General features: G+C 71.4%; 47 protein-coding genes and 1 tRNA gene (1 of these 48 running past the window's edge). 20 read left to right on the forward strand and 28 right to left on the reverse strand.

What is annotated here, in order from left to right; genetic code table 11:
- Positions 1 to 28 carry the 3' portion of a hypothetical protein gene (locus ACFV2X_RS22375; RefSeq protein WP_385619095.1) on the forward strand. 860 nt of this gene lie to the left of the window's left edge, so 28 of the gene's 888 nt are visible here — the last part of the coding sequence; the start codon falls outside the window, past its left edge; the stop codon is at positions 26 to 28.
- Positions 29 to 39: 11 nt separating this feature from the next.
- On the opposite strand, the gene ACFV2X_RS22380 is transcribed toward ACFV2X_RS22375, so the two are convergent.
- The 3 genes from ACFV2X_RS22380 to ACFV2X_RS22390 all read right to left on the reverse strand — a co-directional run bounded on the left by ACFV2X_RS22380 (position 40) and on the right by ACFV2X_RS22390 (position 2273).
- The gene (locus ACFV2X_RS22380) at positions 40 to 513 is read right to left on the reverse strand and encodes a hypothetical protein (protein ID WP_385619097.1); all 474 of its coding nucleotides are present in this window, start codon (positions 511 to 513) and stop codon (positions 40 to 42) included.
- 69 nt (positions 514 to 582) lie between these two features.
- Entirely contained in the window at positions 583 to 1281 is a 699-nt protein-coding gene (locus tag ACFV2X_RS22385) for a TetR family transcriptional regulator (RefSeq protein WP_385619205.1), read from the reverse strand.
- The gene (locus ACFV2X_RS22390) at positions 1281 to 2273 is read right to left on the reverse strand and encodes an acyl-CoA desaturase (RefSeq protein WP_385619099.1); all 993 of its coding nucleotides are present in this window, start codon (positions 2271 to 2273) and stop codon (positions 1281 to 1283) included. Before ACFV2X_RS22390 ends, ACFV2X_RS22385 begins: the two co-directional genes overlap by 1 nt.
- Positions 2274 to 2531: 258 nt before the next feature.
- On the opposite strand from ACFV2X_RS22390, the gene ppc reads away from it, so the two are divergent.
- On the forward strand, positions 2532 to 5252 hold the full coding sequence (gene ppc / locus ACFV2X_RS22395) for a phosphoenolpyruvate carboxylase (RefSeq protein WP_385619101.1): 2721 nt from the start codon (positions 2532 to 2534) through the stop codon (positions 5250 to 5252).
- 379 nt (positions 5253 to 5631) lie between these two features.
- Here ppc and ACFV2X_RS22400 read toward each other — a convergent pair whose 3' ends face one another.
- The 6 genes from ACFV2X_RS22400 to ACFV2X_RS22425 form a co-directional block, all read right to left on the reverse strand.
- Entirely contained in the window at positions 5632 to 6150 is a 519-nt protein-coding gene (locus ACFV2X_RS22400) for a hypothetical protein (RefSeq protein ID WP_385619103.1), read from the reverse strand.
- Between the two features lie 66 nt (positions 6151 to 6216).
- A complete protein-coding gene (gene pth, locus ACFV2X_RS22405; protein WP_385619105.1) occupies positions 6217 to 6810 on the reverse strand; it encodes an aminoacyl-tRNA hydrolase in 594 nt (197 codons plus the stop codon).
- A gap of 192 nt (positions 6811 to 7002) precedes the next feature.
- The gene (locus ACFV2X_RS22410; RefSeq protein ID WP_385619107.1) at positions 7003 to 7587 is read right to left on the reverse strand and encodes a 50S ribosomal protein L25/general stress protein Ctc; all 585 of its coding nucleotides are present in this window, start codon (positions 7585 to 7587) and stop codon (positions 7003 to 7005) included.
- 267 nt (positions 7588 to 7854) lie between these two features.
- Complete coding sequence (locus ACFV2X_RS22415) at positions 7855 to 8829, reverse strand: ribose-phosphate diphosphokinase (protein WP_385619109.1); 975 nt, start codon at positions 8827 to 8829, stop codon at positions 7855 to 7857.
- 71 nt (positions 8830 to 8900) lie between these two features.
- Positions 8901 to 10376, reverse strand: a complete 1476-nt coding sequence (gene glmU, locus ACFV2X_RS22420; protein ID WP_385619111.1) for a bifunctional UDP-N-acetylglucosamine diphosphorylase/glucosamine-1-phosphate N-acetyltransferase GlmU — start codon at positions 10374 to 10376, stop codon at positions 8901 to 8903.
- 111 nt (positions 10377 to 10487) lie between these two features.
- Positions 10488 to 10559, reverse strand: a tRNA-Gln gene (locus ACFV2X_RS22425).
- Positions 10560 to 10771: 212 nt separating this feature from the next.
- Between ACFV2X_RS22425 and ACFV2X_RS22430 the strand changes: the two genes are divergently transcribed.
- Positions 10772 to 12307: a sensor histidine kinase gene (locus ACFV2X_RS22430; RefSeq protein ID WP_385619113.1), complete on the forward strand. Its 1536-nt coding sequence runs from the start codon at positions 10772 to 10774 to the stop codon at positions 12305 to 12307.
- Positions 12308 to 12324: 17 nt separating this feature from the next.
- Here the strand turns inward: ACFV2X_RS22430 and ACFV2X_RS22435 are convergent, their stop codons facing one another.
- Positions 12325 to 12804, reverse strand: coding sequence for an SUKH-3 domain-containing protein (locus ACFV2X_RS22435; RefSeq protein ID WP_385619207.1), 480 nt, complete (start codon positions 12802 to 12804; stop codon positions 12325 to 12327).
- Positions 12805 to 12833: 29 nt separating this feature from the next.
- Complete coding sequence (locus ACFV2X_RS22440) at positions 12834 to 13412, reverse strand: YwqJ-related putative deaminase (RefSeq protein ID WP_385619116.1); 579 nt, start codon at positions 13410 to 13412, stop codon at positions 12834 to 12836.
- A gap of 255 nt (positions 13413 to 13667) precedes the next feature.
- Here ACFV2X_RS22440 and ACFV2X_RS22445 point away from each other — a divergent pair, with 255 nt between their 5' ends.
- The 3 genes from ACFV2X_RS22445 to ACFV2X_RS22455 all read left to right on the forward strand — a co-directional run bounded on the left by ACFV2X_RS22445 (position 13668) and on the right by ACFV2X_RS22455 (position 19176).
- Complete coding sequence (locus ACFV2X_RS22445) at positions 13668 to 14645, forward strand: SMI1/KNR4 family protein (protein WP_385619119.1); 978 nt, start codon at positions 13668 to 13670, stop codon at positions 14643 to 14645.
- A 5-nt stretch (positions 14646 to 14650) separates the two neighbouring features.
- Positions 14651 to 18016 carry an SUKH-4 family immunity protein gene (locus ACFV2X_RS22450; protein ID WP_385619122.1) on the forward strand — a complete coding sequence of 1122 codons (3366 nt, stop codon included), beginning with the start codon at positions 14651 to 14653 and terminating at the stop codon, positions 18014 to 18016.
- A 242-nt stretch (positions 18017 to 18258) separates the two neighbouring features.
- Positions 18259 to 19176 (forward strand): cellulose-binding protein, encoded by a 918-nt coding sequence (locus tag ACFV2X_RS22455; protein WP_385619124.1) that lies wholly within the window; start codon positions 18259 to 18261, stop codon positions 19174 to 19176.
- Positions 19177 to 19248: 72 nt separating this feature from the next.
- Here ACFV2X_RS22455 and ACFV2X_RS22460 read toward each other — a convergent pair whose 3' ends face one another.
- Positions 19249 to 20799, reverse strand: a complete 1551-nt coding sequence (locus ACFV2X_RS22460; protein ID WP_385619209.1) for an MFS transporter — start codon at positions 20797 to 20799, stop codon at positions 19249 to 19251.
- Between the two features lie 548 nt (positions 20800 to 21347).
- On the opposite strand from ACFV2X_RS22460, the gene ACFV2X_RS22465 reads away from it, so the two are divergent.
- Together ACFV2X_RS22465 and ACFV2X_RS22470 are read left to right on the forward strand one after the other, a co-directional pair.
- Positions 21348 to 22136 (forward strand): ABC transporter ATP-binding protein, encoded by a 789-nt coding sequence (locus tag ACFV2X_RS22465; RefSeq protein ID WP_385619126.1) that lies wholly within the window; start codon positions 21348 to 21350, stop codon positions 22134 to 22136.
- Entirely contained in the window at positions 22133 to 24712 is a 2580-nt protein-coding gene (locus ACFV2X_RS22470) for an ABC transporter permease (protein WP_385619129.1), read from the forward strand. The genes ACFV2X_RS22465 and ACFV2X_RS22470 overlap by 4 nt, the downstream gene beginning before the upstream one ends.
- Before the next feature lie 137 nt (positions 24713 to 24849).
- On the opposite strand, the gene argJ is transcribed toward ACFV2X_RS22470, so the two are convergent.
- Genes argJ through ACFV2X_RS22485 form a run of 3 tightly spaced genes read right to left on the reverse strand, consistent with a single transcriptional unit; the run spans position 24850 to position 27746 of the window.
- Positions 24850 to 26058 (reverse strand): bifunctional glutamate N-acetyltransferase/amino-acid acetyltransferase ArgJ, encoded by a 1209-nt coding sequence (gene argJ / locus ACFV2X_RS22475; protein WP_385619132.1) that lies wholly within the window; start codon positions 26056 to 26058, stop codon positions 24850 to 24852.
- 55 nt (positions 26059 to 26113) lie between these two features.
- Positions 26114 to 26551 (reverse strand): hypothetical protein, encoded by a 438-nt coding sequence (locus ACFV2X_RS22480; protein WP_385619135.1) that lies wholly within the window; start codon positions 26549 to 26551, stop codon positions 26114 to 26116.
- A gap of 10 nt (positions 26552 to 26561) precedes the next feature.
- The gene (locus ACFV2X_RS22485) at positions 26562 to 27746 is read right to left on the reverse strand and encodes a MerR family transcriptional regulator (RefSeq protein WP_385619138.1); all 1185 of its coding nucleotides are present in this window, start codon (positions 27744 to 27746) and stop codon (positions 26562 to 26564) included.
- Positions 27747 to 27865: 119 nt separating this feature from the next.
- Between ACFV2X_RS22485 and ACFV2X_RS22490 the strand changes: the two genes are divergently transcribed.
- Positions 27866 to 28255: a VOC family protein gene (locus ACFV2X_RS22490; protein ID WP_385619141.1), complete on the forward strand. Its 390-nt coding sequence runs from the start codon at positions 27866 to 27868 to the stop codon at positions 28253 to 28255.
- 18 nt (positions 28256 to 28273) lie between these two features.
- On the opposite strand, the gene ACFV2X_RS22495 is transcribed toward ACFV2X_RS22490, so the two are convergent.
- From ACFV2X_RS22495 to ACFV2X_RS22535, 9 genes are all read right to left on the reverse strand, one after another.
- Positions 28274 to 28555, reverse strand: coding sequence for a gas vesicle protein K (locus ACFV2X_RS22495; protein ID WP_358645155.1), 282 nt, complete (start codon positions 28553 to 28555; stop codon positions 28274 to 28276).
- Positions 28552 to 28776: a gas vesicle protein gene (locus tag ACFV2X_RS22500; RefSeq protein WP_385619144.1), complete on the reverse strand. Its 225-nt coding sequence runs from the start codon at positions 28774 to 28776 to the stop codon at positions 28552 to 28554. Before ACFV2X_RS22500 ends, ACFV2X_RS22495 begins: the two co-directional genes overlap by 4 nt.
- Positions 28773 to 29666 carry a GvpL/GvpF family gas vesicle protein gene (locus ACFV2X_RS22505; RefSeq protein ID WP_385619145.1) on the reverse strand — a complete coding sequence of 298 codons (894 nt, stop codon included), beginning with the start codon at positions 29664 to 29666 and terminating at the stop codon, positions 28773 to 28775. The genes ACFV2X_RS22500 and ACFV2X_RS22505 overlap by 4 nt, the downstream gene beginning before the upstream one ends.
- Positions 29663 to 30025, reverse strand: coding sequence for a gas vesicle protein (locus ACFV2X_RS22510; protein WP_385619147.1), 363 nt, complete (start codon positions 30023 to 30025; stop codon positions 29663 to 29665). Before ACFV2X_RS22510 ends, ACFV2X_RS22505 begins: the two co-directional genes overlap by 4 nt.
- A 7-nt stretch (positions 30026 to 30032) precedes the next feature.
- A complete protein-coding gene (locus ACFV2X_RS22515) occupies positions 30033 to 30284 on the reverse strand; it encodes a gas vesicle protein GvpG (RefSeq protein WP_385619150.1) in 252 nt (83 codons plus the stop codon).
- Position 30285: 1 nt separating this feature from the next.
- Positions 30286 to 31047 carry a GvpL/GvpF family gas vesicle protein gene (locus ACFV2X_RS22520; protein ID WP_385619152.1) on the reverse strand — a complete coding sequence of 254 codons (762 nt, stop codon included), beginning with the start codon at positions 31045 to 31047 and terminating at the stop codon, positions 30286 to 30288.
- 4 nt (positions 31048 to 31051) lie between these two features.
- Complete coding sequence (gene gvpJ, locus ACFV2X_RS22525; protein WP_385619155.1) at positions 31052 to 31540, reverse strand: gas vesicle protein GvpJ; 489 nt, start codon at positions 31538 to 31540, stop codon at positions 31052 to 31054.
- Between the two features lie 68 nt (positions 31541 to 31608).
- On the reverse strand, positions 31609 to 31920 hold the full coding sequence (gene gvpO, locus ACFV2X_RS22530) for a gas vesicle protein GvpO (RefSeq protein ID WP_385619157.1): 312 nt from the start codon (positions 31918 to 31920) through the stop codon (positions 31609 to 31611).
- Positions 31921 to 32014: 94 nt separating this feature from the next.
- Entirely contained in the window at positions 32015 to 32782 is a 768-nt protein-coding gene (locus tag ACFV2X_RS22535) for a FadR/GntR family transcriptional regulator (protein WP_385619159.1), read from the reverse strand.
- A 230-nt stretch (positions 32783 to 33012) separates the two neighbouring features.
- Between ACFV2X_RS22535 and ACFV2X_RS22540 the strand changes: the two genes are divergently transcribed.
- Genes ACFV2X_RS22540 through ACFV2X_RS22565 form a run of 6 tightly spaced genes read left to right on the forward strand, consistent with a single transcriptional unit; the run spans position 33013 to position 39219 of the window.
- Entirely contained in the window at positions 33013 to 34404 is a 1392-nt protein-coding gene (locus tag ACFV2X_RS22540; protein WP_385619162.1) for an MFS transporter, read from the forward strand.
- Positions 34405 to 34458: 54 nt separating this feature from the next.
- Positions 34459 to 36210, forward strand: a complete 1752-nt coding sequence (locus tag ACFV2X_RS22545) for a dihydroxyacetone kinase family protein (RefSeq protein WP_385619164.1) — start codon at positions 34459 to 34461, stop codon at positions 36208 to 36210.
- Between the two features lie 19 nt (positions 36211 to 36229).
- The gene (locus ACFV2X_RS22550; protein ID WP_385619166.1) at positions 36230 to 36721 is read left to right on the forward strand and encodes a ribose-5-phosphate isomerase; all 492 of its coding nucleotides are present in this window, start codon (positions 36230 to 36232) and stop codon (positions 36719 to 36721) included.
- Positions 36721 to 37518: a triose-phosphate isomerase family protein gene (locus tag ACFV2X_RS22555; RefSeq protein ID WP_385619168.1), complete on the forward strand. Its 798-nt coding sequence runs from the start codon at positions 36721 to 36723 to the stop codon at positions 37516 to 37518. Before ACFV2X_RS22550 ends, ACFV2X_RS22555 begins: the two co-directional genes overlap by 1 nt.
- Before the next feature lies 1 nt (position 37519).
- Positions 37520 to 38347 (forward strand): sugar phosphate isomerase/epimerase family protein, encoded by an 828-nt coding sequence (locus ACFV2X_RS22560; RefSeq protein ID WP_385619170.1) that lies wholly within the window; start codon positions 37520 to 37522, stop codon positions 38345 to 38347.
- Positions 38344 to 39219, forward strand: a complete 876-nt coding sequence (locus tag ACFV2X_RS22565) for a phosphogluconate dehydrogenase C-terminal domain-containing protein (RefSeq protein WP_385619172.1) — start codon at positions 38344 to 38346, stop codon at positions 39217 to 39219. The genes ACFV2X_RS22560 and ACFV2X_RS22565 overlap by 4 nt, the downstream gene beginning before the upstream one ends.
- Positions 39220 to 39561: 342 nt before the next feature.
- Here the strand turns inward: ACFV2X_RS22565 and ACFV2X_RS22570 are convergent, their stop codons facing one another.
- Both ACFV2X_RS22570 and ACFV2X_RS22575 read right to left on the reverse strand, forming a co-directional pair.
- The gene (locus ACFV2X_RS22570) at positions 39562 to 39762 is read right to left on the reverse strand and encodes a DUF397 domain-containing protein (RefSeq protein ID WP_385619174.1); all 201 of its coding nucleotides are present in this window, start codon (positions 39760 to 39762) and stop codon (positions 39562 to 39564) included.
- Between the two features lie 13 nt (positions 39763 to 39775).
- Positions 39776 to 40630 carry a helix-turn-helix domain-containing protein gene (locus tag ACFV2X_RS22575; protein WP_385619175.1) on the reverse strand — a complete coding sequence of 285 codons (855 nt, stop codon included), beginning with the start codon at positions 40628 to 40630 and terminating at the stop codon, positions 39776 to 39778.
- Positions 40631 to 40819: 189 nt separating this feature from the next.
- On the opposite strand from ACFV2X_RS22575, the gene ACFV2X_RS22580 reads away from it, so the two are divergent.
- The 4 genes from ACFV2X_RS22580 (at position 40820) to ACFV2X_RS22595 (ending at position 43379) form a co-directional block, all read left to right on the forward strand.
- Positions 40820 to 40969, forward strand: a complete 150-nt coding sequence (locus tag ACFV2X_RS22580; RefSeq protein WP_385619177.1) for a hypothetical protein — start codon at positions 40820 to 40822, stop codon at positions 40967 to 40969.
- 110 nt (positions 40970 to 41079) lie between these two features.
- Positions 41080 to 41439, forward strand: a complete 360-nt coding sequence (locus ACFV2X_RS22585) for a hypothetical protein (RefSeq protein WP_385619179.1) — start codon at positions 41080 to 41082, stop codon at positions 41437 to 41439.
- Positions 41440 to 41764: 325 nt separating this feature from the next.
- Positions 41765 to 42979: an MFS transporter gene (locus tag ACFV2X_RS22590; protein WP_385619182.1), complete on the forward strand. Its 1215-nt coding sequence runs from the start codon at positions 41765 to 41767 to the stop codon at positions 42977 to 42979.
- Entirely contained in the window at positions 42966 to 43379 is a 414-nt protein-coding gene (locus ACFV2X_RS22595) for a hypothetical protein (protein WP_385619185.1), read from the forward strand. The genes ACFV2X_RS22590 and ACFV2X_RS22595 overlap by 14 nt, the downstream gene beginning before the upstream one ends.
- A gap of 95 nt (positions 43380 to 43474) precedes the next feature.
- On the opposite strand, the gene ACFV2X_RS22600 is transcribed toward ACFV2X_RS22595, so the two are convergent.
- Positions 43475 to 43954, reverse strand: a complete 480-nt coding sequence (locus tag ACFV2X_RS22600; protein ID WP_385619187.1) for a hypothetical protein — start codon at positions 43952 to 43954, stop codon at positions 43475 to 43477.
- Between the two features lie 125 nt (positions 43955 to 44079).
- Positions 44080 to 45330, reverse strand: coding sequence for a hypothetical protein (locus tag ACFV2X_RS22605; RefSeq protein WP_385619190.1), 1251 nt, complete (start codon positions 45328 to 45330; stop codon positions 44080 to 44082).
- Positions 45331 to 45565: 235 nt separating this feature from the next.
- On the opposite strand from ACFV2X_RS22605, the gene mfd reads away from it, so the two are divergent.
- A complete protein-coding gene (gene mfd, locus ACFV2X_RS22610; RefSeq protein WP_385619191.1) occupies positions 45566 to 49105 on the forward strand; it encodes a transcription-repair coupling factor in 3540 nt (1179 codons plus the stop codon).
- Positions 49106 to 49248: the final 143 nt, after the last annotated feature.

Consider the following 49248-nt stretch of genomic DNA (forward strand, 5'->3'; position numbering starts at 1 on the left):
GCTGTGCACCATGGTGTACCAGCGCTGATCAGGGCTGACTCAGCGCGTCGCCACGCTCACCAGGCCCGCGCTCACCGCCAGCAGCAGGATGACGCCGATGCCCGGGGCGGCCAGGTACGGCATGAGGGCCACCGTGGCCAGCAGACAGTACGCGGCGGTCACCCAGGACAGCGCCTGCTGGGCCTCTTCCGGACCGTGCCGGTTGAGCCGTACCACCAGGGCCATGAAGACGGCCGCCCACAGGGCGGCGCGCGGCTGGCCGAAGGAGACCTTGTCGTAGAGGTCCACGGCGGGCTTGTACCAGTCCGTATCGGCCAGCTCCGCCGCGAACTCGATCATGTTCTTGAGATACGAGTGCGAAGCGTACGAGGTCGCGTCCTTCAGATCGGCCCGTACCCACTCCGAGAGCGCCAGCACCAGCAGACCCAGCGTGTGACAGAAGCCCGGCCCCGCGCCGACCGTCTTCTTGCGCGTCTCGGATCGTTCCCCCGTGCGCCCCGTGACTGTGACCATGGCCAGAGCCCCCTCCCCCGTGGCTCACATCATCTACCGGAGGACGAGGCGCGGACCAGCCCCTTGAGGTCAGGACTTGCGGTGGCCTATCAGCCGGGGCTTGGGCTCAAGACCGTCCAGACCGTGCCAGGCCAGATTCACCAGATGGGCCGCCACCTCGGCCTTCTTCGGCCGGCGTACATCCAGCCACCACTGACCGGTGAGCGCGACCATGCCCACCAGCGCCTGCGCGTACAGCGGGGCGAGCTTGGGGTCGAAGCCGCGGGCCTTGAACTCCAGGCCGAGGATGTCCTCCACCTGAGTGGCGATATCGCTGATCAGCGAGGCGAAGCTGCCCGTCGACTGGGCGACGGGGGAGTCGCGCACCAGGATGCGGAAGCCGTCCGTGTACGCGTCGATGTAGTCGAGCAGCGCGAAGGCCGCCTGCTCCAGCAGCTCACGGGGGTGGCCCGCGGTCAGCGCACCGGTCACCATGTCCAGCAGCCGGCGCATCTCGCGGTCCACCACCACCGCGTACAGCCCCTCCTTGCCGCCGAAGTGCTCGTAGACCACCGGCTTGGAGACCCCGGCCTTGGCCGCGATCTCCTCCACCGACGTGCCTTCGAAGCCGCGCTCGGCGAAGAGCGCGCGACCGATGTCCAGCAATTGCTCCCGGCGCTCTTTGCCGGTCATCCGCACCCGGCGCGCACGCCGGGCCCCGGATCCGGAGGCGCGGGCCGCCCGGTCCTTGTTACCGCTGGTATTACTGTCGGTCGCCACGCCCCCCATCATGCCGCTTCGGCGGTTTCCTCTTTACGGCGGGCGTCGATACGGGCCTCGCTTGGCCAGCGCACGTCATAGGCCCAGCCCGCCTTCTCGAACCAGCGGATGATCCGGGCGCTGGAGTCCAGCTGGCCCTTCATCACGCCATGGCGGGCGCTGGTCGGGTCCGCGTGGTGGAGGTTGTGCCAGGACTCACCGCACGAGAGCACCGCCAGCCACCACACATTGCCGGACCTGTCGCGCGATTTGAAGGGGCGCTTGCCGACCGCGTGGCAGATCGAGTTGATCGACCAGGTGACATGGTGCAGCAGGGCCACCCGGACGAGCGACCCCCAGAAGAACGCGGTCGCCGCGCCCTGCCAGGACCAGGTCACCAGGCCGCCGATCAGCGCGGGCAGCAGCAGCGAGACCACCGTCCAGACCACGAACTGCCGGGAGATCCGGCGGATCGCATCGTCCTTGATCAGGTCGGGCGCGTACTTGTGCTGCGGGGTCTGCTCCTCGTCGAACATCCAGCCGATGTGCGCCCACCACAGGCCCTTCATCAGCGCCGGGACGGTCTCCCCGAACCGCCAGGGGGAGTGCGGATCGCCCTCGGCGTCGGAGAACTTGTGGTGCTTGCGGTGGTCGGCCACCCAGCGCACCAGCGGCCCCTCCACCGCCAGCGACCCGGCGATCGCCAGCGCGATCCGCAGCGGCCGCTTGGCCTTGAAGGAGCCATGGGTGAAGTAGCGGTGGAAGCCGATGGTGATGCCGTGGCAGCCGATGTAGTAGAAGACGACCATCAGCGTCAGATCCAGCCAGCTGACCCCCCATCCCCAGGCCAGCGGAATGGCGGCGGCCAGGGCGAGGAAGGGGACGGTGATGAAGAGCAGCAGGGTGATCTGTTCGATGGAGCGCTTGTTGTCCCCGCCGAGCGTGGCGGAGGGAAGTGGGTGCTCTGCCTCGTCCCGGAGGGCGCCGGGCGCGTCGTCGATCACGTCGGGGCTTGCAGTCATGGGATCCCTCGTGGGGCTCGGGGGTACGGCTACGGGACCGTAACCTACGGCGACGTAAGTATGGCAGGGCCCCGAAGCGGGGCAATAGGGCTATGGATTCCCCCGAGGGCGTGCCGCCTATCCTGGTGGCGTCGGACAGCGCGGTCCGCATCTCGCCGACAGCACGGGGGTCCCGGGGCCGGTGGCACAGGCAGCCACGGCGTTCAGGTCCCGTCCTCACCCCGCCCAGTGCCCGAACACTGCAAGGAGCCCGCACCTGTGAGCAGTGCCGACAACACCAATGCCGCCCTGCGTGCCGATATCCGCCGTCTGGGTGACCTCCTCGGCGAAACCCTGGTCCGGCAGGAGGGCCCCGACCTCCTCGACCTCGTCGAGCGGGTCCGTGCCCTCACCCGCAGTGACGGCGAAGCCGCCGCGGAGCTGCTCGGCGACACCGACCTGGAGACGGCGGCCAAGCTGGTACGCGCCTTCTCCACGTACTTCCATCTGGCGAACATCACCGAACAGGTACACCGCGGTCGCGAGCTGCGCGTCAAGCGCGCGGCCGAGGGCGGGCTGCTGTCCCGCACCGCCGACCAGCTCAAGGACGCCGACCCCGAGCATCTGCGGGAGGCCGTCCGCCATCTCAACGTTCGCCCCGTGTTCACGGCCCATCCCACCGAGGCCGCCCGCCGCACCGTCCTGAACAAGCTGCGCCGTATCGCCGAACTGCTCGACACCCTCGCCGTCGGCGGCGACAAGCGCCGCACCGATCTGCGCCTCGCCGAGAACATCGACCTTCTCTGGCAGACCGACGAACTGCGCGTCGCCCGCCCCGAGCCCGCCGACGAGGCCCGTAACGCCATCTACTACCTGGACGAACTGCACGCCAACGCCGTCGGCGACGTCCTCGAAGACCTCTCGGCCGAGCTGGAGCGCGTCGGCGCCCCGCTGCCCGCCACCACCCGCCCCCTCACCTTCGGCACCTGGATCGGCGGCGACCGCGACGGCAACCCCAACGTCACCCCCCAGGTCACCTGGGACGTGCTGATCCTCCAGCACGAACACGGCATCACCGACGCCCTCGCCATCATCGACGACCTGCGGGCCGCGCTCTCCAGCTCCATCCGCAACTCCGACGCCTCCGAAGAGCTCCTGGACTCCCTCCAGCGCGACCTGGAACTCCTCCCCGAGATCAGCCCCCGCTACAAGCGGCTCAACGCCGAAGAGCCCTACCGGCTCAAGGCCACCTGCGTGCGGCAGAAGCTCCTCAACACCCGCACGCGCCTCGCCGGCGGCACCCCCCACCAGCCAGGACGCGACTACCTCGGCACCGCCGAACTCCTCGCCGACCTGCACCTCATCCAGGAATCCCTGCGCGCCCACCGCGGCCAGTTGATCGCCGACGGCCGCATGGAGCGCGCCATCCGCACCCTCGCCGCCTTCGGGCTCCAGCTGGCCACCATGGACGTACGCGAACACGCCGACGCCCACCACCACGCCCTCGGCCAGCTCTTCGACCGCCTCGGCGAGGAGTCCTGGCGGTACGCGGACATGCCCCGCGACTACCGCCGCAAGCTGCTCGCCAAGGAGCTGCGGTCGCGCCGCCCGCTCGCGCCGACCCCCGCGCCGCTGGACGCCGCCGGGGCCAAGACCCTCGGCGTCTTCCACACCATCAGCGAGGCCTTCGAACGGTTCGGCCCCGAGATCGTCGAGTCCTACATCATCTCCATGTGCCAGGGCTCCGACGACGTCTTCGCCGCCGCCGTACTCGCCCGCGAGGCCGGACTGGTCGACCTGCACGCCGGCTGGGCCAAGATCGGCATCGTGCCGCTGCTGGAGACCACCGACGAGCTCAAGATCGCCGACCAGCTCCTCGACGACATGCTCTCCGACCCCTCCTACCGGCGGCTCGTCGCCCTGCGCGGTGACGTCCAGGAGGTCATGCTCGGCTACTCCGACTCCTCCAAGTTCGGCGGCATCACCACCTCCCAGTGGGAGATCCACCGCGCCCAGCGGCTGCTGCGCGACGTCGCCCACCGGCACGGCGTACGGCTGCGCCTCTTCCACGGCCGCGGCGGCACCGTCGGCCGCGGCGGCGGCCCCACCCACGACGCGATCCTCGCCCAGCCCTGGGGCACCCTCGAAGGTGAAATCAAGGTCACCGAGCAGGGCGAGGTCATCTCCGACAAGTACCTCGTCCCCTCCCTCGCCCGGGAGAACCTGGAGCTCACCGTCGCCGCCACGCTCCAGGCATCCGCCCTGCACACCGCCCCCCGCCAGTCCGACGAGGCACTGGCCCGCTGGGACGCGGCCATGGACACCGTCTCCGACGCCGCCCACCACGCCTACCGCGCACTGGTCGAAGACCCCGACCTCCCCGCGTACTTCTTCGCCTCCACCCCCGTCGACCAGCTCGCCGAACTCCACCTCGGCTCCCGCCCCTCCCGGCGCCCCGACTCCGGCGCCGGCCTCGACGGGCTGCGGGCCATCCCCTGGGTCTTCGGCTGGACCCAGTCCCGGCAGATCGTCCCCGGCTGGTTCGGCGTCGGCTCCGGGCTCAAGGCCGCCCGCGAAGCGGGGCTGGACGCGGCCCTCGACGAGATGCACCAGCACTGGCACTTCTTCCGGAACTTCCTGTCCAACGTGGAGATGACGCTGGCCAAGACCGATCTGCGGATCGCCCGGCACTACGTCGACACACTGGTCCCGGACGAGCTCAAGCACGTCTTCGCCACGATTGAGGCCGAGCACGAGCTCACCGTGCGCGAGGTGCTGCGGATCACCGGCGAGACCGAGCTGCTGGACTCCAACCCGGTCCTCAAGCAGACCTTCCACGTCCGCGACGCCTACCTCGACCCCATCTCCTACCTCCAGGTCTCGCTCCTCCACCGCCAGCGCACCGCCCACGAGCGCGGCGAAGCCCCCGACCCGCTGCTCGCCCGCGCCCTCCTCCTCACGGTCAACGGCGTCGCGGCGGGCCTGCGCAACACGGGGTGACCTGCGGTCCGCGCCCGATGTGACCGCGGCCTGGGCCCCGCTCCTGCGGAGCGGCCCAGGCCGCGGTCTTTGTTCGATGGTCCGGGGCTGCGCCCCGGCCCCCGGCGCAGCAGGCTTCGCCGCTGCGGGGGCGGTGGGGTGCGCCCGGCGGGCGCGTGGCGGGCGCGCGGCGGGCTTCGCCGCCGCGAGGTGGCGCCCCGCCGTCGGGCTACGGCTGCCCCGCCCTTGTCCATGTGCGGCTCCGCCGTGTGGCAGGGGCTTCGCCCCTGGCCCCTGGGGTCTGGGGCAGAGCCCCCACGCGGCGGAGCCGCACATGGACCGGGTCGGGAAGCGGCCGGGTGGGGAAATGCCTCCGGGCCCGGGCCGGCGCGCTGGGGCGTCAGAACGTCAGCGTGGCGAAGGACGCGGCCAGGAGGGCCGCGCCGGTGAGGCCCATGGCCCAGGCCGTGCGGCGCAGGCGGAGACCGCCCGCGACCATGAGGGCGGCCAGCAGGAGGGAGCCCGCGAAGGGGACCCAGGCGTGCAGGATTCCGGTCATGCCGGTCCGTACGGCTTCGTCCGAGCCGGGCTTGAGGGCCACCAGCAGACGGTCGCCCTCGCCGTCGGTGACCGCCTTGTCGATCCGCACCTTCGCACGGGCGTGGCCGGAACCGTCGGCGGGCGTGAAGGCGCCCGTGCACCAGTCGTCGTCGCAGCTGGCGACCGTGATCGTGCCGCGTTCAAGGCTCTTGTTGAACATCGCCGGCTTGGCGGTCGCCCACGAGTACCACACCCCCGCGACGATGACGAACAGCGCGAGGAGCGCCATCACTACGATTTTCGTGAGCAGCAGCAGCCCGTACGCGTTCTCGCCCGCCCGCCGTGAACGGCTGCGCTTGATCGTGCCCGAGGAAGACATGGCCGCGATCCTCGCGACATGCCAGCCCGCCGGTCAACCGTCGGCGGAGGGTTACCCGGGCGGGGATCAGGAGTTGTACGTGGACTGCGCGCGCTCCAGGCCGTCGACGATCAGCGTCTCCACGGCGTCCGCGGCGCGGTCCACGAAATAGTCCAACTCCTTGCGCTCAGCGGCGGAAAAGTCCTTGAGCACGAAGGCCGCGACATCCATCCGGCCGGGCGGCCGGCCGATCCCGAAGCGGACACGGAAGTAGTCGGGGCTCAGCGACTTGGTGATCGACTTCAGGCCGTTGTGGCCATTGTCACCCCCGCCGAGCTTCAGCCGCAGCGCGCCGTAGTCGATGTCCAGTTCGTCGTGGATCGCGATGACATGCCCGACCGGCACCTTGTAGAAGTCGCGCAGCGCGGTGGTGGGGCCGCCCGAGAGGTTCATGAACGACATCGGCTTGGCGACGATCACCCGGCGGCTCGCCGGGCCCGGCGCACCGACGCGCCCCTCGACGACCTGTGCGCGGGACTTGTGCGCCTTGAACCGGCCGCCCATGCGGTCGGCCAGCAGATCGGCCACCATGAAGCCGACGTTGTGGCGGTTGGCCGCGTACTCGGGCCCGGGGTTGCCGAGGCCCACGACGAGCCAGGGGCTCGCTTCGTCCGTCGTCATCTGGGTGTCTCCTCAAGCGGCGGGGGAGTGAAGCACCGGCCGCCGCCCGGGCCCGGCCCCAGGACGAGGGGACGGGGCGGGACAGCGGCCGGAACGGGCAGCGGGGACGTCGACGCATCGGGCGGAGGCGTCAACGCCTCGGGTGGGGCATCGACGCCTCGGGCTGAAGCGTCAATGCCCGCTCGGCGTTGGTTACGCCTCCTCGCCCTGGGCCTCACCCTCGGCGGCCGGGGCCTCGGCCTGGGCGCCGACGACCTGCAGTACGACGGTGTCCTCCTCCACGGCCAGGGTGGTGCCGGCCGGCAGGGTGATGTCCTTGGCCAGGATGGAGTGGCCGGCGTCCAGGCCCGCGATGGAGACGGTGACCGACTCCGGGATGTGGGTGGCCTCGGTCTCCACCGGCAGCGCGTTCAGCAGGTGCTCGAGCAGGTTGCCGCCGGGGGCCAGCTCGCCCTCGGTGTTGACCCGCACCTCGACGGTGACCTTCTCGCCGCGCTTCACCAGGAGCAGGTCCACGTGCTTGAGGAAGCCCTTGATGGCGTCGCGCTGGATCGCCTTGGGGATGACGAGTTCCTTCTTGCCGTCGACGTCGAGGCTGAGCAGCACGTTCGGGGTCTTGAGCGCGAGCATCAGGTCGTGGCCCGGCAGGTTGACGTGGACCGGCTCGGTGCCGTGGCCGTACACCACACCCGGGACCAGGCCCTCGCGGCGGGCACGGCGGGCGGCGCCCTTGCCGAACTCGGTACGGGACTTGGCGGAAATCTTGACCTCAGCCATGGCTGCACTCCTCGTAGTCGTTGTATGTCGCTGTATCCGCTGAAAGCGGATCTGACGGCCGTCACCCGGCCCACGACAGACCATCTCTACGAAGAGCGCGTCGATAACGGACGAGCCGGGTACGTCACCGCACACAGCTTCCCTCGCCGAGCAACCCGGCAATTCTACCGTCCTGGGGTGCATGCCTCGGCACATGGCTGAGGCCACCCCTGGTGGGGTGGCCTCAGATCGGCCGGCGGGTCCCGGTTTCTAAGTCGCCGGTGGCCATCAGTGCTCCTCGAAGAGGCTGGTCACCGAGCCGTCCTCGAAGACCTCCTGGACCGCGCGGGCGATGGTCGGCGCCATCGACAGCACAGTGATCTTGTCGAGCTCGGCCTCGCCCGGGGTGGGCAGGGTGTTGGTGAAGACGAACTCGCTCACCTTCGAGTTCTTCAGCCGGTCCGCGGCCGGTCCGGACAGCACACCGTGGGTGGCCGTCACGATCACGTCCTCCGCGCCATTGGCGAACAGCGCGTCCGCCGCGGCGCAGATGGTGCCACCGGTGTCGATCATGTCGTCGACCAGGACACACACCCGGCCCCGCACATCACCCACGACCTCGTGGACGGTCACCTGGTTGGCCACATCCGGGTCGCGCCGCTTGTGCACGATCGCCAGCGGGGCGCCGAGCCGGTCGCACCAGCGGTCGGCGACGCGCACCCGGCCCGCGTCCGGGGAGACCACGGTCAGCTTGGCACGGTCGACCTTGGCGCCCACGTAGTCCGCGAGCACCGGCAGCGCGAAGAGGTGGTCGACCGGGCCGTCGAAGAAGCCCTGGATCTGGTCGGTGTGCAGATCGACCGTGAGGATCCGGTCGGCGCCCGCGGTCTTGAACATATCGGCGATCAGACGGGCCGAGATGGGCTCGCGGCCGCGGTGCTTCTTGTCCTGGCGGGCATAGCCGTAGAACGGCACGATCACGGTGATCGAGCGCGCGGAGGCCCGCTTGAGCGCATCGAGCATGATCATCTGCTCCATGATCCACTTATTGATCGGAGCCGTGTGGCTCTGGATCAGAAAGCAGTCGGCGCCACGTGCGGACTCCTGGAAACGGACGTAGATCTCGCCGTTCGCGAAGTCGAATGCCTTGGTCGGGACCAAGCTGACGCCCAGCTCGTGGGCGACCTCCTCGGCCAGCTCGGGGTGGGCGCGGCCGGAGAAGAGCATCAGCTTCTTCTCGCCGGTCGTCTTGATCCCGGTCACAGCAAGTCTCCTTGGATGTCACTTTGATGCGCTTATCACGGTACGCCCCGCATGGCGCACCCGTGCACGGGTCATCCCTCGCCCGCGTCCTCCTGACGGGCTGATTCGGCGGCCCTCGCGGCGGCGCTTCCGGGGCGCTTGCGGGCGACCCAACCCTCGATATTCCGCTGCTGGCCGCGTGCGACAGCGAGCGAGCCCGGGGGCACATCCTTGGTGATGACCGAGCCGGCGGCGGTGTAGGCGCCGTCCCCGATCGTGACCGGAGCCACAAGCATGTTGTCCGCTCCGGTGCGGCAGTGGCTGCCGATGGTGGTGTGGTGCTTGTTGACGCCGTCGTAGTTCACGAACACGCTGGCGGCGCCGATGTTGGTGTACTCGCCGATCGTCGCGTCGCCGACGTAGGAGAGATGCGGCACCTTGGTGCCCTCGCCGATCCGGGCGTTCTTCATCTCCACGTACGTACCCGCCTTGGCCTTGGCGCCGAGCCGGGTGCCGGGGCGCAGATACGCGTACGGGCCGACGCTCGCGCCCGCGCCGATCTCCGCGCCGTCGGCGACGGTGAAGCTCGCGGTCGCGCCCTCGCCGATGGTGGTGTCGGTGAGCCGGGAGTTCGGGCCGACCTCGGCGTGCGCCGCGAGGTGGGTGGCGCCCAGCAGCTGGGTGCCGGGGTGCACCACGGCGTCCGGCTCGAAGGTGACGGTCGCGTCCACCCAGGTCGTGGCCGGGTCGACGACGGTCACTCCGTCGAGCATGGCCCGGGTCAGCAGCCGGTCGTTGAGCAGCCGGCGCGCCTCGGCCAGCTGTACCCGGTTGTTGATCCCGACGATCTCGCGGTGGTCGCCCGCCACACAGGCGCCGACCCGGTGCCCGGCCTCGCGCAGGATGCCCAGCACATCGGTGAGGTATTCCTCACCCTGGCTGTTGTCCGTCCGTACCTTGCCCAGCGCGTCGATCAGCAGCTGGGCGTCGAAGGCGAAGACCCCGGAGTTGATCTCGCGGATCGCGCGCTGGGCGTCGGTCGCGTCCTTGTGCTCCACGATCGCGGTGACCGCGCCGCTCGCCCCCTCGCGCACGATCCGGCCGTAGCCGGTCGCGTCGGGGACCTCGGCGGTCAGGACGGTGACGGCGTTGCCCTCGGAGGCGTGGGTCTCGGCGAGACGGCCCAGGGTCTCGCCGGTCAGCAGGGGGGTGTCCCCGCAGACGACGACCACGGTGCCGTCCAGGGCGACCCCGCTGTCGTCGCTGTCGGTGCTGTCGGTGAGATGCTCAAGGCCCATCCGGACGGCGTGCCCCGTCCCGTTCTGTTCGTGCTGCACGGCGGTGCGTACGTCGGCGTCGATCTCGGCGAGATGCGCGGTGACCTGCTCACGGGCGTGGCCGACGACGACTACCAGGTTCTCGGGGGACAGCTCGCGGGAGGCAGCGACGACATGCCCGACGAGGGACCGGCCGCAGATCGCATGCAGGACCTTGGGGGTCGTCGACTTCATGCGGGTGCCCTCACCCGCTGCGAGGACGACGACGGCTGCCGGGCGGTTGGCGCTCACGGATGTGCCCTTCGGGCTCGGCTCGGGTGTGGACAACCGCAGGATACCGAGAGGTTTCGGGGCGGGAACGGGGGTGGGTCCTGACGTGGGCGGTCAGGGCCCGAACTTGAGCTCCCCTGCAAGGACTCGAACCTTGACAAACAGCTCCAAAGGCTGCTGTGCTGCCGATTACACCACAGGGGATAGCAAAATGGTCAAATCGGACAGCTTCTGGAGGCTGTCGACTTGGCCCCCACCACTATGCCGTACCAAGCCCCCTCGACGCGACGGTAGAGCTCCGCGCTCTGCGCCGGGTGGGTCACGGGGCGGCCCCTGCAAGCGTCTGCCGGGTTCTGGCGGTTCGCCCGGCCGTGTCCCGGGGTGAACCTCCCGCGCCCGGCCGTAGTCTGGTCGGTATGACTGCGACGGGGGAAATGGGGGACGTCGAGACAGCGGGTGCGCGAGGCGCGCCCGCTGGGCCGTGGTGGTGGCCGCGGCGGCGGAGCATGGTGCTGGACATCACCCTCGCGGTCATGTCGGCGGTCGAGTGTGCCGCGGAGGGCGTCGCCTTCGCTCATGACGCGCATATCCCGGTCGCCGTCGGGGTGGCGATGGGGCTGGTCGTCGGCGCGACGCTGCTGCTGCGGCGGCGCTGGGCGATCGCCGTGGTGCTCATATCGATCGCGGTCACCCCGGCGGAGATGGGGCTGATGCTCAGCATCGTGGGCCTCTACACCCTGGCCGCCTCGGAGGTGCCGCGCCGGATCACGGCCGTGCTCGCCGGGATGTCGGGCGTGGGCACGCTGATCATCTCGACCATCCGGTTCCAGGAGGACATGCACCACGGCAGGGGCCCGGCGGAGCCCACCGTGTGGATGGTTCCGCTGTTCGCGGTGGTGATGTCCCTGGGTCTCACCGCGCCGCCCATCCTGCTCGGGCTGTACGTCAGGGCCAGGCGCCGGCTCGTGGAGAGCCTGCGGGAGCGGGCGGACGGTCTGGAGCGCGAGCTGTCGCTGCTGGCGGACCGGGCGGAGGAGCGGGCCGAGTGGGCCCGTAACGAGGAGCGCACCCGTATCGCGCGGGAGATGCATGACGTGGTGGCGCACCGGGTGAGTCTGATGGTGGTGCACGCGGCGGCCCTGCAGGCGGTCGCCCTCAAGGATCCGGAGAAGGCCGCGAAGAACGCGGCGCTGGTCGGCGACATGGGCCGCCAGGCGCTGACCGAGCTGCGGCAGATGCTGGGCGTGCTGCGTTCCGAGGACGTCGGTCAGCGGGCCCCGGCCCCGGCCGACGGGCGCGGGGACGACGAGCCGGTGCCGCTGGCGGCGGTGGCCGCGGCCGCGTCGGCCGCGGCGGAGGCCGCAGGGGCCGCGGGTGCGAGCGGTGCGGAGGGTGCGGGCGGTGCTCGTACGGCCGGGGCCGCGGGGTCGGCCGGGGCGGCGGACATCGTGGGCGGGCCGCGGCTGGCGGAGCTGGAGACGCTGGTCGGGCAGTCGCGGGCGGCCGGGATGGTCGTGGAGCTGTCGGTGGAGGGGGAGGAGCGCGGCTATGCGCCCCGGGTGGAGCAGACCGCGTACCGCGTGGTGCAGGAGGCCCTGACCAACGTCCATAAGCATGCGCCGGGCGCGAAGGCGCGGGTCCGGCTCGCCCATCGCCCGTCGGAGGTCGCGGTGCTGGTGGAGAACGGGCCCTCGGAGCGGGGCGCGGCGGACGCGGGGCTGCCGAGTGGCGGCAATGGCCTGCTGGGGATGAAGGAGCGGGTGACGACGCTCGGGGGCGGTTTTGTGTCGGGGGCCACGGAGTCGGGCGGCTTCCGGGTCTCGGCGGTCATTCCGGACCGTACGGCCACGGACCGTACCGCCGCAGACCGTACGGCTGCCGACCGTACCGCCGCAGACCGTACGGCCGCCGCGGCCGATTCATCTCTGCTCGAAATTGGCTCGAAAGAGTAGGTGATTCCCCAGAGTCGCTACCCGCGCGGCAGTCGATGCGGCTGGACCCCCGTCACCAGCGCCGTCAGCGCCGCGTCGATGTCCGCGCCCAGGTACCAGTCCCCGGTGTGGTCCAGGCTGTACACCCGCCCCTCCGCGTCGATCGTCAATAGTGCCTGTCCGCCCGCCTCCTCGCCCAGCGGGCTGAGCGCCGTGTCCAGCGCCCGCCCCAGGTCGCCCAGCGTGCGGGCCAGATGCAGGCCGTGCAGCGGGTCGATATGAAAGGGGGTCGGGGCGATATGCCGCCCGGCGCCCGGCGGGATGACACGCAGCCCGCCGAACTCCGCCCACGCCTCGACGGCCGCCGGGAAGACGGCGTGCATATGCCCGGCGGGGGAGGTGTGGGCGCGCAGGGTGTCCGCCCAGTATTCGGCCTGGTGGATGTCCCGGCGCCCCGGCTGCCAGCCCGCCTCGCGCAGGGCGGCGTCGACGGGGACGGAGAAGCGGGTGGTGTCCATGGCGCGTACCCGTCTGGAGGTGTCCAAGGTCAGCCCCTGACCGGGCCGGCCGCGGCTTCGGCCTCGGGCCCGTTCGTGTGTCCGACGGTCCGTACGCCGAAATGGGCCAGCAGCGGTACGCAGGAGCGGCAGGGCGGGGCGTAGCTGCCGTGCCGGGGGTCGCCGGCCTCACGGATCCGGCGGGTGGTGATCTTGGCGTGTTTGAAGGCGCGGCGGGCCTCGCCGTGGGTGAGCGGCTTACGGGCGGCGCGCTTGGAGCGGTTGGCCTCGACGCTGGTCAGATGGCGGGACAGCAGGATCGCCTCGGGGCAGCGGCCGGTGAACCGCTCGCGCTGGGCGCTGGTGAGGGTGTCCAGGAAGTCCTGGACCAGGGGGTGCAGCGGGGGCGGCTGGTCGCCTTTGCTCGCGGTGCTGGTGAGGGTGTCGCCGCGGACGGAGAGCGCGGCGGCGACGGTCGGCAGGATGCCGTCGCGGCGGTGGAGGAGCGGCGGCGGTCCGGCCGCGCCGTCGGTGTCGCTCCAGCTGAGCCGTGGGTCGCTCTGGCCGGGCGCGGCGCCGTTGCTCTGGCCGGCTGCGGCGCTGTCGCGCTCGCTTGGCGTGGTGTGCATCTCCTGCGTTCCCTCCCGTTCCCTCCCTGCGCAATCCGCGCGCAATCCCCGCGCAATCCCCCGGTTGCGAAGATCAGCCTGCCAAATGTGGCGCGTGGTGCGAAAGTCCGGGGGTGGACGGTGCGGGCCGGGCGGCGGGTCGGCAGGGTGCCCGGCGTCGGGGGTCGGTCGGGCGCGGTCGGGCGTGCCGGGGTCCGGGGTCGCGGTACCGCATAGTCTGTCCGTACCAGCCAGCAGCAGCAGGGGGCATCCGCCATGACGACAGGTCGGCTCGGGCAGCATGCCGCGCCACCGAACACGGCCTACGCCGGGCAGGTCGTGCACTTCCCGGACCCGGTGAGGGCCGCCCGGCACCCCAAGGGCGTCCGGGTGGACGAAAACGGCTATCCGGACTTTACGCCCTATGCGCGCGCGGCGGCCGAAATAGCCGAGCCGCCCGAGGGGTTCGGCGTCGACGAGCTGCGGCTGACGGACTTCGTCTCCGCCAACGCCGCGCTGCACGCCGTCGACCACGACCTGTGGGACGGCTCGTCGAGCGTGGCCACCCCGCACGGCTGGACCTGGCACCACGTCGTCGGCACCCGCCGCCTGGAGCTGATCCCGGTGGAGGTGAAGGCGCTGCTGCGGCACCACGGCGGGCTCGCGACGGCCGCCGTCGACCAGGACAAGCGTGGCACCCGGCCGCTGCAGGAGACCCGGCCGGTGCACTTCGGACTGCCCAAGCGCGGCATTTCGGTCACCGAGGAACAGGTGCTCGGTGTCGAGGAGGATCTGGGCTACCGGCTGCCCGGCGCGTACCGGGCCTTCCTCAAGGCCGCGGGCGGCTGCGCACCCGTCGGAGCGGCGCTGGACCCGGAGCTCGGCCTCCTCGTCGACCAGCCGTTCTTCACGGTGCGCGACGAGGCCGCGGTCAACGACCTGGTGTATATGAACAAATGCCTGCGCGACCACTTCACCAAGGACTTCCTCGGGGTGGGCTTCGTACAGGGCGGGGTGATCGCGGTGAAGGTGAAGGGTGACGCGATCGGCTCGGTGTGGTTCTGCGCGTACGACGATGCGCGGGACCGCGACGGCTGGACGGTGCAGGACCGGGTCGAGCACCTGATGCTCCCGTGCGGGGACGACTTCGACGCGTTCCTGCTGCGGCTCGCGGGCAACCCGCCGGAGTTGGAGACCGTGGCCAACCTGATGGTGGAGGGCGGCTTCGCGTACGCCGTCCCGGTGGAGGGGTGAGCGCGATGGTGACCTTCGCACAGGCGCAGGAGCGCGCGGAGCTGTGGATCAACGGCGATGTGCCCGCGTATCAGCAGCGCGAGGTGCGGGTGCGGGAGTTCGACCTGGGCTTTGTGGCCTGGGCCGAGGACCGCGCCGACGGACCGGTCTCGGACGGGCCCTCCGAGGGCACCCGGCTGGTCATCGCCCGCGACAGCGGGGACACGACCTTGTGGCCGGCGCTGCCGGTGGGTGAGGTCATCCGCCGGTACGAGGAGGAGTACGGGGCCTCCGGCGGGGGCCAGGAGAGCACGGGCGCGCGGCCGCAGCGCATCGACTTGAACGCGACGTCCTTCCTGCTGACGCCGCCGGACTGGCTACAGGAGGCGGCGGACGCGCGCGGCATCCCCGACCAGCGGTCGGGCGGTGGTAGCGGCGGCAGCGGTGGTGACGGGGGCGGCGGTGCTTCCGGGGCGGGCTCGGGCACGGGGCCCTCCGGTGCTGGGGCCTCCGGTGCGGGAGCGGGCTCCGGCGCGGCTGCGTCCTCGGCGGGCGGTTCCGCTGCGGGCGAGCCGTCGGCAGCGGTGGACGACTGGCCGGGGGCGCGGTCCTCGGCCGCGTCCGGTTCGTATGGCGGCGGTTCGGGGGCGGGCGCTTCGGGCGGGCCCGCGGACCGCGAATCGGGTACGGATGACTGGCCGGGGTCCGGGGCGGCGAGTTCTGGTGCGATGGGTTCCGGAGCCGGGGCGTCCGCGGTGGGCGGTTCGGACGGCCGTGAGCCGGAACCGGTGGACGACTGGCCGGTGTCGGCCACGGCGTCCGGTGGCCATGGCGGCGGTTCCGGGGCGTCCGGGGCCGCGGCCGACGGTTCGGCCGAGCGCAGGGAGGACGGCTGGCCGGGCGCCGGCGCGGCCGGTTCCGGTCCGTTCACGCCCAGCGCCCCGGCGGGCGCGCCGGACGCGGGCGCGCAGCCCTCGGACGACGCGTCACGCGGCGGGCAGCACGGCACCGGGCCCGGGCCCGGAAGCCCCTGGGCCGCCCCCGCGGCGCCTCCGGGCCCCGCCGACCCCGCCCCTGTCCCCCCGGCGACACCGGCCGGCGGTACGCCGTGGGCCGGTGCCGACACCAACTCCGGGAGCGACGACAACGACCGCTCGGTCGCCCCGCCCGTCACGGTCTTCGCCCCGCCGCTCGCGGGCTCCGACGACGAGGACACCCCGGTGCCGGGCGTGCGGCCGGACGCCAAGACCGAGTTGCTGTCGGCGGGCAGCGCCCTGCCGCCCACGGCCATCGCGCCGGCCCTGGACATGCCGCCGCCCACCGGTGCGCCGCCCGCGGGCCCGGGCGCGCCTCCGGTGCCGCCTGGTGCGCCGCCCGTCGGCCCGTCGGTCCCGCCGCCGCCCGGCGCGCCTGGCGTGCCTGGCGCTCCCGGCGCGGGCTCGGCGCCGGGTGCGCACACTCCGCCTCCGCCGCCGTCCGGCCCCGGCGCTCCGGGCGCCCCGGCCGGGGGGTACGTACCGACCCAACTGGTCTCGGCGCTCGACTCCGAGAGCCTTGGCGGTCCGGGCGTTGGCCCGGGCGGTCCGCAGGCGCCGCCCCCGCCGCCGGCGCCGGGCGTCCCGGGCGCGGGCGCGACGCCTCCGCCGGGCGCGCCTGGGGCTCCGGGCGCACCGGGTGCTCCTGGTCAGCCGGGTGCGACGCCTCCGCCTGGTGTTCCTGGTGCTCCCGGTGGGGTGCATGCGGCGGCGACGATGCTTGCCGGTGGTCCGGGTGCGCCCGGTATGCCGGGTATGCCGGTCCCGGGTGGTCCGCAGCCGCCCGGTCCCCCCGGCGCTCCCGGTACTCCCGGTGCGCCGGGTCAGCCCGGTGTGTCGGGTGCGCAGCCGCCCGGTCCGCCCGGCCCCCCCGGCGCTCCCGGTGTGCCCGGGGTCGTGGGCGGCCAGACGCCGCCTCCGCCGGGCCCGGCCGGCAACTTCCCCGGCCCGCCTGGGGCTCCAGGCGCGACGCCTCCGCCTGGTGTTCCTGGTGCTCCGGGTGGGGTGCATGCGGCGGCGACGATGCTTGCCGGTGGTCCGGGTGCGCCCGGTATGCCAGGTATGCCGGTCCCGGGTGGTCCGCAGCCGCCCGGTCCCCCCGGCGCTCCCGGTGCCCCCGGCGCTCCCGGAGCCCCGGGGCAGCCGGGTGTGCCCGGCCCCGGTGGTGCGCAGACGCCGCCTCCGCCGCCCGGCCCCGGGTACCCCGGCGGCCCCAGCGGCTCCGGCGGGGTGCACGCCGCCGCGACGATGCTCGCCGGCGGTACGCCTCCGCCCGGTATGCCCGGCCCGGGGACGCCCCCGCCCGGTATGCCCGGCCCCGGCATGCCGCCGCCCGGTGGCGGATACGCCTACCCCGCGCCGCCGTCCAGCCAGCCGACCGTCGGCCCCGGCTATATGGCGGTGCTGCGCTACCGCGCGCAGGACGGCTCCGAGCAGCAGCTCATCCGCCGTTCCGCGCCCGGCACCCCGCATCCCGAGTGGCAGATCCTGCACGAGCTACGCGTGATGAACGTCCCGCCGCACCAAGTGCTCGAGCTGCACACCGAGCTGGAGTCCTGCGATCTGCCCGGCGGCTACTGCGCGCGCATGATCAAGGAAACCTGGCCCCAGGTGCGGATCAGCCACACGGCGGCGTACGGGCGTGATCACGCGACCCGCCAGCAGGGCGTACGCCACCTCATCGAGCACCAGGGCGAGTTGCACCAGGTGGCGGACGGCCCGGCCCGTCCGGCCCCGAACCGGGTGCCGCTGCCGCACCCCAGCCAGGTGCAGCGGGTGGCTCCGGTGCCGCCGGAGGTGCTCGCGCAGGAGCTGATCCAGTCGTTCGGTCCGCAGGGCATCTTCCGCTTCGACCAGCGCGCGGTGTCGCGTATGGGCGTGCCGGACGTGGTCGCGCAGACGCTGGTCATGGCGGGGCTGCCGATGGACTTCGGGCCGTTCTTCTGGGCGCAGGCCCAGCAAGGCCGCCCGGTGCCCACGCTCGCCGAGCTGGCCGCCGAGCGCGGGGTGCAGCCCGCGTCGGACGCGGGTTCGTACCTGGTCATGGGCAATGACTTCGGCCGTCAGCTGTGTGTGCAGTACGGCACGGCGCATATCGTCGCGGTGCCGGCGGAGGCGGGTCCCGGTGGTGCGCCCGTACCGCCGCAGTTCGTCAACTCCTCGCTGCCGGACTTCGTCCGCTGTCTGGCCCTGCTGGGCCGGATGTGGCGGCTGCGGTACGGGCTGACACCGGAGCAGGCCGGCCGCTGGACGGTCGACTTCCAGGCGCAGCTGGCCTGCCTGGACCCGGCGGCGCTGTCCTCGCCGGACACCTGGTGGTCGGTGCTGCTGGAGCAGATGTGGGACGGTCTGCTCTGAGCGACTTCTGAGGCGAACAGCGGCAGAACATCAGGACCGAGGCGCCCGACCCCCGTGACGGGGGCGGGCGCCTCGTCGTTGTGTTGTCCGGATCCGGTGTCGACGGCGGCAGCGACGTCAGGGGAGGGCATGACATCCCCGGCCGACGAAGATGGGCGGAGTGTCGCGTTATGTGCGATTAGCCGCGATCTATAAAGATGTGCGCCGGAGCGGTTGCATGCCGGACAAAAGGGGTTCCAAGGATGGGCGCATCGGTGTCACGTCAAGGTTTCACCATCGGCGGACGGGGCCGCGGCTACCGGCCCGAGCAAGTCGACCGCACTCTGGCGGAGTTGTCCGACGCGCGCGACGCGGCGTGGGAGCGCGCCGCGCGGCTCACGGTGCTCAGCAATGAACTCACCGCCGAGGCGGAGCAGCTGCGCGAGGCGGTCGCCCAGCTGGCCCCCCAAACGTATGAATCCCTGGGCGACCGCGCCCGGCTGATCCTGTTCGCGTCCGAAGAGGAGGCCACGAGCCTGCGGGCGCGCGCCGAGGCGTCGGCGCAGGAGCTGTGGGACGCCGCGCGGGCCGCGGCCCGTACGGTCGAGCAGGCCGCCCGCGAGGAGGCCGAGCGGACCCGGGCCGTCGCCGAGGCCTCCGCGCGCTCGACGCTGGAGTCGGCCCAGGCGGATGTCGACGAACTGCGCGCCGCCTCGCGCCAGGACGCCAAGGAGTGGCGGACCGAAGCCCTGTCGGCGCTGAAGGAGACGCGGCAGCGCAGCGCCGCCGTCCTGGCCGAGCAGGAGCGGGACCACGGCGAGCGGTGGGAGGCGGCGGGCCGGGAGATCGCCGAGCGGGAGGCCGCGATGGCCGCCGGGGTCGCCCAGCTGGAGGAGCGCGTGCAGCTGAAGCTCGCCGAGGCCAAGCGGGAGTACGCGATGGCCGAACAGGCGGCGCGGCTGCGGCAGGAGGACGCCCAGGCGCAGGCGGCGGAGATCATCGCGCAGGCGCGGGCGCGGGAGGAGCGCCTGGAGCGGGAGACGGAGCGGACGCTGCGCGAGCATGTCGAGCGGCGCGAAGAGCTGAAGTCGCATCTGGAACACGTACGGGGCAGCCTGGCCGCGCTGACGGGCCGGCCGGTCGCCGAGGACGCGGGCTCCCCGCCGCGGCCGGAGGCGTAGTCGGCTTGCCGGGCGGCCCAGCCTTCCCGGCCGACCCCGGCCTGACCGGGGAGCCCGCCCCCCGCCACCCCGCTATCCGGCCGTCCGCGCCTGCTCGTCGGCGCCTTCCGTCCCGTCCCGGCCTTCGGTGCCTCCGGCACCCGCCGCGCCCAGCTTCCCGTCCGGGCCGGTGGCCGTGCGGCGCGGGGCGAGGAACAGCAGCGCCAGCAGGGCCAGTACGGCGGCGCCCGCCGAGCCGACGTAGACGTGGTCGACGGCGGTGTCGACCGCGCGCCGCAGGTAGTCGGCGGCCTGGTCGGTGAGCGTGGCGGGGTGCTCCAGCGCGCGGGAGACCCCGTCGAGGTCGTCGGGCAGACCGGTGCGGATGGCGGGGGGTGCCTCGTCGAGGCGGGCGGCCAGGGTGGCGTTGGCGACGGCGCCGAACACCGCCGCTCCCACGCACTGGCCGACCAGCCGGCAGAAGAGGATCGAGGCGGTCGCGGTGCCGCGTTCGGCCCAGCGGACGGAGGACTGGACCCAGATGATCAGCGGTAGCTGGAAGAGGCCGAGGGCCGCGCCGAGCGCCAGCATGATCAGCGCGGGCTGCCAGGCCGCGTCCGGGTTCGCGCCGGGGTAGGGGAGCAGCGGGAAGGCGAGCAGGACCAGCGCGGCGAACGCGATACCGGTGATGGCACAGCGCCGGAAGCCGATCCGGTTGTAGACGCGGCTGCTCAGCGCGGCCGATATCGGCCAGCTGAGTGTCATGGCCGACAGGACGAATCCGGCCGCGATCGGGCCGAGTCCCAGGACCGACTGGCCGTAGGTGGGCAGGAAGACGGTGGGGGCGATCATCAGCAGGCCCAGCGCGCCGAGCGCGAGGTTGACGGCCGAGATCGTACGGCGGCGCCAGACCCAGCCCGGAATGATCGGTTCGGCGGCGCGGCGCTCGATGAACACGGTCGCGGCCGCGCATGCCGCGCTGCCCGCCAACAGCGCGAGTGAGGGCGCGGACAGCCAGGCCCAGGCCACTCCGCCCTGTACGAGGGCGGTCAGCAGCAGTCCGCCGGTCGCGAAGATCGCGAGCGCGCCGGCCCAGTCCACGCCGGCGCCGCGTCCCCCGTCGCGGTTCGGCTCGTGCAGATGGCGGACGATCAGCAGCAGCGCCACGGCGCCGACCGGCAGGTTGATCAGGAAGATCCAGCGCCAGTCGGTGTAGCCGGCGAGCAGGCCGCCGATGACCGGGCCCGCCACGGCGGACAGGGCCCATACGGAGGAGAGCCTGGCCTGGATCTTGGGGCGCTCCTCGAGCGGGTAGAGGTCGGCGGCGATGACCTGTACGGTGCCCTGCAGCGCGCCGCCGCCGAGGCCCTGGACGACGCGGAAGGCGATGAGGGAGCCCATGTTCCAGGCGCCCGCGCACAGCAGCGAGCCCACCAGGAAGAGCACGATCCCGAAGAGCAGGACGGGCTTGCGGCCGAAGGTGTCGGAGATCTTGCCGTAGACCGGCAGGCTGACCGTGACGGCGAGCAGATAGCCGGAGAACAGCCAGGAGAAGACGGAGAAACCGCCGAGGTCGCCCACGATCTGGGGGATCGCGGTGGAGATGACGGTGGAGTCGAGCGCGGCGAGCGCCATGCCGAGCATCAGCGCGGCGGCGACGGGGCGGCGGCGGATCGGGGGTGAGAGGGCCGTCTCGGGGGTGGGTGGTCCGGTGTCCGCGTCCGTCCGCCTCCGTGCGGTGCCGCCCACCGTGTGCGCTCCCTCCGCCGGCCGAGCCGGGTCCGGGGCTCGGTCGCCAAGTCCGTTGTAATACCCACGATTCCATGAGGGATCGGGGGAAGGGAAGCGGGCGTCCACCCCCTGGAACAGCGGACTTGATCCTTCCGTAACGTCAGGGTGCAGTCTGGACCCCGAGACGGGGTACGCCTGAGGTCTCATTCCCCTTAGGGGTCATCCACCCGTTCCTCCTACTCGGGGTTCGTACTGGCGGAGGAGGAAGGGGACCTGCGGCGCTTCTAGGGTAACTATGGCCGACCTGACCGAGAGGGTAGGGCTAGCACCCCCATCGATACGGAGCCAGGCACCATCGCGACACCCCCCACGCCTGGATCACCCTTGAGGTACGCGGGCGGAGGACCCCGGCTCGCGGCACGACGCGCAGTAGAAGCAGAAGACGACATAGGAGAGTCACCGTGACAACCGCTGTATCGATTCCCAAGACCGGGGGCAGTGGAGGACATACGGCTGTTGCCGCCCGCGCGCGCCAGGTCGTCAAGGCGTACGGCTCCGGCGAGACCCGTGTGGTCGCGCTGGACCATGTGGACGTCGACATAGCTCGCGGGCAGTTCACCGCGATCATGGGCCCGTCGGGCTCCGGCAAGTCGACCCTCATGCACTGCCTCGCCGGCCTCGACACCGTGACCTCCGGTCAGATCTTCATCGACGAGACGGAGATCACGGGGCTCAAGGACAAGAAGCTCACCCAGCTGCGCCGCGACCGGATCGGCTTTATCTTCCAGGCGTTCAACCTCCTCCCCACGCTCAACGCGATCGAGAACATCACGCTGCCCATGGACATCGCGGGCCGTAAGCCGGACCGCGCCTGGCTGGACCGGGTGGTGGAGACGGTGGGGCTGGCCGAGCGGCTCAAGCACCGGCCGAACCAGCTCTCCGGCGGTCAGCAGCAGCGCGTCGCCGTGGCGCGCGCCCTCGCCGCCCGCCCCGAGATCATCTTCGGTGACGAGCCCACCGGAAACCTGGACTCCCGGGCCGGCGCCGAGGTGCTGGGCTTCCTGCGGCGCTCGGTGGACGAGCTGGGCCAGACCATCGTGATGGTCACCCATGACCCGGTCGCCGCCGCGTACGCCAACCGGGTGCTGTATCTGGCCGACGGCCGGATCGTCGACGAGATGTACAACCCCACCGCCGAGCTGGTGCTGGAGCGGATGAAGAGCTTCGATGCGCGCGGGCGGGTGTCATGACCGTCCTCAAGACCTCGATGCGCAACTTCTTCGCGCACAAGGGACGCATGGCGCTGTCGGCCATCGCCGTCCTGCTGTCGGTGGCCTTCGTCTGCGGCACGCTCGTCTTCACCGACACCACCAATGCCACCTTCGACCAGCTCTTCGCGAGCACCAGCTCCGATGTCTCGGTCAAGCCGAAGGAGGAGGGCGGCAGCAACAACGGCCCCCAGACCGGCAAGATCGAGACGGTGCCCGGGACGCGGCTCGCCGAGCTGAAGAAGGTCCAGGGCGTCAAGTCGGTGGCCGGTGAGATCAGCACCGAGACCGTCACCGTCGTCGACAAGAACAACGACGACATCGGCCCGAAGTCCGGCGCCCCGACCGTCGCCACCAACTGGGACCCGACCGAGCTGCTGGCGGTGGACCTCACCTCCGGCCATGAGCCGCGCGGCCCCACCGAGGTGATGCTCGACGCCGACACGGCCAAGAACAAGCACCTGAAGATCGGTGACGAGCTGCGGCTCATCGCCGTGCCCGGCGAGTTCCGCGCCAAGATCGTCGGTCTGACGACCTTCAAGGTGACCAACCCCGGCGCCACCATCGTCTACACGGACACCGCCACCGCGCAGAGCAAGCTGCTCGGCCGTCCCGACGCGTACACCAGCTTCGCGCTGACCGCCCAGCCCGGCATCAGCAACGACCAGCTGAAGAAGAACGTGGTCGCGGCCATCGGCGGCGACTACAAGGTGCAGACGAAGGACGAGTCCGCCGAGGAGGGCAAGGACGACATCGGCTCGTTCCTCGACATCATGAAGTACGCGATGCTCGGCTTCGCCGGGATCGCCGTGCTGGTCGGCATCTTCCTCATCGTCAACACCTTCTCGATGCTGGTCGCCCAGCGCACCCGCGAGATCGGCCTGATGCGGGCCATCGGCTCCAGCCGCAAGCAGGTCAACCGCTCGGTGCTCATCGAGGCGCTGCTGCTCGGCGTCGTCGGCTCGGTGCTCGGCGTCCTGGGCGGTATCGGCCTGGCCATCGGGCTGATGAAGTTCATGGGCAGCCAGGGCCTGAACATCAGCACCGACCAGCTGACGGTCAAGCCGGCCACGCCCATCATCGGCCTCACCATCGGCATCGTCGTCACCGTGATCGCCGCCTACATCCCCGCCCGCCGCGCCGGGAAGATCTCCCCGATGGCGGCCCTGCGGGACGCGGGCACCCCGGCGGACGCCAAGGCCGGCCGGATCCGGGGCGCGATCGGTGCGCTGCTCACGGGGGCCGGCGTGGTGGCCCTGGTCGCCGCGGCGAACGCGGACAAGGCGACCGATGGGGCGATGCTCCTGGGCCTGGGCGTGCTGCTGACCCTGATCGGCTTCATCGTCATCGGCCCGCTGCTGGCCGGCCTGGTGGTCCGGGTGCTGGCCGCCGTCATCCTGCGGATCTTCGGCCCGGTCGGCCGCATGGCCGAGCGGAACGCGCTGCGCAACCCCCGGCGCACCGGGGCCACCGGCGCCGCGCTGATGATCGGCCTCGCGCTGGTCGCCTGCCTGTCGGTGGTCGGCTCCTCGATGGTCGCCTCGGCCAGCGATGAGCTCGACAAGTCGGTCGGCGCGGACTTCATCGTCCAGTCGGACGGCGGCAAGCCGATCACCGGGGACGTCGTGAAGGCGGTGCACGCGGCGAAGGGCCTGGACCACGTCACCGACGTCAAGAACCTCAACGACACCAAGATCACCACGCCCGACGGCAAGACCAGCACCGACAACCTGGTCGCCGCCGACTCGAAGTTCGCGGACGATCTGCGCACCCCCGTCGTCGACGGCTCGCTCGCCGACGCCTACGGCAAGGACGCCATCTCGGTGTCCGAGAACTTCGCCAAGGACCACAAGGTGAAGAAGGGCGACATCCTCACCGTCACCTTCGTGGGCGGCAAGACGCCGGCCAAGCTCAAGGTCGCCGCCATCACCTCGGACGACACCTCGCTCAACAAGGGCGCCAAGTACCTGAACATCACCACCGCCGAGCGCTATATCCCGGCTGATGAGATGCCGGTCAACGCGATGATGCTCGCGGCCGCCAAGGACGGCCAGGAGAAGGCGGCCTACGCCTCCCTCAAGGCCCAGCTGGACGAATACCCGTCGGTCAAGGTCCGGGACCAGACCGACTACAAGAAGATGATGAAGGATCAGATCGGGCAGCTGCTCAACCTGGTCTACGGTCTGCTGGCGCTCGCGATCATCGTCGCCGTCCTCGGCGTGGTGAACACCCTGGCGCTGTCGGTCGTCGAGCGGACCCGGGAGATCGGCCTGATGCGCGCCATCGGCCTGTCGCGCCGTCAGCTGCGCCGCATGATCCGCCTGGAGTCGGTCGTGATCGCGCTGTTCGGCGCCCTGCTGGGCCTCGGCCTCGGCATGGGCTGGGGTGCGACGGCGCAGAAGCTGCTGGCGCTCGAGGGTCTGAAGACCCTTGAGATCCCGTGGCCGACGATCATCACGGTCTTCATCGGCTCGGCCGTGGTGGGCCTGGTCGCCGCCCTGCTCCCGGCCTTCCGGGCGGGCCGGATGAACGTGCTGAACGCCATAGCCACGGAGTAAGCCCCCACGGCGTAAGAAGCCACCGAACCACCACCAGGCCACTGCCCCTTCGTGGGGGTGAGGGGCAGCGGAGCCCGGCCCGGCGCGCTCGAAGAGAGCGCGCCGGGCCGGCCGCTTTGGGGCTGCGAAGCCTCGCGTCAGGACGTGTAGTCGGCGTTGACGCGTACGTAGCCCGCCGACAGATCGCAGCCGTAGACGGTGGCGGCGGCCTCGCCGAGGCCCAGGGAGACCGAGATGTCGACCTCGCTCCGCCGCATGAGTTCGGTGAGCCGATCCAGGGTGTCCGCCTCGGGCTCCTCGGGGTAGACCTCGATGCCGCCGAAGCGCACGCTCACCTTGGCCGGTTCGATATCGGTGTCGTCGGTGTTCTTGCCGATCGCCATCAGGACCCGCCCCCAGTTGGGGTCCGCCCCATGCACGGCCGTCTTGACCAGCGGCGAGTTCACCACGCTCTTCGCGACCCGCTTGGCCTGCGCGCGGTCCCCGGCCCCGTCGACGGTGACGCGGAGCAGCTTGGTGGCGCCCTCCCCGTCCACGGCCATCTGCAGGGTCAGATCCAGACACACCTCGGCGAGCGCGGCGGCGAACTCGACCTGGTCGACCGGCCCCGCCGCACCGTTGGCGAGCACGGCCACCGTGTCGGAGGTCGAGGTGTCGGTGTCCACGCTCAGACAGTTGAAGCTGCGGTCCACCGCCCCGCGCAGCGCGGCGTCCAGCGCATCGGGCGCGATGGTCGCGTCGGTGAAGAGATAGGTCAGCATCGTGGCCATATTGGGCTCCAGCATCCCAACCCCCTTGGCGACGCCGACGATCCGGGCCGCCCCGACCGAGCGCGCACTGATCTTGGGCCGGGTGTCGGTGGTCATCATCGCCCGGGCCACCCGTTCGGTCCCGGCGTCGAAGACGGCGGCGCCCTGGGCGAGATACGGCTGGTCCAGATGCGTACGGATGGCGTCCATCGGCAACGGGCGCCCGATCACCCCCGTGGAGCCGATGAGCACCTCGCTCTCCGCGACCCCCAGAATCCCCGCGACGCGCCCGACCACCTCGGCGGCGTTCCGCTCCCCTTCCTTGCCGGTGGCCACATTGGCGTTCTGGGCCAGGGTGACCACCGCCCGCAGCCGCCGTCCGGCGGCATGCCGGCGGCTGAGCACCACGGCCGGGCCCGCGAAGCGGCTGAGGGTGAACATCGCGGCGCTGACGGCGGGCCGGTCCGAGGCGATGATCGAGATGTCGTCGCCGCTGTCGCGGATGCCGCCGTGGCCGGTATAGGCGTGGAAGCCGCGCGGCCAGGCCGGCGGGGCGGAGGCACCAAGGGACGCTAGAGATGCATGACTATTCTGCATATCGAATATGTTTGCATCGATGGTCGGGCCGGTCCAGCGGATATTTCACGGCCGCTCAGAGCCCGGACGACGCCCCGGCCGCGCGCAGCGCCTCCGCGATGGCGGAGCGGATCCCTTCGCCGTACGGGCCTTCCGGTACGTCGTCGACGCGGGCGGCGGCCAGGGCGAGGTGTTCGCCGGCCTTGCCGGGCTCGCCGAGCGCCCGGTACGCCGTGAACATGTTCAGGTGCAGGGAGGCGTGGAAGCCTCGGACGCGGTCGTCGCCCACCGCGTCGGCGCGGTCCAGGCACTGCTGGTTCCAGTGCAGCGTCTCCTCGGGGGTCGGCTGGTGGCGGGCGAGGTAGTGGGCTGCCACGCAGGCCTCGTAGTCGTCGGCGGCCCTGTCCCAGGCCCGTTGGAACAGGGCGCGGGCGTCCTCGTTCCTGCCTTCGGCCTCGGCGGTCATGCCCTGGACGCACAGGCGGACGACGGGGTTCTCGAGATCCACGGTCATTCGGCCCTTTCTAGGTGGTGGCGGTCGTGCCGCGGACCGGCATGACCAGGGTGGTGAAGCTCCCCTGGTCGGCGGAGCGGACGACGACGGGCCGGGCCTCGGACGCGATCTCCAGCAGCACATCGGGCCCGACGCTCGCGTCGAGCGCCGGCAGCAGGGCGCCGGGGTCGAAGGCGATCCGCAGTGGTGGCCCTGTGCAGATCGCGCGCAGCGTGGTCGCGTCCAGCCCCTCCAGCCCCTCCAGCCCCTCCGGCCCCTCTGGTCCCTCCGGCGAGATCAGGAGGTCGTCCCCGGTGGTGGTGAGAGTGATCGCCCGGTGGCCGGCGTCCAGGCGGTCCGCGACGGCCCGCCGTAGCCCGCCCCAGTTGGCGATCACCCGGTGCCGGGCGGCCCCGAGGTCGTCCAGCACCATCCGGTACGCGGGGAACACCTCGTCGGAGCCCGCCAACTTCCGGCGCTCGCCGCCGCCCCGTACTCGGGCCTGCCGCCCCTCGACCTCGACGGCGATCTCGGGCAGCCGCCGGGCCCAGGCCGCCGTCTCCGTCAACTCGTCGATGTCCAGCAGCAGTTCGCACGGCTCGCCCGCGATCGACAGCGGCCGGAGCGCTCGTACGGCCAGCCGGTAGCGGTCCGTGGCCACCAGCCGGATCTCCTCGCCGTCGATCTCGACCAGTACGCGGCCGAGCACCGGGAACTCCTTCCGGGCCGCGCCCGCCGCCACCGCCGAGCCCACCTGCCGCACCGCGCCCGCCAGCTCGGCCCCACCGACGAGGACCTCGGCGCGGCGCGTGCCCCCGGGCAGCGTGCGCAGGATCTCCTCGAGCGCCGCGCGGGCCGCCGCGGCCGACTCCCTCGTCCGGCCCAGATGTCCCCGCAGCACCTCGCGGGCGTCCTCGTACGGCCCGTCCAGCACGGCCGCCGCATCGACCAGCGGCAGCTCGGCCTCCCGTAGCCGGCGCAGCAGCGCGGCGCGCGGCTGCTGTGTCTCGGCGTAGTAGCGGTAGCCGGTCGCCGTGTCAACGTGGGCGGGCCGCAGCACCGCGCAGTCGTCATAGAACCGCAGTGCGCTCGGCGCCAGCCCCACCCGCCGGGCGAAGGCGCCGATGCTCAGCAGGCCCTCGGCGGCGTCGTCGCCGACCATGTCGTCCGTGTCATGTGTGTCGTTCGTGCCATGCGTGTCATCCGTGTCGTTCATGGGCGCGATTGTTGAGCTTCATGCGGCTTGAAGGTCAAGGAAACTCCTCGCGGGGGAGACGATGAGTTTCCTCGGGGCGGGCGGTCCTACAGGCAGAACCATTCCCCAGGGAGATCATCATGACCGACAGCACCAAGGGCACCCGCATCACCGAGCTGGGCAGGGTGGCCGTGCCGGTGTCCGACCAGGACCGGGCGCTGGACTTCTACGTCGGCACGCTCGGCTTCGAGAAGCGCGCGGACGTCCCCTTTGGCGACGGCCACCGCTGGATCGAGGTGGCGCCGGTCGGCGGCGCGGCCGCGATCTCGCTGGTCCTGCCGATGGAGGGGCAGTCGCCGGGCGTCGAGACCGGCATCATTCTGACCAGTGAGGACATCGACGCCGACCATGCCGCGCTGCGGGACCGCGGTGTCGACGCAGACGAGGAGGTCCAGCGATGGGGCGACCCCGTGCCGCCGATGTTCAGCTTCCGTGACCCGGATGGCAACAAGTTCATGATCGTGCAGTGATTCAGTCCCTGCGGTGATTCAGTCCCGGGGGAGCAGTGTGCCCAGCGGGCCGAGGTCCAGGTTGAGGTCTTCGGGGCGCAGGCCGTGCTGGGCGCACAGCTCCGCCATGCGCTGGTCCAGGAGCATCAGCGTGGTGCCGATGCGCTCGATCTGCTCGTCGCCGAGTCCGCCGGCGTCGATCCGGCGCAGGGCCTGGCGTTCCATCAGCTGTCGGAGGAGTTCGACGACGGTCAGGACGAGGGCGACCAGGTCGCGGCCCACCGTGTCGGCGTCGAGGTCGAGCCTGCCGCCGCCGGTCACAGCGGGCCGCCGTCGGTCCAGGGGGCGGGGACGCGCTCGTTGACTGAGGAGAGCAGGGCGTGCAGGGAGAGGCGTACGAGGGGCACCTCGGCGATGGCGATGACCACGTCGCCGCTGATGACGACCCCGGTGGCCAGCACCCGGTCGAGCAGGTCCACCAGCGGCACGCCGATCAGTCCGTACGCTTCCGCGGGGGCGGTTCCCCAGGTGGCGGTGGTCATCGGGGGACGCCCCCGTCGGGTCCGTCGGCGAAGGAGTACGGGGCCCACGGGCCCGAGAGCTCGATCTGGACGGCCGTCTCCTCCCGACGCAGGGCTTCCAGCGCGGCGCGCAGTTCGCTCTCGCGGGCGCTGTCGATCAGGTAGGCGGCGTTGAGTACGTGGGTGCGGTGCGCCCCGGTGACCTCGACCCCGTGCGGGCGCAGCCGCCGGGCGGCCACGGCGAGTCCGCGTACCACCGCGTCCACCCGCTCCGCGGCCTGGAGCGCATTGTTCTGATGCTGCTCGCGGACCTGGTGCCGACTGCGTACGCGGTCGAGATAGGCCCGGCCGTTGCCCGCCGCGCCGCCGGGCGCGGTGCCGGATGGCGGGGCGGGGGAGGAGGCCGGGGGCGCGGGGGCGGTGTAGACCTTCACCCCCCACTCGACGCGGCCGGTGAACCGGCCGAGGGCGGCGAGGAAGGACTCCTCCTTCTCGCGCAGGGCGGCGCGGGCCCGTGCGTCGCCGAGATAGAGCGTGGCGAAGGGCAGCGGCACGGTCGGTGTGACAGCCGACGCGGCCATGATCACCTCATGGTGGGCGCGGGCGCAGCGCTCCAGCTCGTCGCGGTCGGTGAGCCTTTGCCGCAGGGCGTCCTCCGCGAAGTCGACGGCGGACACGTCCTGGACCACGGCGGTGAGGGGGCCCGCGGCGAGCGTACGGACCGGGGCGGCGTCGTCGAGCCCCGGGAGCCCGGCCAGGGCGGCGGGGTCACACCGTCGGCAGACGGCGAAGGCGTAGGTGACAGTGGGGAGCTGACCGGGTGTCTGCTCGCGGGGCCGCTCGGGGGTTCGCTCGCGGGACCGCTCGGGGGGCCGTTGGGGGGACTGCTCGTTGTGCTGCTCGGACGTCATCCGTCCCTCCTTTCCTCACCGCCGACGGGGCTCAGCTCCCCCACGTCGCCGCCGGATTCCAGCGCCTCCAGGCGCCTGCGCAACTGTGCGTTCTCCTCGGCGAGGGCGTCGCGCGCGGCGCGGGAGGAGAGCGCCGGATCGGTCTCCCACCAGTCGATTCCGGCCCTGCGGGCGGTGTCGACCGACGACACGAACAACCGGAGCCGGATGGTGAGCAGTTCGATGTCCAGCAGGTCGATCTTGATGTCGCCGGCGATGACGATGCCCTTGTCGAGCACCCGTTCCAGGATCTCGGCGAGGTTGGCGGTGGGCGGGGCCGTGCCCAGGGGGGTCCTGCCCGTCAGCTCGGGATCAATCACGGCCGCCTCACCGGTGCCTCACGGGCAGGGACGGGACCGACCGCTCCAACAGGTCCAGCAGTCGGTCCTCTTGTCGCTCGAACTCCTCGGGGCTGATCACCCCCGCGTCCAGGTCCTCGTTCAGCTCGGCGAGCCTGGTGCGCAGGACCGCCGGGTCGTGCAGCTCGTGCTCCGCGGCGTCCACCAGGCAGTCCGCGATCCAGATCACGCCCCGGACTGGCGCCATGGGGAGGAGGACGAGCCCGCTCAGCAAGCCCATGTCACGCTCCACTCGGGACGGGGTTACGCCGGGGGGTGCCCGGGGCGGGGTCCACAAAGCTGTAGCAGGGCAGCGGCCCGGTGAGGCGCAGCTCGACATGGCTGCCGTGGGCCGCCGCGAAGCGCTCCACCACGGTCCGGAACCGGTCCTCGGCACACCGGTCGAGGAGGAAGGAGACGTTGAGCACGCACCCCGGCACCTCCGGCCCCCGCACCTGTTCCACCGCCACCGCGGACAGCTCGGCGACCACCGCGGCCGACGCGGCGGCGGCCCGGCCGGACAGCCCCCGCGCCACGGCCTCGCCGAGCCGCACGCTGGCCTCGTACCCCGGGGACCGGCGGGCGGCGGCGCGCGCGCGGGCCACCTCGGGGTTCTCCCGGACCAGCGCGGGCAGTCCGGCCTGGACCGGCATGGCCTTGAGGTTCATCTCGATCCGGCCGTCCAGACGGTCGAGCGTGGTGAGATACGCACGCTCGGAGGCGGTCAACTGGCCCCGCACCGACGCCTCGTCGGGGGCGACCATCCCGAAGCGCATGGGCAGCACCGGGCCGTCCGCCGCCAGCGCCAGCGCCAGGTCCTGGTGCGCGAGGAGGTCGCGCCGCTTGGCGCGCAGGCCGGGCGGGGCGTCGCTGACCACGGCGGCCAGCTCTCCGGCGCGGAGCGTACGGACCGGGGCCGGGTCCGCGCCCACACCCGGATGGCCGGGCGGCACCGGGTGGGAGGCGCGGACGACGCCGTAGACGTACACGCCTTGTGCGGCCATGGGGTCAGTCCTCCTCGTCCTCGGTACGGCGGTGGCGGGAGCGGGCGGGCGGGCGCCCCCGCGGGCGGCGCTCCTCGTACCGGTCCTCGTCCCGGCCCTCCTCCTCGTCCTCGTCCTCCTCGTCACGGCCGGTCACGGCCTTCTTGACCTTGCCGCCCACGGTCTCCACCGCCTTCTTGGCCGACTTCTTGGCCACCTTCTTGCCGAGGCCGGCCTTGCCCGCGCCCAGCAGTTCGGGCACGGTCGTGCTGCTGCGGTCGAATTCCAGGTCCAGGCGGTTGCAGGCCTCGGCGAAGCGCAGGTACGTGTCCACGCTCGCCACGACGATCCGGGCGTCGACCTTCAGGATCTCGATGCCGACCAGGGAGACCCGGAGGAAGACGTCGATCACCATGCCGCGGTCGAGGATGAGTTCGAGGACGTCGTAGAGGTTGCCCGAGCGGGAGATGCAGACGACGTCGTCGGTGTGGGTGGGGGCGTAGGTGGGGGCCATGATCGGAGCGTCCTTTCGATGGCTCGGCCCTGGGCGTCGGCCGGGCTCGCCCGGCCTGGCCCGGCCGGTCAGCAGTCGTCGGCCGAGCCGCGCCGATAGCGGCGGACTCTCCGGTACTCACGGAGCTCACCGCGCTCGTCGATGTCCACCTCGTAGGTGGCCAGCAGGCTGGTCGTGTCGGGGATCCGGGCGACTTCCACGACGTCCACGCTGACGCGCCAGCCGTTCTCGACCCGGCACACGGCACTGACGCCCTCGGCGGGGTGGGTTATCAGAGCGGCGAGCCGTTCGCTGGCGCAGGCGGCCGCTTCCGCCGCGCCGGTCCTGCGGGGTGGGCGGTCCGCCTTCGGGGGAGAGGTGTGCCGCTCTCGCTCTGCCATGTGCATCAGTCTGGGCGCATGCCGGGTTCGGCCGCGCCTTGAGATGGGCCAATACGGTGGCCCGCGCTCCGCCTGCCTACGACGCGACGCCTGCCTACGACGCGGCGCCGCCCGTCGTCTCCCCGTCCTCCTCCGCGCTCAGCGAGGACCACAGCCGCTCGCTCGCGCACTGCATGTGATCCGCCATGGCCCGCTCGGCCGCCTGCGGATCGCGGTCGCGGATGGCCTGGAGGATCGCGCCGTGTTCCTTCAGCGTCCCGGCCACCGTGCCCTCGATGTCGCCCGCGCGCTCCATCCACACCTGGAGCAGCGAGCGGATGCTGTGGAGGATGTCGCTGAGGACGGTGTTGCGCGCGATGGTGGCGGTTTCCAGGTGGAAGGCGATGTCGGCGTCGATGAACGCCGTGACGTCGCCGCCCGCCTCCCGCATCCGCTCCAGATGCGCCTCGAGCCGTTCGACGTCCGCGTCCTCGGCGCGCTCGGCGGCCAGCCGGGCGGACATGGCCTCCATGAAGGTGCGCACCTCGACCAGGTCATGGGTGCGGCGCTGGCCGAGCATCAGCCCCCAGTTGATGGCCCGGGGCAGGAACTCCGACGTCCCGGCGCGTACGTAGGAGCCGGAGCCGGGGCGGATCTCGATGATGCCGAGCACATCGAGCGCCGAGAGCGCACCCCGCACACTGGAACGGGCGACATTGAGCGCCTCGGCCAGCTGGCGCTCGGCGGGCAGCCGGGTGCCGGGCTTCAGGTGGCCCTCGGAGAGGTGGTCCAGCAGCCGCTTGGCGACCTCGCTGACCGATGACTCCCGGACGACCGGGCGCAGCAGCGCGGTGAAGTTCGGCTGGTCGGGCTCGGCGCTCACGTGGCGTTTTCCCCTCATGGACTCGGGTCCTCGGACATACCGACCCCCTAGTACATCACCAGCGGCGACGGCCTGGGGCGGCAGTGCTGACGTAGGCGCTGGAGGGCCGCCCGTCAAGGGTTTCAAAAGCGACACACATCACTTTGGTTAATTGGTGACCAATTTTCGGAGCGTGACTTAGCGTGTAGCCACCCCGCAGGACAAAGCCGTCCGCTCAGTCAGGAGCCGCCATGGGCACTGTCGCCCCATCCCCCGTCATACGGGACGTCGAGAGATCGGCCGTCAGGAAGGTCGCGCGGCGTCTCGTCCCCTTCGTCGCCCTGATGTTCTTCGTGAACTTCCTGGACCGGACCGCGGTCTCGTTCGCCGAGCCCAACGGCATGGGCGATGACCTCGGCCTCTCGGCGGCTCAGTTCGGACTGGCCTCCGGCGTCTTCTTCATCGGCTACATCCTGCTGGAAGTGCCCAGCAACATGGCCCTGCACCGGTTCGGCGCCCGCCGCTGGCTGGCCCGGATCATGGTCACCTGGGGGATCGTCTCCCTGCTGTTCACCTGGGTGCAGAGCACCGGGCAGCTGTACGGGCTGCGCTTTCTGCTCGGCGTCGCCGAGGCGGGCTTCTTTCCCGGGGCGATCCTCTACCTCAGCCAGTGGGTCCCGGCCCGCCACCGCACCAAGATCCTGGCGCTGTTCTACCTGGCCCAGCCGCTGACCACGGTGATCGGCGCCCCGCTCGCCGGGCTGCTGATCAACCAGCACGGGGCGTTCGGCCTGGACGGCTGGCGCTTCATGTTCCTCGGTGTTTCCGTCCCCGCGATCCTGCTCGGCATCATCGCCTGGTTCTATCTGATCGACCGGCCGGCCGACGCGAAGTGGCTGACCCAGGACGAGAAGGACTGGCTCACGGCCGAGCTGGCGCGCGAGAACGGCACGAAGACGGACGGCGCGAAGGCAGCCTCCGGGAACGGCGGGCACGGCGGGCGCGGTGCGCTCAAGGCCGCGTTCACCAGCGGCCGGGTCTGGGTCCTCTCCCTCGTCTACTTCGGCTTCATCTACGGCCTCTACGCCCTGGCGTTCTTCCTCCCCACGATCATCAGCGGCTTCGAGGAGCAGTACGGCACCCACTTCTCCGTGCTGGACAAGGGTCTGATCACCGCCATCCCGTACCTCCCCGCCGCCATCGCCCTGTTCTTCTGGTCCCGGCACGCCACCCGGCACGGGACGCGCGCCTGGCATGTCGCGGGGCCGGCGGCGCTCGGCGGAATCAGCATCCCGCTCGCCCTCTACATGGGCTCCCCGAGCGCGACCATCGCGGTCATCACCGTCACCGCGTGCTCGATCTTCGCCGCCCTGCCCGTCTTCTGGTCGCTGCCGTCCCAGTTCCTCACCGGAGCCGCCGCGGCCGCCGGTATCGCCCTGATCAACACCATGGGCAATGTCGCGGGCTTCGCCGCCAGCTACATCACCGGCTGGCTCAAGGACTTCAGCGGCTCCTACTACCTCCCGCTCTTCGTCGTCGGCGGCTTCATGCTCCTGTCGGCCGTCCTGATGCTCTGGCTCTCCACCCGGCCCCTGCCACAGGCCGCGGACGCGGAGCAGGAGCTGATCACGACCGGGCACTGACCGACCGGGCACTGACCGTCACCACCCCTCACCGTGGCCCGGAGGCCGCCTGCCATGACTCGACTGTTCAACACCCCCGCCGCCTTCGCGGACGAGGCCCTGGAGGGCTTCGTCGCCGCCCACCGCAGATGGGTGCGGCGCGTGCCCGGCGGTGTCGTCCGCGCCACCCCCACGGCCCCGGGCCAGGTGGCGGTCGTCATCGGCGGCGGCTCCGGCCACTACCCGGCCTTCTCCGGCCTGGTCGGCCGGGGCCTGGCCCATGGCGCCGCGGTCGGCAACGTCTTCGCCTCGCCCTCGGCCCAGCAGGCCCACCAGGTCGCCAAGGCCGCGCACGGCGGCGGCGGGGTGCTGCTGACCTTCGGCAATTACGCCGGTGACGTGCTGCACTTCGGACAGGCCGAGGAGCGGCTGAACGCCGAGGGCATCGACTGCCGGACGGTCGTCGTCACCGACGACATCTCCAGCGCCCCGGCTGAAGAGTCCGCCAAGCGCCGCGGGGTCGCCGGAGACCTCGCGGTGTTCAAGACCGCCGCCGCGGCGGCCGAGGCGGGTCTGCCCCTCGACGAGGTCGTACGCCTCGCCGAGCTGGCCAATGCCCGAACCCGCTCGTTCGGCATCGCCTTCTCCGGCTGCACCCTGCCCGGCGCCGACGCCCCGCTGTTCACCGTCCCCGGGGGCCGGATGGCGGTGGGCCTGGGCATCCACGGCGAGCCCGGTCTGTCCGAGGCCGCGGTGCCCACCGCCGACGAGGCGGCCGAACTGCTGGTCTCCACGCTGCTGGCCGAACTGCCGGAGGGCGTGGACACCCCGCGCGGGCTGCGCGCGGGCGTGATCCTCAACGGGCTCGGCGCGGTCAAGTACGAAGAGCTGTTCGTGGTCTACCGCAGGGTGGCCCGGCTGCTGGACGAGGCGGGTGTGGTGGCCGTCGACCCGGAGGTCGGCGAGCTCGTCACCAGCTTCGACATGGCGGGCGTCTCGCTCACCCTCTTCTGGCTGACCGAGGAGCTGGAGCCGCTGTGGACGGCCCCGGCCGACGCGCCCGCGTACCGCAAGGGGGCGCTGGGGCCGACCGCGGACATCAGCCCTGAGAGCCCTGAGAGCCCTGAGAGCCCTGAGGAACAGCCCGAGCAGATCACCGTCCCCGCCGCGAGCGAGGAGTCGCGCGCCGCGGCCCGTACGGCGCTGGACGCGCTGGCCGCCGTCGTACGGACCGTCGCCGAGCACGCCGACGAGCTCGGCCGCATCGACGCCGTCGCGGGCGACGGTGACCACGGAATCGGCATGCGGCGCGGTGCCGAGGCCGCGTACGAGGCGGGGCGCCGCGCCCTGGGCCTCGGCGCGGGCGCCGGCACCCTGCTGTGCCACGCCGCCGACGCCTGGGCCGACCGGGCCGGCGGCACCTCCGGCGCCCTGTGGGGCGTGATCCTGCGCCAGGTCGGCACCGCCCTCGGCGACGCAGACCGGCCCGACGCGGCCGCCGTCGCCACCGGTGTGGCCGCCGCCGCCGACGGCGTGATGCGGCTCGGCAAGGCGGAGGTCGGCGACAAGACGATGGTCGACGTGCTGGTCCCGCTGGCCGGCGCGCTCGGCGAGGCCGTGGCCGAGGGGCAGCCCCTCGCCGCCGCCTGGGACGCCGCGGCCACCGCCGCCGAGGCCGCCGCCAAGGCCACCGCCGAACTCCTCCCGCGCCTGGGCCGCGCCCGCCCGCACGCGGAGAAGTCCCTGGGCACCCCGGACGCCGGTGCGGTGTCCCTGGCCCTGATCGCCCGCGCCGTGCACGGCGTACTCGCTGCGAAGAACGATTGAGAAGGCTGAGGTAGCTGAGATGGCTGAGATGGCTGAGGTCAACGACAAGCTCCGTATCGTCGTCGGCTCCGACGACGCCGGCTACGACTACAAGGAGGTCCTGAAGAAGGACCTGGAGGCCAGCGAGCTGGTGGAGTCGGTCCAGGACGTGGGGGTGGACGCCGACGGCCACACCGCCTACCCCAAGGTCGCCATCGCCGCCGCCGAACTGGTCGCGGCGGGCAAGGCCGACCGCGCGCTGCTGGTGTGCGGCACGGGCCTGGGCGTGGCCATCGCCGCCAACAAGGTCAAGGGCATCCGGGCGGTCACCGCCCACGACAGCTTCTCCGTCGAGCGCGCCATCCTCAGCAACAACGCCCAGGTCCTCACCTTCGGCCAGCGCGTCGTCGGCCTGGAGCTGGCCCGGCGCCTGGTGCGCGAATGGCTCACCTACCGCTTCGACACCTCCTCGGCCTCGGCGGCCAAGGTCGAGCTGATGTGCGCCTATGAAGAAGAGGGCACGGCCGCCTGATGCCACGCCCCGCCGCCGTCACCATCGGCATCAGCCTCAAGATGTACTTCGGCCACCACGAAACGCTCAACTGGTGCCGCCGCATCGCGGACATCGCCGACCGCCACCCGGCCGTCACCGGCGGCCTGGCCGAGGTGTTCGTCCTCCCCTCCTTCCCCACCCTCGTCCCGGCCGCCGGCCTGCTGGCCGGCACCGGGGTGCGGGTCGGCGCCCAGGACCTGGCCGCCCATGACGCCGGGCCGTACACCGGCGAGGTCAGCGGCGCCCAGCTCAAGGAGATCGGCTGCGGCTACGCCGAGGTGGGACACGCCGAACGGCGCCGCCTCTTCCACGAGGACGAGGCGGTCGTGGCCGCGAAGACCGCCGCCGCCCTGCGAGGCGGCCTCACGCCCGTACTGTGCGTCGGCGAACCCGAGCGCACCGACGCCGAGCGGGCCGCCGCCCACTGCGTCGCCGAGGTCGAGTCCGCCCTCGCGGACGCCGAGCGGGCCGGGGCGCTCGGCCCGCTGGTCGTGGCGTACGAGCCCCAGTGGGCCATCGGCGCGCCCGAACCGGCCTCGCCCGAGCACATCCGCGCGGTCTGTGCCGCGCTGTCCGCGTGGCTCGACGGGCGGGGGCCGCTGGCCGGCAGTCGCGTCGTGTACGGCGGCAGCGCGGGGCCGGGGCTGCTCACCCGGCTCGGCCCCGAGGTCGGCGGGCTCTTCCTGGGCCGCTTCGCCCACGACCCGGCGGCGTTCGAGCGGATCCTGGACGAGGCGATGGCCCTGCACGGGACGCCTGTCACGGGGGGTGTGTGAGATGGCCCTGGGCCTGAGCACGTACGCCTTCTTCTGGCGGATCTCCGGCAAGGCGCCCCAGCGTCTGACGCTGCCGGACATGCTGCACCGCACCCGCGAACTGGGCGTCGGCGTCTTCCAGATCTGCGACTACCCGCTGATCGAGACGTTCGACGACGCCGAGTTGGCGGACCTCCGCGCCCTCGCCCGGGAACTCGGCATCCAACTGGAGCTCGGCACCCGCGGGGTCCGCCCGGCTCATCTGCTCCGCTACCTCGACCTGGCGGACAAGCTGGGCGCGACCTTCGTCCGCTCCATGCTCAACACCAACGACCACCGGCCGACCGTGGACGAGGCCATCGCCCTGCTGCGCGAGGCGCTGCCCGGGTACGCCGAGCGCGGGGTGACGCTGGGCCTCGAGACGTACGAACAGGTCTCCACGGACGACCTGCTGGCCGTCGTCACCGGCGTCGACAGCCCGCACCTCGGCGTCTGCCTCGACCCCGGCAACAGCGTGGCCCGCCTGGAGCGGCCCGCCGACGTCATCGACCGCACCGCCCCGTACGTGGTCAACATCCACGTCAAGGACTTCTCCTTCACCCGCCGCGACGGCTGGGTCGGCTTCACCTTCGCCGGCTGCCCGCTGGGTGAGGGCCTGCTCGACTACGGCCACATGGTCGGCGCGGTCCGCCCCGAGGAGCGGGGCGTCAACCAGATCGTGGAGCACTGGCTCCCGTGGCAGGGCGGTTTCGAGGAGACCGCCCGACTCGAAGACGCGTGGACCAAGCACAGCGTCACCACCTTGAACACCCTGATGCACCCTGATGCCCTGATGAGGAGCGCCTCATGACCACCCCCACCGCTCACGAGCCCAAGACCGTCGCCGTCGTCGGCGCCGCCGGAAAGATGGGCCTGCGCGTCTCGGCGAACCTCGAAAAGAGCGACTTCCGCGTTCTGTTCAGCGAGAACTCCCCCAAGGGCCAGGAGATCCTGGCCGAGCTCGGCCGCGAGATCATCGACTCCGACAAGGCCGCCGCCCAGGCGGACGTCGTCATCCTCGCCGTCCCCGACCGCGTCCTCGGCGCGGTGTCCGAGGCGCTGGTGCCGGTGATGAAGCCCGGTTCGGTCGTCCTCACCCTCGACCCGGCCGCCGCCTACGCCGGCCTGCTCGCCCGCCGCGACGACGTCTCCAACGCCTGCGCGCACCCCTGCCACCCCTCGGTCTTCCTGGAGCGCACCACCAAGGAGGAGTGGGCCGACACCTTCGGCGGCATCGCCGCGCCCCAGGAGGTCGTCGCCGCCTTCGAGTCCGAGGACGCCGCGGCCCGCGAGCTGACCGAGGCCGTCATCCGCACCATGTACGCGCCTGTTGTGGACGTCCACTGGGTCACCGTCAAGCAACTGGCGGTGCTCGAGCCCACCCTCGTCGAGACCATCGCCTGCATGGTCGGCGCGCTGCTGACGGAGGCGCTGCACGAGACCGTCCACACGGTGGGCGTCCCGGAGCCCGCCGCCCGCGCGATGCTGCTGGGCCACACCCAGGTCGCCCTCGCCAACACGCTCAAGGGCGACAACCCGTTCTCCGACGCGTGCCTGATCGCGATGGACTACGGGCGTGAGTCGATCGTCCGTGACGACTGGAAGAAGGTCTTCCAGGACGACGAGCTCGACAAGGTCATCACGCGCATGCTCAAGATCAAGGAGATCCGCCGCGCGGCGTGAGTCTGTGCCCGGCCTCCGGCCGCAGCGGAGCGCGGCGCCGTGACCTGGCTCCGTGACCTGGCTCCGTGCTCGCGGCCCGCGCCGTCGTGGGGCGACGGCCCAGCGCCGCTGGGCGGCATTCGGCCCGGCCGTCTTCCCCGCCGTCTCGCGCCTTCGGCGCACTGCGGCCGGCGGGGAGCGGGGTGGGCGGCCCGGCCCGGTGCGCGGTGCGGGCTCGGTGGGTGCTGGGGGTTCGGTGGGCGGCGGTGCCGCCGGGGGCCCGCCCCACCCCACCCCTTTTGAAAACGCTTGCTTCAGGTCAAGCGTTTTCAAAAGGGGTGGGGTGTCCGGGGGCCTGCTGGCTCAGTCTGTGGTGAGCCGGCCGAAGGCGTCTGCCTTGACGGCGCGTATGAAGGCGCTGAACGTGCCAGGCGTGGCGGTGAGCGTGGTGTCCGGCGCGTCGCTCTCGCGTATACGGACCGTGCCGTCGCGGTCGGCGGCGACGTTGACGCAGTTGCCCGCGTTGCCGCTGTAGGTTGACTTCCGCCAGTTGTAGGTGGACACAGACGTTCCTTCGCTAGATGCCCTGTGCGACGCGGCGAATCATGTCGCGTGACTGCGCGGGCTTCAACGCGAGGGCTTCCATCCGGTCCAGCGTGCTGCGGTACCAGGTGAGTTGGGGTTGGGTGTCCAGGAACTCGGAGCCGTGGTCCGTATCAAGCTGCACGGTGTCCAGGCGCGGCACTTCTCCGCAGCAGTAGATGATTCCCTGCCCCGAGTTGGGGAAGGCGCCCGCTCCGAAGGGGACCACCAGCACGGTGATGTGTTCCCGTTCGCTCATCGTCAGCAGGTAATCAAGCTGTGCGCGGGCGACGCCCGGACCACCGAATTCCATCCGCAGAGCGGCCTCGTGGATGGTCGCGGTCAGCGGTGTCGGCTGCTCGCCGTGCAGCACCGCCTGCCGTTTGATCCGGTGGGAGACCCGGTGCTCCACCTCGTGTGGCGCGAGGGGCGGCTCGACCGCGCTGATGATCGCGTGAGCATGGTCCCTGGTCTGCAAGACACCCGGCATGTGGATGACGGATGCCACTCGCATGGCCTGGGCGTGGTGCTCCAACTCGGCCATGTCGAGCATGCTCGGCGGGAGAATGTCGCGGTATTCGTCCCACCAGCCCCGGGTCCGGCCGCCGGTCATCTCCGCGAGCGCTTCGGTCAGCGCCTGATCCGCACAGCCGTACGCTCGCGCCATAGCGCGTACCCGGTCGGCGCTCACCGCGTAACCCCCGGACTCGATACTGCTGACGCGCGACTGGGATGAACCGAGCAGTACGCCGGCCTGTGTAGCGTTGAGCTCTGCCTGCTCCCGTAGCCGACGCAGTTCGGCACCCAGCCGACGTTGCCGAATGGTCGGCGGAAGCTTGATCCGGGCCATCGTGCTTTCCCTCTCGCTCACGCGTGGTGCCGTTCACCCACACGAGGGGTGTTATGACGTATCCCATCGATTGGGTTCACTGGATCATAGCTCGTGGCTATGGTGTAACTCACACCCAAAGGCGGGGAATTGCCCCGATGGTCGCGTACGCCCTGCCCAACTCCTCTTCGTGACGCGAGCAGCGCGCACGTGATCGGTCTGGGCGGGGCGGTGACGATGTCGCTCGGTTCGCCGGAGCGCGCGGTGTGGCACTACGGGCGACGCAAGGGCGTCTCCGCCCGGTTGGTGTGGCTCGCGCCGGGGGCTGGTGCCACGTTCACGCTGGCCGAGGCCGCGTGACGGCGTCGAAGGGGTCTGTCGGTCCCTGGCGCGGAGCCATCGCGTCAGGGGCTCACTCGACCCTCGCCTGCCGTACGGTGATCGGGGCACCCTTGGAGGGCAGAGGACACATGACCACGCAGCCGATCCATGATGGCGGCGCGCTGATCCCCAGACCTGATAAGTCCTTCCCCGCACTACATGCCGCACTCGCGCAGGTCGAGCCCTCCCGCCTGGCGGAGATGACGTCCGAGCGGGACACAGTCTTCACGATGGCCACCCAGTCCAACAGCTTCGGGCCGATCGCGATGTTCCAGCTCAAATGGGCCACCGTGATCGAGATCGAGCGGTTTCCCGACGTAGCGCGGCGCCTGCATGCGGCCGAGCGCGCTGCCCAGACGCTCAACAAAGAGGACCCGGAGTGGCAGGCAGCCATGGATGAGATCCGGGAGATCATGCAGGCCGCACGCGCGCAGGTTGCCAATGCGTGACCGGGGCTGGGAGTACACCCAGACGCCCACATCCGCCTACCAAGGGCAGTCGCCCGGTGTGCAGGAGGAAGTCCTGCCGGGAGGGATGTTCCGGTACCTGACGGTCGTAAGACAGGAGCGCTTGTACATCGTCCAGGTAACCCCCTGGCCTCTGTAATCCCGGCGCCACAGCCCAAGGCAGGTCCACTGGGCCGGGCGCTGGTGAGAAAATGACACCATCCTCTGAGTCACCGTTGGTGTCGCAATCCCGCCAGTATTCGGGCGGCGTCCCTGATGGGCTGTTGGTCGCACAGCTCATGGAGCGCCCGACAAAGAGCGGAAACTCATGCCCACAGCCACCGCGGCCGCCGCCGGAACCCCCGAATCAGCCAGTCGGTCACCCCTGACTTCGTGGCTGGCGGTGGTCTCGGTGATGATGGGGATATTCTCCATCGTCACCACGGAGATCCTGCCAATCGGCCTGCTGACATCAATCGGCTCAAGCTTCACCGTCTCGGACGGAATGGCCGGGCTGATGATGACCATGCCCGGGTTCCTGGCCGCGCTCTCCGCCCCTCTGGTCACCGCGGCCACGGCGCGCATCGACCGTCGGCTGATGCTGTGTGCCTTCATCCTCTTGCTGGCCATGGCCAACTTCCTCGCCGCGGCGGCCTCCGGCTACTGGCTCGTTCTCATGTCCCGGGTGCTGGTGGGGATCACCATCGGCGGCTTCTGGTCCATTGGAGCCGGCCTGGCGAGCCGACTCGTACCAGCCGACTCGGTGGGACGCGCGACGGCGGTCATTTTCTCGTCGGTGCCCCTGGGGTCGGTGCTCGGCGTTCCTCTGGGGACCTTCATCGGGGACGCCACCAGCTGGCGGATGGCATTCGTGGTCATGGGGGTTCTGGCCGTCGCCGTGTTCGTCGCGCTGCTTCTGGTGCTGCCCCCGCTCCCACCCGAGCAGGCGACTCGTCTGAGCGTGCTCGGCGGCATGCTCCCGAACGTCAATACACGTTTCGCACTGGCCGCGACGTTTCTCATCGTGCTCGCCCACTTCGGCGCGTACACCTACATCAATCCATTCCTGGGGCAGGTCACCCAGGCTAGTTCCGGCCTGATCACCATCTCTCTGTTCATCTACGGAGCCGCGGGAATCGTCGGCAACTTCGTGGGCGGATCCCGTGCGGCCCGCTATCCGCGCGCCACGTTCGCGGTCGCGGCGGCGATGATTTCCACCGCGACCCTGCTTCTGCCGGTGCTCGGCCAAGGGCGAGCGGGCGCGATCGCTCTCCTGGTGATCTGGGGAATGGCATACGGTGCCGTCCCGGTCTGCTCCCAGACGTGGTTCGCCAAGGCGGCGCCCCATGCGCCGGAGGCGTCATCCGTGATGTTCACGGCGTCCTTCCAGGCCACCATTTCGTTCGGGGCATTGGCCGGAGGCGTCATTGTCGACCGGTCTTCCCCTTCGACGGTCATGACGTTCGGCGGCGTGACCGCTGCTTTGATGGTGCTGGTCGCATGGCTCCACTACGCGAGGGGGATCAGGGATGGTCGATGGTGACGTGCCGTGGACGGGCCGCCCCACGGAGTTCGGTGACCTCAGCCCATGGACCCTTGAGCGGACCGAGTTCCGGGGCGTCTCCCAAGCACCCGTCCACTGCTTCCCGGTCACCCTGCGCGGTCGGTTGATCGGCTACCTCTGGGCCTCGGAGACGACGGACGCGGCCGGCTTCTATCCCAGGTGGGGCATGGGGGTTGCCGGTTGGGAGGCCCGAGGGGCGTGGAGAGGGCGCTTGAAGGAGGCGTGGGACGCCGGCCTTTCCGCGTGGGAAGCGGTGCAGTTCTGGGTGGGGGAGCCGGAGGATCCGAGGGGCGGGGGCGTGGCCGCTGACGCCGAGGGACAGGTGCTGCCGGATTCGCAAGATGTCTACCGTCTGACGAGCCAGGCCGTCGACGAGTAGGGGCTGCCGGCGTCCTCCACTGGTCACTTCGAGCTGCCACTGCTCCCAGTGGCCTTCGGGTGCCGGTGGCGCGGCGCGGTCCCCGCGGCCCGCGCTCATGCGACGTCCCGTGGGTCCGGTGCCGGGCCGTAGTCCTCGCCGTGGTCCCTGGTCAGTGCGGCCAGCAACTCTGGGTCGGAATGGATCTCGGCGGTGTGCTGCCAGGCGATGAGCATCTGAGCCACGGACGCACTGTTGCCGACCGAGTCCGCGGCCCGCATGGTGTCGGCCAGTTCGACGGCGAAGGCGTGGAGGTCGGCCTCGGGCAGGAAGCGGACCCAGGGGAAGGCATCCGGCAGTATGTCCAGAAGCAGTTCCATGCTGCCGGGCTCCCGCCGGGCCATCGCGGTGAGCATCCGGGTGGCGGCTGACACCACGGTCTGGTCCTGCTCGGCTCGTGCCGCTGTGGTGAGGACCAGGTCCTCCCCGTCTCTTCGGTGCAGGAGCAGCCGCGGCGATTCCTTGAGGCGGGCAAGCGTCTGCTTGTTCTTGTTCACCAGCTCGGAGAAGTTCACAGCAGCGTTCTCAGTTGCCATGACTTTGAAGTTACTTCGAAACTCCTGGCTCCACCACGCCCCGCCTCCATCATCACCCGAAGGAAGGATGTGAGTCACGCAGAGTGCGCGACCCCGCCTTTGGCGTAGACGATGGGGCGGCTGGGTCAGCCGCCCGTGGAGTAGGAGGCGATCACGCCGCGCATGTAGTCCGGGTCGGCACTGCTCTCGGCGTAGCCGACGGCCCAGATCTCGTGGGTGCCGGGCACCAGTTGCAGGTCGCTGAGCCGGAAGTGTTGGCGCCGGTCCGCCTTGGTGACCTTCTGGGAGCGGCCGGCGACCGGCTTCGGCTCCTTGATCACATGCAGGGTGCCGTCGGATGTGTGGTGCTGCCGGCCGCCCAGGACGAACCCGCCCGCGCCGTCCTGGGTCGCCGACATCGCGGGGTAGGGCTGGATCTCCGCCGAGCTGTCGAGGGCCTTCGGGGCCTTCCGCCAGCGCTTGCCGTCCCAGTGCAGCGCGAACGCCTCGTCGTGCGTCTCGGCGGTGTCTTCGTCCACGGTGTAGCTGTGCGAGCCGAACGCCCAGGCGTGGTCTCGGTCGATGGCGACTATCTCGGTGAGTGAGGCGTTCTCGTTCGGCTTCGGCTTGGGGGAGCGGTATTCGGGTGTCGCGGCCGACCGCCACTTCTTCCCGTCGAAGTGCATGATCGCGGGCTGATCCTCGCCGTAGCCCGCCGCCCAGACGTCGTCCGGGCCGCTCGCGGACAGCGCGTTGGCTAGGTCGGGCAGGAGGTGCCTGGTCCATCGCTTGCCGTCCCAGTGGTGCGCCACGGGGCCGTCCGCCCCTGTCGTCGAGTCCAGCGCCCACACGTCGTCGGGAGCCAGGACGGCGACATCCTGCACGCCGAAGTCGACCGAGGTCTTGCGCCATCGGTGGCCGTCCCAGCGCATTGCCTGCGGCTTGTTTCTCGCCTCGACGCCGTCGATCTCGATCTGGCTGGCGAACAGCCACACGTTGTCGGGACCGGAGGCGGCCAGTCGGGTGTTGGAGAGTTCCGCCCCGGTCTCGGGGCGCAGCGGCATCTCGGTACGCCGCCATGTGGCGCCGTGACGGCGCAGCAGGACGTACGTGGCGGTGTCGCCCTCCAGCGTCTCCCGCCCCAGGGCCCAGCCCTCGTCCTTGGACGCGGCGGCGATGTCGAACAGGCTCGCGTCATGGGACGGGGTGACGTAGTCGTATCGCCAGCGTGTCGAGCGTGGTTTGACGGAGTCCTTGTCCTCGCCCCCGCCCCTGCCTTCGCTGCATCCGGTGGCCACCAGCAGCAGGGCCGCCATCAGCGCTGCCGCGCGGCGCGAGCGAGGCGTTCCCGTGCCGTGCCGGGTTCCTCGTGAAGGCGCTGGGTCGTCGTGCGTCATCAGGTCCGTCCTCCAAGGGGCGCGAGCGGGCTGGGGCAGCTGTTTAGCAGGTGGGGCCCGGGAGGGGTCCCGCACCGGCGCGGGTCGTGACGGCGGCCGCGAGCGCGGGCCCCACCCCGGCGTACGCCGGACCCGGCGGACGTTGTCGGCGGGGGGCCGTACTCTGGAAGACCCCCGGCCCGTGAGACGTGTCGGGCCATTCGCGTTGTTCGCCTCCGGGATGGAATAGCCCCTTATGAGCCTTACCGGTCTGCTCGACGCCGTCGTACGGGACCCCGCGCTCGCCGAGGCGGTTCAGGCCGCCGCGAACGGTGGGCGGCACCATGTCGATCTGGTCGGCCCGCCGGCCGCCCGGCCCTTTGCCGTTGCCGCCCTGGCGCGCTCCGCCGGGCGGCCGGTGCTGGCGGTGACGGCCACGGGGCGGGAGGCCGAGGATCTGGCCGCCGCGCTGCGGTCGCTGCTGCCGCCGGACGGGGTGGTGGAGTACCCGTCGTGGGAGACGCTGCCGCATGAGCGGCTGTCGCCGCGGTCGGACACGGTCGGCCGGCGGCTGGCGGTGCTGCGGCGGCTGGCGCACCCCAGCAAGGACGATCCGGCGGCAGGTCCCGTGTCGGTGGTGGTCGCGCCGGTGCGGTCGGTGTTGCAGCCGCAGGTCAAGGGGCTCGGGGACCTGGAGCCGGTGAGTCTGCGGTCGGGGCAGAGCGCCGATCTGGAGGAAATCGTCGACGGGCTGGCGGCCGCCGCCTACGCGCGGGTGGAGCTGGTCGAGAAGCGCGGCGAGTTCGCGGTGCGCGGCGGGATCCTGGACGTTTTTCCGCCGACCGAGGAGCATCCGCTCCGGATCGAGTTCTGGGGCGACGATGTCGAGGAGATCCGTTATTTCAAGGTCGCCGACCAGAGATCCCTGGAGGTCGCCGAGCACGGGCTGTGGGCCCCGCCCTGCCGTGAGCTGCTGCTGACGGAGGAGGTGCGGCGGCGGGCCGCGGCGCTGGCCGAGGAGCATCCGGAGCTGGGCGAGCTGCTGGGCAAGATCGCCGAGGGGATCGCGGTCGAGGGCATGGAGTCGCTGGCGCCCGTGCTCGTGGACGACATGGAGCTGCTGCTGGATGTGTTGCCGGCGGGCAGTATGGCCGTGGTCTGCGACCCGGAGCGGGTGCGGACGAGGGCCGCGGACCTGGTGGCGACGAGTCAGGAGTTTCTGCAGGCGTCCTGGGCGGCCACGGCCGGTGGCGGGGAGGCGCCGATCGACGTGGGCGCGGCCTCGCTGTGGGGCATCGCCGATGTCCGTGACCGGGCGCGTGAGCTGGGCATGATGTGGTGGTCGGTGAGCCCGTTCGCGGCCGATGAGGACATTGACGACGACGATGCCACGCTCAAGCTGGGCATGCGCGCGCCCGAGACCTACCGGGGCGACACCGCCCGCGCGCTCGCCGACACCAAGGGGTGGCTGGCCGACGGCTGGCACACGGTGTATGTGACCGAGGCCCACGGCCCGGCCTCCCGTACGGTCGAGGTGCTGGGCGGCGAGGGGATCGCCGCGCGGCTGGACGGGGACCTCGCCGAGATCAAGCCGTCCGTGGTGCATGTGGCCTGCGGTTCGATCGAGTACGGCTTCGTGGACCCGGGCCTCAAGCTGGCCGTGCTGACCGAGACCGACCTGTCCGGGCAGAAGGCGGCGGGCAAGGACGGCGCCCGGATGCCGGCCCGGCGGCGCAAGACGATCGATCCGCTGAGCCTTCAGGCGGGCGATTTCATCGTCCATGAGCAGCACGGCGTCGGCCGCTATATCGAGATGGTGCAGCGCACCGTCCAGGGCGCCACCCGCGAGTACCTGGTCGTCGAGTACGCGCCCGCCAAGCGGGGCCAGCCCGGCGACCGGCTGTTCGTACCGACGGACCAGCTGGAGCAGATCACCAAGTACGTGGGCGGCGAGGCCCCGACCCTGCACCGGCTCGGCGGCGCCGACTGGACCAAGACCAAGGCGCGGGCGAAGAAGGCGGTCAAGGAGATCGCGGCCGACCTGATCAAGCTCTACTCGGCCCGTATGGCCGCGCCCGGCCACGCCTTCGGCGCGGACACCCCCTGGCAGCGCGAGCTGGAGGACGCCTTCCCGTACGCGGAGACCCCGGACCAGCTGACGACCATCGGCGAGGTCAAGGAGGACATGGAGAAGTCGGTTCCGATGGACCGGCTGATCTGCGGCGACGTCGGCTACGGCAAGACCGAGATCGCGGTGCGGGCGGCGTTCAAGGCGGTGCAGGACGGCAAGCAGGTCGCCGTGCTGGTGCCGACGACGCTGCTGGTGCAGCAGCACTTCGGCACCTTCACGGAGCGTTACGGCCAGTTCCCCGTGGTCGTGAAGGCGCTGTCCCGCTTCCAGACGGACACGGAGGCGAAGGCGGTCCTGGAGGGGCTGCGGGACGGTGCGGTCGACATCGTCATCGGCACCCACCGCCTCTTCTCGTCCGAGACCAAGTTCAAGGACCTGGGCCTGGTCATCGTGGACGAGGAGCAGCGTTTCGGCGTCGAGCACAAGGAGCAGCTGAAGAAGCTCCGGGCGAATGTGGACGTGCTGACCATGTCCGCCACCCCCATCCCGCGCACCCTGGAGATGGCGGTCACCGGCATCCGCGAGATGTCCACGATCACCACCCCGCCGGAGGAGCGCCATCCGGTGCTCACCTTCGTCGGCCCGTACGAGGAGAAGCAGATCGGCGCCGCCATCCGGCGTGAGCTGCTGCGCGAGGGCCAGGTCTTCTACATCCACAACCGGGTCGAGTCCATCGACCGGGCGGCGGCGCGGCTGCGCGAGATCGTCCCCGAGGCGCGGATCGCCACCGCCCACGGCCAGATGTCGGAGACGGTGCTGGAGCAGGTCGTCGTCGACTTCTGGGAGAAGAAGTTCGACGTACTCGTCTCGACGACGATCGTCGAGTCCGGTATCGACATCTCCAACGCCAACACGCTGATCGTCGAGCGCGGCGACAACTTCGGCCTCTCCCAGCTGCACCAGCTGCGCGGCCGCGTCGGCCGTGGGCGCGAGCGCGGATACGCGTACTTCCTGTACCCGCCGGAGAAGCCCCTGACCGAGACCGCCCATGAGCGGCTGGCCACCATCGCCCAGCACACCGAGATGGGCGCGGGCATGTATGTGGCGATGAAGGACCTGGAGATCCGCGGCGCGGGCAATCTGCTCGGCGGCGAGCAGTCAGGACATATCGCGGGCGTCGGCTTCGACCTGTACGTACGGATGGTGGGCGAGGCCGTCGCCGACTACCGCGCCTCGCTGGAGGCGGGCGGGGAGCCGGAGGAGGCCCCGCTGGAGGTCAAGATCGAGCTGCCGGTGGACGCGCATGTCCCGCACGACTACGCGCCGGGGGAGCGGCTGCGGCTGCAGGCGTACCGGGCCATCGCCTCGGCGTCGAACGAGGAGGACATCCGCCACGTCCGCGAGGAGCTGACCGACCGCTACGGCAAGCTGCCCGAGCCGGTGGAGAACCTGCTGCTGGTCGCGGGGCTGCGGCTGCTGGCGCGGGCCTGCGGGGTCGGCGACATCACGCTCCAGGGCTCCAACATCCGCTTCGGACCGGTCGAGCTGCGCGAATCGCAGGAGCTGCGGCTGGGGCGGCTCTACCCGAGGTCCGTGGTCAAGCCCGCCACCAAGCAGGTGCTGGTGCCCCGGCCGGCGACGGCCAGGATCGGCGGGAAGCCGCTGGTGGGGCGGGATCTGCTGGCGTGGACGGGGGAGTTCCTGACCACGATCCTGGGGGCTTAGGCGCCGCGGCTGTCGTTCGCGGTGAGTATGGGACGGCGACACGCCGACACCACGGCGTGTCGCCGTCCCCAAATCACCGCAACAAAACAGCGGGGGTGCCAGCAGCCGTGTCGCCACGACCCGGGGGCCCAGGACCAGGCGCA

Origin of the sequence: Streptomyces sp. NPDC059679 (assembly GCF_042734105.1) — a bacterium.
Lineage (GTDB): Bacteria > Actinomycetota > Actinomycetes > Streptomycetales > Streptomycetaceae > Streptomyces.

Coding starts and splice junctions, on each gene's coding strand:
- ACFV2X_RS22380 (WP_385619097.1), bottom strand. CDS start 513: ATGGTCACAGTCACGGGGCGCACGGGGGAACGATCCGAGACGCGCAAG.
- ACFV2X_RS22385 (WP_385619205.1), bottom strand. CDS start 1,281: ATGGGGGGCGTGGCGACCGACAGTAATACCAGCGGTAACAAGGACCGG.
- ACFV2X_RS22390 (WP_385619099.1), bottom strand. CDS start 2,273: ATGACTGCAAGCCCCGACGTGATCGACGACGCGCCCGGCGCCCTCCGG.
- ACFV2X_RS22400 (WP_385619103.1), bottom strand. CDS start 6,150: ATGTCTTCCTCGGGCACGATCAAGCGCAGCCGTTCACGGCGGGCGGGC.
- pth (WP_385619105.1), bottom strand. CDS start 6,810: ATGACGACGGACGAAGCGAGCCCCTGGCTCGTCGTGGGCCTCGGCAAC.
- ACFV2X_RS22410 (WP_385619107.1), bottom strand. CDS start 7,587: ATGGCTGAGGTCAAGATTTCCGCCAAGTCCCGTACCGAGTTCGGCAAG.
- ACFV2X_RS22430 (WP_385619113.1), top strand. CDS start 10,772: ATGACTGCGACGGGGGAAATGGGGGACGTCGAGACAGCGGGTGCGCGA.
- ACFV2X_RS22435 (WP_385619207.1), bottom strand. CDS start 12,804: ATGGACACCACCCGCTTCTCCGTCCCCGTCGACGCCGCCCTGCGCGAG.
- ACFV2X_RS22440 (WP_385619116.1), bottom strand. CDS start 13,412: ATGCACACCACGCCAAGCGAGCGCGACAGCGCCGCAGCCGGCCAGAGC.
- ACFV2X_RS22445 (WP_385619119.1), top strand. CDS start 13,668: ATGACGACAGGTCGGCTCGGGCAGCATGCCGCGCCACCGAACACGGCC.
- ACFV2X_RS22450 (WP_385619122.1), top strand. CDS start 14,651: ATGGTGACCTTCGCACAGGCGCAGGAGCGCGCGGAGCTGTGGATCAAC.
- ACFV2X_RS22455 (WP_385619124.1), top strand. CDS start 18,259: ATGGGCGCATCGGTGTCACGTCAAGGTTTCACCATCGGCGGACGGGGC.
- ACFV2X_RS22460 (WP_385619209.1), bottom strand. CDS start 20,799: ATGCTCGGCATGGCGCTCGCCGCGCTCGACTCCACCGTCATCTCCACC.
- ACFV2X_RS22470 (WP_385619129.1), top strand. CDS start 22,133: ATGACCGTCCTCAAGACCTCGATGCGCAACTTCTTCGCGCACAAGGGA.
- argJ (WP_385619132.1), bottom strand. CDS start 26,058: ATGCAGAATAGTCATGCATCTCTAGCGTCCCTTGGTGCCTCCGCCCCG.
- ACFV2X_RS22480 (WP_385619135.1), bottom strand. CDS start 26,551: ATGACCGTGGATCTCGAGAACCCCGTCGTCCGCCTGTGCGTCCAGGGC.
- ACFV2X_RS22485 (WP_385619138.1), bottom strand. CDS start 27,746: ATGAACGACACGGATGACACGCATGGCACGAACGACACACATGACACG.
- ACFV2X_RS22490 (WP_385619141.1), top strand. CDS start 27,866: ATGACCGACAGCACCAAGGGCACCCGCATCACCGAGCTGGGCAGGGTG.
- ACFV2X_RS22500 (WP_385619144.1), bottom strand. CDS start 28,776: ATGACCACCGCCACCTGGGGAACCGCCCCCGCGGAAGCGTACGGACTG.
- ACFV2X_RS22505 (WP_385619145.1), bottom strand. CDS start 29,666: ATGACGTCCGAGCAGCACAACGAGCAGTCCCCCCAACGGCCCCCCGAG.
- ACFV2X_RS22515 (WP_385619150.1), bottom strand. CDS start 30,284: ATGGGCTTGCTGAGCGGGCTCGTCCTCCTCCCCATGGCGCCAGTCCGG.
- ACFV2X_RS22520 (WP_385619152.1), bottom strand. CDS start 31,047: ATGGCCGCACAAGGCGTGTACGTCTACGGCGTCGTCCGCGCCTCCCAC.
- gvpJ (WP_385619155.1), bottom strand. CDS start 31,540: ATGGCCCCCACCTACGCCCCCACCCACACCGACGACGTCGTCTGCATC.
- gvpO (WP_385619157.1), bottom strand. CDS start 31,920: ATGGCAGAGCGAGAGCGGCACACCTCTCCCCCGAAGGCGGACCGCCCA.
- ACFV2X_RS22540 (WP_385619162.1), top strand. CDS start 33,013: ATGGGCACTGTCGCCCCATCCCCCGTCATACGGGACGTCGAGAGATCG.
- ACFV2X_RS22545 (WP_385619164.1), top strand. CDS start 34,459: ATGACTCGACTGTTCAACACCCCCGCCGCCTTCGCGGACGAGGCCCTG.
- ACFV2X_RS22550 (WP_385619166.1), top strand. CDS start 36,230: ATGGCTGAGATGGCTGAGGTCAACGACAAGCTCCGTATCGTCGTCGGC.
- ACFV2X_RS22555 (WP_385619168.1), top strand. CDS start 36,721: ATGCCACGCCCCGCCGCCGTCACCATCGGCATCAGCCTCAAGATGTAC.
- ACFV2X_RS22560 (WP_385619170.1), top strand. CDS start 37,520: ATGGCCCTGGGCCTGAGCACGTACGCCTTCTTCTGGCGGATCTCCGGC.
- ACFV2X_RS22565 (WP_385619172.1), top strand. CDS start 38,344: ATGACCACCCCCACCGCTCACGAGCCCAAGACCGTCGCCGTCGTCGGC.
- ACFV2X_RS22575 (WP_385619175.1), bottom strand. CDS start 40,630: ATGGCCCGGATCAAGCTTCCGCCGACCATTCGGCAACGTCGGCTGGGT.
- ACFV2X_RS22585 (WP_385619179.1), top strand. CDS start 41,080: ATGACCACGCAGCCGATCCATGATGGCGGCGCGCTGATCCCCAGACCT.
- ACFV2X_RS22590 (WP_385619182.1), top strand. CDS start 41,765: ATGCCCACAGCCACCGCGGCCGCCGCCGGAACCCCCGAATCAGCCAGT.
- ACFV2X_RS22595 (WP_385619185.1), top strand. CDS start 42,966: ATGGTCGATGGTGACGTGCCGTGGACGGGCCGCCCCACGGAGTTCGGT.
- ACFV2X_RS22600 (WP_385619187.1), bottom strand. CDS start 43,954: ATGGCAACTGAGAACGCTGCTGTGAACTTCTCCGAGCTGGTGAACAAG.
- ACFV2X_RS22605 (WP_385619190.1), bottom strand. CDS start 45,330: ATGACGCACGACGACCCAGCGCCTTCACGAGGAACCCGGCACGGCACG.
- mfd (WP_385619191.1), top strand. CDS start 45,566: ATGAGCCTTACCGGTCTGCTCGACGCCGTCGTACGGGACCCCGCGCTC.